A 55,567-nucleotide genomic window follows, 5' to 3' on the forward strand; every position below is an offset into this window, starting at 1 on the left:
CCGCCCTGTTTCCTCCTCCCCCACTCCTTCCCCTACCGGCGTCCAGCCTTGACAAGCGTGGCCCCATAGCATACAATATTTTCAGCCATGCACATCTAGGCGCAGACACGGCTGGATGTGCATTCCCCCAAAATAGAGGGGCGGCGGGTCCTCCTAATTGGGCCGCGCCGGTATAGGGCCTGAATGGTCTTTTCTCTGCTCTTGATCCCGCGCCTCTTTGGTTGTAGCGCGGTATTTTTATGGCGCTCCCATCAATGCCCCAATAGGGCGGAAAGGAAGTCCCCCATGGGAAAATTTGACGGTCTGCTGCTGGTCAGTGATTTCGACGATACGCTCTATGACTCCCACCACCGGGTGCCGGAACGGAACCTGAAGGCCCTGGACTACTTCCGCAGACAGGGTGGCCGCTTCACCGTGGCCACTGGAAGAGCCCACAGGACCTTCTCCCCCCACGTCCATCTGGTCCCGATCGACGTCCCCGTGGTGCTGTCCAACGGCTCCGCCCTGTACGACTTTCACCAGGGCCGGATGCTAGTCCAGACGCTCCTGTCCCCTACCGCCCCCCAGGATTTTGGGGCGCTGATGGATGCCTTTCCCTCCCTGGGCATCGAAACTTATCACGACGAGGATATCTTTGTCTACAACCCCAATCCCATCACAGACGCCCATATGAAAAAGGTAGGCACAGACTATGAGGTCAGACCCGTCAGCCAGATGCCCGTCCCCTGGACCAAGGCCATCCTCCAGCAGGATCACCCACTTCTTCTTGAGGTCCAGCGGTGGCTGTTGGAGCGGTACGGCCACCTGTATGAGGCCATCTTCTCCAATCCCTACTACCTGGAGATCACCAAAAAGGGAAGCACCAAGGGTGGTATGGTGGACCATCTAGTGTCTCTGCTGGGCATCGACCCCGGAAAGGTGTACTGTGTGGGGGACAACCAGAACGACATTCCTATGCTGGCCCGGTCGGCCATCCCCTTCGCCCCCGCCAACTGTGCCCAAGAGGTCCGGGACTGGGGTGCGCGGGTCCTGTGCCACTGTGATGACGGGGTCATCGGCGATATCGTGGAGATACTGGACAAGCTCTATTAAAGATAAAAAGCGCGCGGAGCTAGGCCCCGCGCGCTTTTTCCTAATGTTCCTTCTGTAACAATAAGCCGGCCAGTTTCTCCCCTTCCGTCCGTGTCATGGGGTCCAGCGGGCGGAACGCTCCGCCCCGAAGCTCCATCAAATCAAGGGAAAGGGCCTGCATAACTCCTTCCTGGGCCCACAGGGCAATCTGATCTCCATCCGCAGGCTCAGTAAACTCCCCCTGTCCGGCCCGGCCGGACAGCTGGGCAGCCTTGACCGCCATCACAGCCGCCTCCTGACGGGTGATGGGTCGGGCGGCCTGGAATCCGCCCTCTCCAATACCAGTGGCCACACCGCTCTCAACGGCCCAGTAAATCGCTGGGAGATACCACTCGATGCCGAGAACATCCGCAATCTCCACGCTCTGTGCGTCCGGACTTCCAGCTGCCTGCCACAGCAGAGCCACGAACCGTCCGCGAGTCAGTGGAGCGCCAGGGTATTCCTTTTGCTCCAGCCGCTGGGGATTGGCCAGCAGCCACTCCACCGCGGTGTCGCGGCCCTCCAGCGTGTCCTCCATGGTCTGGGGTACCAGTACATCGGGTTCCAGCGATTCCACGCCCCGCCCGGCGTCAGCGTCTAGCAGTGTCCCCAGATCAATATACTTCCGGGAGCAGCCCACCTGTAGCCCGGAGTTGGGCAGGCGGAAGGAGCCCACTGACCCAAAGTGGTCCACGCTGCCGCTGGTCAGGTCGCCCACCAGCGCCGCTCCCATCTCCTGAAGCTCTACGGCATTGATGATAGCGGACGAAAAAGTGGTCTCCCCGATCAGACTTACCACCTCGGTTCCCCTGTCCATCTCCTGGCGGAGCACCTCCAGGAGAGGCCAGATGACCCCGTCGGAGCCGCCTCCATTATTGCGTAAATCGAGGAGGATGCGGCGATAATCCCCAGCCTCCAGTTCGGCCTGCACCTGACCGGAAAATCGCTCCATAGGTAGGTCCGGGTCCTCCATGCAGCTGTTATATTGGATATAATAGGCGCTGTCATTCAGTGGAAAGGCCAGATAATTCTGGTCCCGGCCAGCCGTCGCGGGCTGGGACAAAGAAGCGCCCATCTGGACAAGATCTGTCCGGCCCAGCTCCTCCGCGGCCACAGGAGCGATCTCCAGGCTCTCCCCGCCGGTGAGCGTCAAGATCAAAGGCTTCCCCTTCTCCACCAGGCCCAAATATTCGTAGAAGTCCGCCACATTACAGGTCTGCCGGTACTGCCGCCGCAGTTTTACCTGGTTGTCCGCGCTGAGGACCACCCCAAAGGCCTCCACGACCCGCTCCATAGTCCTGCCGTTAACCGCGGTGACCTGCCGCCCCAGCATATCCTTCCCTGCAGCGGGGGCTGTAGTCAGATACCACTTCCCATCCCTCCAAGTGAGGGCTATGGGATAATAGCGCATGGTCTGGGCCAGGCTGCCCAGAGCTATCGTAGTGTGGGAATCTCCCACCATAGCAACCAGGCTTTGCAGATCCAGCGCAAAGGTCTGGTCGCTGGCCGAAGCCAGCGACTTCTCTATCTCCCCCCTCCGAGCCAGGAACTCCTCTTCCGGCGTGTTGGCAAACAGGTCCGGATGGCCCCGTTTCAGTGTGTCATACAGGAAATCCAGGTCCTCCTGTCGCTGCTGGGCCACAGTGTCCTCCACCGGAGCGGCACAGACTGGGACTGCCAGGCACAAGGCCAGTGTCCCAGCTAAAATTCCTCTCCACAGGCGCATCACATCTCCTCCTAATCTCAATCAAGTTTTATGGTAGGTCTATCATAGCAGAACCGCTCCGCCTGTTCCATTGAAATAAAATTAAATTTAGGGGCGCCGCCCATTCTGGCATTTCAAGCCCCTGTATGATATAATAGAATAAATGCCAGCTCCGCCTTCCAGCGTGGCTGAGATCAGGGAGGAACACCATGTCCTGCAAAGAGGAATTTATCGACATTTTCAAGTCCACCATCACCCGGGAGGGGGCCGACAAGCTGCTGGATTTTCTGGAAAATAAAAGCGATTTCTTCACGGCCCCCGCCTCCGCCCGGTATCACGGGGCCTATGAAGGCGGTCTGTGTGAGCACAGCCTGAACGTATATCACTGTCTGGTGGACTATCTCCAGCGTGAGCGGGTCCAGGAGCTCTATGGCCTGGAGTACGGCGAGGAGTCTGTGGCTATTGTGGCCCTGCTCCACGACCTGTGCAAAGTGGGGTGCTATAAAAAGGGGTTCCGCAACGTGAAGAACGACGCCACCGGTCAATGGGAGAAAGTGCCCTCTTACACCTTTGACGACCCCCTGCCCTATGGTCACGGGGAGAAGAGCGTATACATCGCCAACGGCTACATCCGTCTGACCAGGGAGGAGGCTATGGCCATCCGCTGGCACATGGGCTTTTCCGGGCCCGAGGATAACCGCACCGTGGGCCAGGCCCTGCAGAAGTATCCCCTGGCGTTTGCCTTGGCTGTGGCCGACATGGAGGCCTCCTACTTTCTGGAGGGGGAGGACTGACACAAAAAAAGCTCCCGTCCAGCGGTTCTGGACGGGAGCTTTTGCTTCAGCGGGTCGTAGTCAGGCGCCGCTCCGGGATAAAAGGACGGAGAGCCGGCACCCTGGGCAGGGCGGAAAGCAGCAACTGCCCCAGGATAAGGCAGGCGGCCAGCTCGCCCAACCCTACGGTGAGGGCGTTGAAGGCGTAGGCTGCTCCAAAACCCGGGCCGAAGCCGGCCTCGAACCAGGCGATCTCCGCCCCCACGATAACCATGTTGCACACCACTGGGGGAAGGGAGGCTAGCCACCGGTTTGGCATCCGCTGGGTGAGCAGGCAAGCGATGAGGGTGGCGGCGGAGCCGCACACCACATCCAGGGGATAGGGGGAAAACAGATTGGCGATGACGCAACCCACGAACAGCCCCGGCGTGGCGGCCGGGAACAGGAAGGGCAGGACCGTCATGGCCTCGGCCACCCGGAATTGGACTCCGCTGAATGCAGGGACAGGCAGAGCCACGGTGAGCACGGCGTAGACGGCGGCGATCAGCGCCGCCAGAGTCAGGTCTTTGATGGTAAATTTGGACATGAAAAAACCTCCATTTTTTGTTTAGAGAACAGCGGCGGAGCCGCTGAACGAACATAGAGCCAGAGGTCTTCCCCTGCCACGCTCCGCTTCCTCGCGGTCGGAGACCCGGCGCTTCTATGCTTGGACGAGGTTTGGAAGGAACTCGTCGAGCAATATCTTACCACAGTCCGCGCTGTTTGTCCAGAGGGATCTCTGTCCTTTCCGTGCTGGTGAATCATAGAGGAAAAGCGTCCGCTATTTCATAAGCCGGAGGAAGAATATAGAAAAATGGCCTCTATGCTTTCCCAAGCTTCTGTATATCTTTTCCCAGCCGGAGGGTACCCCGCTCTCTTTTCCAACGCGGAAAAGGCAGCAGATATTATTTCCAATTTCATAGTTCAGCAATAATCTCAAATCTTAGTTTAATCGGCAGCCACCATATCGGGCAACTGCCCGCTTGGCTATTCTGAAATCAGCCTTCCACAGGACAGAAGGAAAACGGAACGCCCTGTCCCTGACCGCAAAACAGAGCAGGCCCTCTCCATATCTGGAGAGGGCCTGCTCTGTTTTGTCCTTATTCCGCAGATATCATATAGTAGTAGACGGGCTGGCCGCCGGGCAGCAGGCTGACCTCCGCCTTGGGGCAGGCCGCCGCGAAGATCTCCTCCGCCCGCTGGGCCTGCTCCTCTGTAACGTCCTCTCCATAGAAGATAGAGATAAACTCTGCCTCCTGGTGTCCCTCCGAGTGGGCCAGCCGGTCCAGCATGGATTCCAAGTCCCGGTCCGTGCCAAAGAGCTGGTGCTCCTCCAGGGCCAGATAGTCCCCCTGCTTGATGGCAAAGCCGCCAAAGTCGGAGTCCCGCGCCGCGTAGGTAATCTCACTGGTCCGGACCCGGCTAAAGCCGTCGGTCATGGCGGCAGTATTGTCCTCCTCGCTGGCGTCCGGTTCGGCGCACAGCATAGCGGAGATGCCCTGGGGGATAGTCTTGGTGGGCAGGACCACCACCTTTTTATCCTCGCACAGGGACACACACTGCTCGGCCGCCATAATGATGTTTTTATTGTTGGGCAGGACATAGACGATCTCAGCCGGTGTGCGCTCGATTTCCTTCAGAATGTCCTCTGTGGAGGGGTTCATGGTCTGTCCTCCACCTACTAGTCCGTCCACGCCCAAGTCACGGAATACAGCCTCCAGTCCAGCGCCGGCGCAGACAGCCACATAGCCAAACTTCTTTTCTGGCGCCGCCTTGGCCGGGCCCTCAGTCCCGCCGGCCTCCAGCTCCCGCTCCACATTCTCCAGATCGTCAGTGCTCTGGACGTGCTTGCCGGCGGCCAGATCCTCCGCCTGGGTACGCATATTCTCGATCTTGGCCAGCTCCAGCGTCCCGTATTTTTGGGACTCGGTCAGGGCCTGGCCGGGTATGTTGGTGTGGACATGAACCTTAAAGGCGGTGTCGTCCTCACCAATGACCAGACTGTCGCCAATGGAATTCAAATAGCGGCGCAGAGGCTCCAGGTCCACATCCTCCCGGTCCTTGCGGATGATATACACGGTGTCGAAGGCAAAGGTGATATCCTCCACGGACAGGGCCTCAAAATCGGCCTTATCCCCGGAGCCCTCCTTCTCCTCCATCACCTCAGGCATGGGCAGTCCCCGGAGCTCATCCAGCATGCCCTGAAGGATGACCAGAAAGCCCTTTCCGCCGGCGTCCACTACCCCGGCTTTCTTCAGCACGGGATTCAGGTTGACCGTGTCGGCCAGAGCCACATGGCCCTCCTGAATGGCGGCCTCCAGCACGGCCTCGACGTCATTGTTCTCCCGGGCACAGCCGGCGGCCCGGGCGGCGGCCAGACGGGACACCGTGAGGATGGTGCCCTCGGCGGGCTTCATAACCGCCTTATAGGCGGCGGCCACGCCGAAATCCAGAGCGATAGCCAGATCCCGGCCGTCCATGGTTTCCTTCTCCTTGATCGCCTTGGCAAAGCCGCGGAACAACAGAGACAGGATGACGCCGGAGTTGCCCCGGGCCCCCCGCAGCAGGGCCGAAGCGGTCCCCTGGGCGGCCTGACCCACAGCCTGATAGCGGTTCTTTTTCATCTCCGCGGCGGCCGCGCCGATGGTCAGGGACATATTGGTGCCTGTGTCGCCGTCCGGGACAGGAAATACATTTAGATCATTGATGGGCTGTTTCTGCGCGCTGATGGCAGCGGCTCCATGAATCACCATTCGTTGGAAAGCCGCCGCGTCAATATTGTGTACCATAGTGGCTATTTTCCTTTCTATGAATGGTTAAAAGCGCATGGAATCCACACACACATCCACCGAGGCGACCTCTACTCCCGTGGTCTGGCTGACCACATAGCGGACCTCGCTCATAATGGAGCGGCAGACAGCCATCAGGTTGACCCCGTTTTCCACAATGATGTGCAGTTCGATGGACACAGTTCCATCTTCGTTATAATAGACCTTCACGCCCTTGGCCATAGACTCCCGCTTCAGCAGATGGACCAGACCATCTGTCTTAGAGCGGACAGCCATCCCCTTCACGCCGTAACAGTTGGTGGCGGCGCTTCCTGTGATGGCGGTAAAAACATCGCTGCTGATGCGGATCTCGCCCAGCTCGTTCTGCAGTTTCATAGATCTCTACCTTCCTTTCGCGCAGGATAGGAATCCATATTAATACAGTTTCTATTGTATTCGATTTTCCGCAAAAATACAAGTCCCAACTTCTGTCCTCTTTTCCCTTCCTCTACCGGCCCACCCTTACACCATTCGACGCATCTTTTCCAGAAATTGGAATATAATGGGGCACATCAGGTTAGGACAGGCCCTCTTGGGCCGTATACATAGGAGGAAACAGGCATGACGGCCAGAGAAAGCATACACGGAAAGCTCAACAAACTTCGGCAGCAGTCCAAACAGACCGGTCAGATCCAGCTGTCCGCCTCCGCCCTCACCTTGTGGGCGGAGGCGGGTATCCATCTGCTGCTGGCGGCGGTGCTGGCCGGGGCGGTCATCTTTGAGGGGTATTCCCCCTTCGGGGTGGCCCTGGTCGGGGCGGCGGGCTCCGGACTGTGCGGAGGGGCGGCTCTGCTGGGAGCCTGCTTCGGATATCTGTGCCAGATGGGCTTTGCGGACGGGCTGCGGTACGCCTCCGCCTCCATTCTCACCTTTGCTGTGGCCTTCGCCTTCTACGATCTGAAGGCGATCCGTCGCTCCTGGACCATGCCGCTGCTCACCGCCTCCATCAACGGGGCGGCGGGTTTTATCTATCTGTCCCAACAGGGATGGAAGACAGTTGACGCCATCTATTTCTCTCTGGAGGTCTGCCTGACTGCAGCGGCCGTCTGGTGCTACCGGGCGGTCCTGGTCCCTATGCGTGTCCACCGGGAGGACAGGCTCCTCTCCCCTACCCGCCGGGCCGGCCTGTTGGTTTTATTGGCCACCGCGCTGATGGCGCTGGTCCCCCTCTACATCTATAAGGATATCTCTCTAGGCCGCATCCTTGCTGTGTTGGCGGTGATAACCGCCGCCTGGCAGGGCGGTCTGGCCACCGGAGCCATCGCCGGGGTGTCTCTGGGCATGGCCATGGACTTGGCCGGAGCAGGCATCCCCATGTACACCATGGCCTACGGTCTGTCCGGCATGATGGCTGGCCTGTGCCGGGGCAAGGCACGGCTGTGGGCCGCCATGGTCTATGTACTGGTCAATGGTGGCGCAGTGTTATGGACCTGGGAGCGGGAGCTGCCTCTGTCCATTCTGTACGAGGTATTTGTGGCCTCGGTGGCCTTTCTCCTGCTGCCCCAGCGGCCCATGCGCAAGCTGGGCGTGTGGCTGGCTCCCCAGATGGCCGGCCCTGTGGACCTGCGGGCCCAAGCCCTGGTCCAGCATCAGTTGGAGGCCACAGCCAAGGCCTTCCGTACCCTGTGCGACTCCCTGCGCTCCGCCTTCCGTCCCCCGGAGAATGACAATGACGTAGCCACCGTCTTTGACCGAACCGCCAGCAGGGTATGCCGCTCCTGCTCTCTCCGGAACAACTGCTGGCAGCAGAATTACACTACCACCTTCAACGCTCTCAATGACGCCACCCCCGCCATGGTGGAGCGGGGCCGCGCGGAGGGGAGTGACTTTCCCAGCCATTTCTCCCACCGATGCATCCATTTCTCCGCCTTTCTATCCACCGTAAACGAGGAACTCACCGCCCTGTTCTACCGCCGCCAGTACAACGCTCGGGTCAAGGAGAGCCGGGCGGCAGTGGGCCGGCAGTATGCCCAACTGGCTGATCTGCTGGGGGCTGCCTCTGCAGAACTGAGCCGGGAGCTCATTCCCGACCTGCTGGGAGACCGGAAGCTGCGCCAGCGGGTGGCGGAGCTGGGACTGGACATCCGGACCGCGGTATACCGGGACAGCAGGGGCCTGCTCCGGGTGGAGGCAGAGGGTCCCGGCTGCGCTGCCCTGGCACGGCCCAGCCGTCTGTCCGACCTGTCTGACCTGCTGGGTGTCCCCCTCCGGGTGGACCAGCCCGGAGAGGACTCCATCTCCCTTCTCCAGCAGGAGCCGCTGATGGCTCTGGCCGGAGTGGCCGCCCAGAAAAAGAGCGGCGAGACGGTGAGCGGCGACTCCGGAACCTATTTCAAGCGGTCCGACGGCAAGCTGTATGTCCTCCTGTGCGACGGCATGGGCAGCGGCCCTGACGCCAACCGGGAGAGCTCCTTGGCGGTTCGTCTGCTGGAGCAGTTCCTCCAGGCCGGGGTAGAACCACGTCACGCCCTGTCCACCCTCTCCTCCGCCTTGGCGCTCCGCGGAGAGGAAACCGGCGGCTTTACTACGGTAGATCTGCTCCAGGTGGACCTGTTCTCCGGCGAGGGCCAGCTGTTCAAGCTGGGGGCCGCTCCCAGCTATGTAAAAAAGGGCTCTGCGGTCCAGAGGCTGTCCGGCACCTCCCTCCCCGCCGGGCTGGCCGAGGGAGAGCAGGGGGCGCTGGACCAGTTCACCCTGAAGCTGGCGCCAGGGGACACAGTGCTTATGGTGAGCGACGGTATCTGTGGCGCCGGGGAGGACCAGTGGGTCAAGGACAAGCTAGCCCAGTTTGACGGGGCCAGCCCCAAGGACCTGGCCCGTGAACTCATTACCGACAGCCCCAAAGAGGTCACCGATGACCGAACGGCTCTGGTCATCCGCATTGAAAAGCGGGCAGCAGGCCAGATGAAGTCATCGTTAAAATGAAACATGGCGGACGCTGTAGCGTCCGCCATGTTTTAATCCTTCCAGTCCCACCAGTTTAGCCTATCCGCCGGGCAGCTCCCATGTTCGGCATAGTACACCGCCAGCCGGTAGACATACAGGGCACACCGGTCCACCTGACAGCCCTGGAACAAGCAGTCCTTTTGATAAATGTGCTCCGGGTCCTCGCCTCGCAGGGAATTCAAAGTGGTATAGCCAATATCCGCCAAGTGGCGGGCCATATTCGACCCCACTCCAGGGATCCGCTCCAGCTCCGACTTCATTGTCAGAACTCTGCATTGCCCACAGTACGGGGGTGAAGCTCCACATCGCGGATGTTGTTGATACCGGTGAGGTACATCACCATCCGCTCGAAGCCCATGCCATACCCGGCGTGCCGGCAGGAGCCGTAGCGCCGCAGATCGCAGTACCACCAGTAGTCCTTGGGGTCCATGCCCAGCTCCCTGATGCGGCCCTCCAGCAGTTCCAGCCGTTCCTCACGCTGGGAGCCGCCGATGAGCTCGCCGATGCCTGGCACCAGACAGTCGGCGGCGGCCACGGTCTTGCCGTCATCGTTCTGGCGCATATAGAAGGCCTTGATCTCCTTGGGGTAGTCGGTGACAAAGACGGGGCGCTTGAACACCTGCTCGGTGAGGTATCGTTCGTGCTCCGTCTGCAGGTCGGTGCCCCACTCCACTTTGAAGTCGAACTGGTCGTTGACCTTCTTCAAAATCTCCACCGCCTCGGTGTAGGAGACCCGGCCGAACTCGGAGTTGGCTACGTGCTCCAGCCGCTCCTTCAGGCCCTTGTCCACAAAGGAGTTGAAGAAGTCGATCTCGTCGGGGCAGTGAGACATGACATATCGGATGACATACTTAATCATGGCCTCGGCGTTGTCCATATAGTCGTTCAGGTCGGCAAAGGCCATCTCCGGCTCGATCATCCAGAATTCGGCGGCGTGCCGCTGCGTGTTGGAATTCTCCGCCCGGAAGGTAGGGCCAAAGGTGTACACGTTGCCGAAGGCCATGGCAAAGTTCTCACAGTTGAGCTGACCGGATACGGTCAAATTGGCCCGCTTGCCGAAGAAATCTTGGGTGTAGTCCACAGTGCCGTCCTCGTTCCTGGGCACGTTCTCCAGGTCCAGGGTAGTCACCTGGAACATCTCGCCCGCCCCTTCACAGTCGCTGGCGGTGATGATGGGGGTGTGGACATAGACAAAGCCCCGGTCCTGGAAGAAGCAGTGGATAGCGTGGGCGGTGGCGGAGCGCACCCGGAAGGCGGCGGAGAACAGGTTGGTCCGGGGCCGCAGGTGCTGGATGGTCCGCAGGAACTCTACACTGTGGCGCTTCTTCTGCAGGGGATAATCGGGGGCGGAAACACCCTCCACCTGGATAGAAGCGGCCTTCACCTCCAAGGGCTGCTTGGCTTCGGGGGTCAGCACCACCTGTCCGCGGACGATCAGCGCGGCGCCCACGTTTTGACCGGCAATCTCCTTATAGTTGTCCAGGACATTGGCGTCCATGACGACCTGCAGGTTCTTGAAGCAGGAGCCATCATTCAGCTCGATAAACCCAAAGGTTTTCATGTCCCGGATGGTCCGGGCCCAGCCGCATACGGTGACGGTCTGGCCGCCCAGCTTTTCCTGGTCGGCAAAGATGGCGGCGACGGTGACGCGTTCCATTTCATTCATCTCCATGTATAAAAAGTCGATGCCATGGAGATGTCCGCCGGAGTGGCACCCCTGGCGCGACTCGAACGCACTACATTCCGCTTAGGAGGCGGACCCTCTATCCCGGTGAGGTACAGGGGCGTATGGTGGACTCTCCATGGTATCTTTTGTATTTTATCGCACTGTCAGGAGGTTGTCAACGGGGAATGTAAAACCATTTATCCCGGAAAAACGACCACCTGTCCCAAATCTCTGGACCTTCGGGGTCAAAACGGATATACTGGGGACAGAAAAACATAGGGAGGTGGAACGGTCATGGAGGTAGAACTGAAGCTGGAGCCTGGCCGGCAGGAACCCAAGGTGGTCATCCTGGCCGGGGAGGACAGCCCGTCCCTGGAGCGGCTTCGAGCGCATCTGTCCGGCCTCTCTCTGGGCCCCATCACCGTGTGGCGCGGGGAGCGGGCCCTGCCGGTCCGGCAGGAGGAATTTCTCCGCTTCTTTGCCGATGGCAAGGGTGTATCTGCCCAGACCGAAAACCAGATCTACGCGGTCCATCTGCGGCTGTACGAGCTGGAGGAGCGGCTGGACACCACCCGCTTTGTCCGCATCTCCAACAGTGAGATCATCAATCTGGACCGGGTGACTGCCATCGACCTGTCCCTGGCCGGGACCATCCGAATGACTCTGGAAGGGGCGGTCCACGCCTATGTATCCCGGCGGTATGTGAAAAAGATCAAGGATACCTTGAACCTGAGAGGTGGGGATAAAACATGAGGGATATCCGTAAAATCTGGTCCATCCGTCTGGCCGCCGGCGCCCTATTAGGCGCTATTCTGACCACCCTGCTGGCCTGGCTGCTCCTCTCCTTTGGAGTATCCAATGGACAGTCTATCCCAGTGTCCCCCGCCGCGGTCCAGTTTTACGGCTCGGCGGCACTGGCCTTAGTAGTCCAGCTCCTGTTAGGCGGTCTCTTCGGGGCCGTGGTCTCCTTAGCCACCCTGCCATTTGCAAACGAGGGAAAAAAGCTGATCCTGCTCTCCCTGGTCCATTGGGGGGCCACTGTCCTCTGTTTCTCCCTGTTACTGACAGGCTGCCGGTGGTTGGATTTCGGCTGGGACTTGCTGCCGTGGGTGGCTCTGCTGACCCTGCTCTATTTCCTGATTTGGCTGGGCCGCTGGATCGGCTGGTATATGGAGGTGATCCAGCTTCGGGAATTGTTGGGGCTGGCTGCCGGTCCCTCTCCCCTGAAGTGGCGGGAAACCCTGCCTTATCTGCCCTTCTTGCTGTTGGTGTGCAACCTGCTGCCGGCGGCGCTGAGGTGGGTGGACAGGACCTTTGTGGTAGATGTTCCCGTACTGTCCGGTTTGCTTCTGCCTTATCTGATCCTGCCGGTAGTAGGTTATCTATCCGGCCTGTCCCTGGGAAAGCGGCAGGGGGTGTGCCCCCTATATCCCCTGGCCTGTTTCCTGTTCTATCTGCCCATGGTATATCTGATATATAACAGCTCCGCCCTGTTTCACTGCTTTATGATCGCCCTCCCCGCCCTGGCTGGCAACGTGATGGGCTGGCTGTACCGTCGGGCGTTCCCAAGAAAGAATCGAACGCCCAGTGAGGGGGCTGACCATGGAGATTAAATGGTATTGGCCCATGGAAATGCTGGGATTTGTAGAGAACATTTCAGCGAAATATCAGGATGGGTATATCCATTACAGTGTGTCTGGGTCCTGTGATACCGTAATGATGTGGCTTCTTCTCGGCCTATTCCCGCTTTTATTCCTGTTTGGCTTCCTGACACGGCGGCTGTCAGCCAGAGCCGGGCGGGACACTCTGGGAATCTGGCTTGCGCGGGTCAGTGTGGCCCTGCTGCTCGGCTATGCCCTGCTCCTGTCAATAGGTGTGGGGCCTTATATTCAATTCTATCCCAGCGGAGGCGGTTTTATTTCCTTTGATACGCTAGAGCACCTGTTGTACGGGATATACTGCACCCTGTTGGCGCTGTCCCTCTTTTTGGGAGGGAAGCTGGGCAAACCGAAATAGAGCCTCTTGTTTCCTTTGCGGCTGTTCCGCTGGCCTCTGCCGGTGTCCGGCTTATGATCCTTTTCCGATGCGTGATAGAATCGCGGACAAGAAAGGAGCGATTGAGATGAAGCCTATCATGGGTAAAACAAATAAAATTCTGTTGACTTTGTTTCTGATGTCCCTGGCAGCCTATCTGGTGATCTTTCTCTCCGCCTTTTGGGACCTGCCTCTGAACATCCCGCCCTGGCACCAGGGTCTGCTCCTGTACTTCCACAGCATCCCCATGTTTTTTCTCCAACTGCTGTTGTGCCGTCTGGCAAAGCCACACTGGCGGCTGTTCGCCCCGCTGATGTTGCTTCTGGTCCCCGGACTTGTCTTTGTGGGCAGCGCGGGATGGGCCGTCCTAGGATGGGTCCTGTTTCTATATTGGTGCACGGCACCGACGGCAGGCTGTATTCTGGCCTGGATTGTATGGGGTGTTGGGAAGCTGGGCCGGGGGAGGGACAAGCACGAAAAAAGAGATCCGTCTATATAATGTTTTGTTTCCCATCTGGCCGCTTTGGGGCTTCCCGGCAGCCTGACTGTTTTTATCCCTATACATTGAAAAACGGAGGTGCCCTGTGGAAGCCCTGGCCTTTTTCGTCTTAACACCCCTGACGGCAGGGATCATCCAGTTCTTCCTCTCCCGGAGCCGTCTGCCCCGCTGGGCCAAGTGGGGGCCCGCTGTCCTGGTCATGCTGGCAGGGATGGTCTGCTTTCTGGGGGCAGTAGACTGTCTTCCTCTGCCCAATACCTACTGGCTGGATGACGGTTCCTTTCTCGCCTTCCCCGACTACTTTTATGGAATGCTGTTCTCCCTGCCCGCCTTGTTTGGCCTGGGGGCAGGGGCGCTCTTTTCCGTGGCCCAGTGGTCGGAGTGAAAAAAGCGTCAAACGGAGACCCATTCAAATCTGTAAGAAAAAAGGGCCCTGTCCATGTGGACAGGGCCCTTTCAACTCATGTGCCGGCTTCCGGCAGGTATTTGTCCGCCAAGTTCATATAGTGGCGGTACAGCACCCGGAACCGGCGGCGGTAGTTCTTTTTCCAGGGCTTCTCCCTGCCGCAGAAGTGCAGGACGGCGGTATGGGCCATGACCCAGTCCAGGTCCGCCTCTCCCATACTCCGCACCAAGTAGTTGCTGAAATTTCTGGCGTCATAGTTCCATATAAAATCGTCCACAGCCAGCACCCGGCCGCCATAGAGCGCGTTGAGAATATCCTGATCCGGCAGGATCAGCTCGTCCCCGTGGTTAGACACGTAATCGAACAGCTCCTCCGTGTGAATCTCGTTTCTGCACCGCTCTAAATCCATTAACAGTACGCCGGAATTGTAATAGTCTCCCTCCGTCCCCAGCCGGAAGCGGTTGACATTGTTGGCAATCTCCGTCTTGCCCGTATGGGCCGCAGCGGCAAACAGATGGCCGTCTAGCTCCAGCTCCCACAGAGGGAGCAGAGAGTTGATCACCAGGGTGTCCGGGTCCAGGTACAGCACCCGTTTCAGCTCCTCCGGCAGAAAGCGGGCGGCCAGCAGGCGGTAGTACATCTCCTGGGGATACCGGTCTGTCACCGGAGCATCCTGAAAAACAGCCTCATCTACTCGGATAAGCACCAACTGGTAGCCCCATCCGGCAAGGCCGCTCTCCAGCGCGGCCAGCCGCTCCTCCGGGATGCTCCGATGGAGTAGATAGACCCTGCACTGGACGCCGGGATGACTTAGACGCAGGGATGTCAGCATCACCCTAAGCTGGGGCAGGTAATGCTCGTCCAGGGTCACAAGAAGATCCATCCGGGTGGTTTCCATCGCTCTGTCCTCCTATCTCTGTCTGTTGAAGCCCTGCCCAGGCTAACCCCGGGCAGGGCTTCCCTCCGGTCAGGAAAGCTGGAACTGCCCGGTATACAGGCGGTAGTACCGGCCCCGCTTTTCCAGCAGTTGATCATGACTGCCCTTTTCCTCAATCTCACCGTGTTCGATAACCACGATGCAGTTGGAGTTGCGGACCGTGGACAGCCGATGGGCGATGACAAACACAGTCCGTCCGTCCATCAGGGCGTCCATGCCCTTCTGGATCAGGGCCTCGGTCCGGGTATCGATGGAGGAGGTGGCCTCATCCAGGATCATCACCGGCGGGTCCGCCACCGCCGCCCTGGCGATGGCCAGCAGCTGCCGCTGGCCCTGGGACAGGTTGGCCCCGTCCCCAGTGACCATAGTGTTGTATCCGTCCGGTAGACGGCGGATAAAGGAGTGGGCATTGGCACTCTTGGCTGCGGCAATGCACTCCTCGTCGGTGGCGTCCAGCCGCCCGTATCGAATGTTGTCCATAATGGTGCCGGTGAACAAATGGGTGTCCTGAAGCACCGCCCCCAGGGACCGGCGCAAATCGTCCTTTCGGATGGAACGTACATTGATACCGTCATAGGTGATCATACCACCCTCAATCTCATAGAAGCGGTTAATGAGGTTGGTGATGGTGGTCTTTCCCGCGCCGGTGGAGCCCACGAAGGCGATCTTCTGGCCTGGGTTGGCGTAGACGGACACATCATGCAGGATGCGCTTGCCGGGGACATAGGAGAAGTCCACATGGCTGAACCGGACGGCGCCCTTCAGCTCAGTGAGATAGTAGTCCTCCCCAGGGACATTTCGGACCGCCCCCCGGATAAGATGGAGGGAGGCATTGTGGTTGTGGTCCGGGTATTTCCAGGCCCAGCCGTGGCCGGCCAGAGAGGCCAGATCCTGTACTTCGATGAGGGTGCCGTCAGCCGCTACTCGCACCCAGATGCCATCCGGGGAGTCCTCGCCGGGGAGCAGCAGCTTGAGCCCAGTCTTCTCTCGGACGGCCTGGCCCAGCTCGGTGAGCACGTCGCCCTCCGCCAGCACGGGGACAAGCGCCATGCCGCTGGTCCTGGGCGTCTTCCACGCCCAGGTGTGGGAGTGTCCCTTTCCATTGAAGGGGGACAGGGTGCCATTGGCATCCTTCTCCACCTCGATCAGGGTGACGGTGCCCTCGTCCACCTCGGGCTTGGTGTCCATCACATCGAAGATGCGTTCAGCGCCAGCCAAGGCGGACAGCAGGGTGGTCATCTGCTGGGAGATCTGATTCAGGGGCTGGCCAACCTGCTTGGAGTAGTTCAGATACACCACCAGGCCACCCAGGTCAAAGCCCTGAAGGACGGACAACAGGCCGCCGAAGGCGGCAGTGAGGGCATAGCTGATGTTCATTAGGTTGCCCGAAACCGGCATGATCATGATGGAGTAGAAGTTGGCCTTTTGCGCCGCGTCCCGGTAGGCGGTGTTCAGCTTGCGGAAGTCCTCCTTGGCCTGTTCCTCGTGGGTGAAGGCCTTAACCACCTTCAGCCCCTCAATGATCTCTTGGATCTCGCCATTGACATCACCCAGGGCAGATTGCTGTTGCTGGTAATATTTCCGGCTCCGTCCGCCCAGTGTCCTAAAGAGATACACAGTCACTATCAGCAGCAGGGCGGTGACCAGAAAGAGCTTCCAGTTGATGAACAGCATCATGGCCACCAGACCCACAAACATCAGGCAGCTAGAGCACAGAGAAACTACGCTCTGCTCCAGAGCCATCTGTACGTTATCCGCGTCATTGGTAAAGCGGCTCATCAGCTCACCGTGGGGATGCTTGTCAAAGTAGCTGAGGGGAAGGGACTGAAGGCTGTCAAACAGGTCTTTTCTCAGCCGGTTGACGCCCCTCTGGGCCAGCCGGACCATGACGGCGGACTGGCAGTAGGTGGCCACACAGCCGATCAGATAGACGCCTACCAGCTTGCCCACAGACAGGGCCAGCCCAGCAAAGTCGGTACAGCCCGACCAGATGAAGCTGTTGATGATATCCCGCATCATATAGGAGCCGCCCAGGTTGGTAAACACAGACAGCATCAAAAACAGGAACACGGCGACCAGCGGCAGCTTGCTCTTGGTCAGATATCCTACAAGGCGGCGGATCGTCTTGGCCATATTTTTCGGTTTGGCATAGCCCCCTCTTGGGGCTCTATTGGGTCCTGGCATTATCCACCCACCCCCTCTTGCTGAGATTGATAGATCTCCTGATAAATGGTATTGTTGGCCAGCAGTTCCTCATGGGTGCCCCTGCCGGCGATGTGGTCGTCGTCCAGGATCAGGATCTCGTCAGCGTACTGCACGGAGGAGATCCGCTGGGCAATAATGATCACAGTAGTATCCTTCAAGTTCTCCGCGAAGGACTGGCGGATGGCAGCCTCAGTGGCCGAGTCCACCGCCGAGGTACTGTCGTCCAGGATCAGGATGGCGGGCTTGCGGAGCATGGCCCTGGCGATACACAGCCGCTGCTTCTGGCCGCCGGACACGTTGGTCCCTCCCTGGGTCAGCAGGGTATCGAAGCCGTCCGGGAAGGACATGATGAAGTCATAGGCCTGGGCATCCTTGGCCGCCTGGATCATCTCCTCCTCTGTGGCGTCGGGGCGGCCCCAGAGCAGGTTCTCCCGGATGGTGCCGGTAAAGAGCACGTTGGTCTGGAGCACCATGCCGATACGGGCCCGCAGCTCCTCCAGCGGGTAGTCCCGCACATCCACACCGTCTACCAGGACGGCGCCGCCGGTAACATCATAGAACCGGGGGATCAGATTGACCAGCGAGGACTTGCCGGTGCCGGTGCCGCCCACAATGGCCACGAACTGGCCGGGCTCCACAGTAAAACTAATACCGGACAACACGTCGTCCCCCGTGCCGGCAGCCGCGTAGCGGAAGGAAACGTTTTGGAACTCCACTCTGCCCCTGGGAGCGGGAAGGACGCGGTCTACGGCCCCGGACTGCCTCTCCGGTGGGGCCACCCGGTAAATCTCGCCCTGGGGTTTGTTCTCCACGGAGGGCTCGGTGTTCAGCACCTCATGGATGCGGTGGGCGCAGGCCTGGGCACGGGTGAGCTGGAGCAGGGCCATCGCCACCATCATCACGCTCATCAGGATCTGGGCGATATAATTGATAAATGCCTGCAAGTCGCCCAGCAGAAAGCCCTCCGCCATAACCATCCTGCCGCCCAGATACAGGACGGCTACCGTGGCGCCGTTCATGGCCAGCATCATGATAGGCATGATAGCGATGATCTTCAGCCCTACGTTCAGAGCGGCCTCCATCAGCTCATCATTGGACCTTTTGAACTTTCCTCGCTCGTGGTCCTCCCGGACAAATGCCTTGACCACACGGATGGCCACCAGGTTCTCCTGCAGGGTGTTGTTCAGCCCATCGATTTTCTTCTGCATCGTCTCAAAGAGCCTGGTACATATCTTCATCAGAATTCCAATGGCCAGTATCATCAGGGGGATGACCACCACCAGCACGATAGCCAGCCTGGCGTTAATGGAAATACAGATGACCAGGGCGGCGACGAGCATCACCGGAGCCCGGACCAGCATCCGCAGGCCCATATTCAGCATCATGGTCATGGCGTTGACATCGTTGGTCATCCGGGTAATGAGAGAAGCGGAAGAAAATCGGTCGATGTCAGCGAAGGAAAACTCCTGTACCTTGTCGAACAGACACTGGCGCAGGTTAGCGCCAAAGCCCTGGCTGGCGAAGGTGGCGTATTTTGCCGAGCCCACGCCGCAGGCCATGGCGAAGAGGGACAACAGGAGCATCAGACCGCCCATCAGAAAGATGTAGCCCACATCTCCGGCCGGGATGGCCACATCCACGATCTCCGCCATGACCAGAGGGAGGATCAGCTCGCAGATGACCTCCAGGGTAATCAGGATGGGGGACTTGATCGCGTCCTTCTTGTACCCCTCCAAATGGGTAAGAAACAGAGAAAGCAAATTAAGGTTCCTCCTTTGCTTGGGTCTTTGTGGGGGACTCCCCCCGCAAGTTATGGAGCATTCGCCGGCGGAAGGAGAGCAACTGCTCCCGCTCCACCGGGGAGAAGCCCTGGAGCATCCGCCGGGACACAGTTTCAAAGGCCATTTGGCAGCCGATGACCGCCTGCTGCCCCTTGGGGGTAAGCAGTACACGGTTGCGCCGCGCGTCTCGTCCGCGCTCCCGCCGGATATATCCTCCCTTTTCCAGTGATTTCAGTGAGTTTGCCACCGCAGCCGGCGAGATATGCAGCAACTCGGCCAGCTCCCGCTGGGCGTGACACTGGCCGTCCGGGTCGCTGTCGGCACAGCTTTGCAGGATGGTCAGCAGCATGGGGTGGCCGATCTCGTTTAGGTCTGCGGCGATCAATTCCGCCTGAACAGCGGCCCGGTGCGCCAGGTTAATCTGCTGGGACAGCAGCTCCAGCTCGTTGGAGACCGGGATCAAAGCACTCCTCTCCTTTCCAATTAATTAATGGGTTAATAATTAACACGTTGATTATTTTAACACCGCTCTAAAAAATGTCAAGACGGTCCCGTTGAAATTCAAAAACTGTTTACATCCTTCCCTAATAATAGCAAAATAGAGGGCCTGCCCTTCCTGGGCGGCCCTCTATTCTATGGCCTTTCACGGGAATTTACTCCTCGTAATCGTCATACTCAGAGGCACAGGCTGTGCGCTGCAGCTTCCCCTTGGCGTGCCCGCACAGCTCAACCAACGCATCCCAATAGGCGATGATGGCGCAGACCATGGCGGCGGCACCCAGGGACAGAGCCACGATCTTCAGGACGAAACGGGCTATCTTCATATCTGTTTTCCTCCTTTGTTTTTACTGGTTACCGCTATTTTACCTGATACCGGGGGAAAATACAATCGTTTTTACAAATTTAATCGTCCCAGGGCCGCCCTTATCTATGATCCAGAGGATTTCCCATCCTCTCCCTTCGGTGGCAGGGCCCGGAATACAGTTCCCTCCGCCGGCTCCACCTGCCGCTCCTCCATCAGCTGTTCCACGGTGACAAAACAGTAACCCTCAGACAACAGATTATCCACTACCCGCAGCGCCGCATCTACTGAGGTGTCAAAGATATCGTGCATCAGGATAATATCCCCATCCTTCACATGCTCTACCACCGCTGCCACAATGCGGTCCACATCCTTGTCCTTCCAGTCCTCCGGGTCCACCGACCACAGAATGATGGGGCAGTCCGCCCACTTGCGAACCGAGCTGTCAAACAGGCCGTAGGGGGGACGCAGCCAAAACTCCCCATCGCCCAGGATCTCTGCCAAAAGCGCCCTTGTCTTGCCCACCTGAAGGTCAAAATCCTTGCGGGATAGGTCTGATACCACGACGTGTTCAAAGGTATGAATCCCAATCTGGTGTCCGTCTGCCGCCATACGGCGTATCAGCTCCTCGCTGCCCTCGATCCGGTTGCCCACCAGGAAAAAGGTGGCGGGCACCTCCCGCAGCGCCAGTCCGTCCAGCAGCCGGCCGGTGGTGGAATTTCTGGGGCCATCGTCAAAGGTCAGTGCCACCAGCGGCGGCTCTCCCTCCTCAAGCTCCACTGTAGTCGCTCCCCCTGTCATAGCCAGCTCCTGCGGCGGTCCCGGCCATAGGAGAAAGGCCGCCAGCCATGCCGCCAGCCAAAGTATTTTTCCTGTTTTCACCCGCTCCGCCCCTTCCTTGTCCCTTCGGGAACAGTATGTGCGGCCAAGCGGAAATTTCTCCATGAAAAAAATGTTTTCCAGCAGCTTGACAAAAGCTCCCGCCTGTGTATAATATGAAGCAAGCTTCACGTGAAGCACGCTTCATATTTAGAAAGAGGAGGGATCGGGGTTGAAAAACAAAGTTCGGGAGCTTCGGGCCGCCGCCGGCATGACCCAGCAGCAGTTGGCCGACTTGGTCCATGTATCCTCCCGCACGATCATCTCCATTGAAAAGGAGCAGTACAACCCCTCTCTGCTGCTGGCCTACCGCATCGCTCTGGTGTTCGGAGTCAGTCTGGAGGAGCTATGCTGCCTAGAAGAAAACAAGGAGCTGGAGGACAAGGAATATGAAAATATATAACAAAAAAGGTCTCATTTGGGGCGTGTTCTGGACGATAGGCGGTCTCTTCTGTCTGTACCGAGATATTGTCGACCCCCATGATTTTCTGCCCCAGCAGATCAAGTCGGTGATCCTCTCCGTGCTCCTGTTGGCAATGGGCGTCACCGGTTTTGTCCGGGCTTTCTCCAAACGGGCCACCATCGAGGATAAGACCGAGGAACGGGACGAACGCAACAAGCTGGTCCGCCTGAAGGGGGACGCCATGGTGGGCAACATCCTCTTTTATGTTCAGATGGCCCTCATGCTGGCGGGGGTTCTGGCCTATGCCGTCACAAAAAAACTTGTATTCGGCTTCCTTTTCCTAATCTGTGGACTGAATGTGAGCCTATGCTTCATCCTGTCCATTATCTTTGCCGTCTATTATGAAAAACATGTCTAGGAGGTTCGTCCTGTGAAGATCAAAAGCGTCCGGAATCTGGCCTCCGGCATCCTGTTGATGTTTTTGGCGGCCGCCTGTGCCTGTAAACTCCTATTGGACGGCTTTCAGCTTCGTTTCCTCCTGTCCGCCCTGCTGGCTGTGTCCATTTCCCTGGTCAGCTTTTATTTCGCCTTCACCCACCGAGGGATCGAGGAGGAGCTCTCCCGGTACGCCGATGAGCGGGACCGCTATCTGGTGATCAAGTCCGGCCACGCGACGGTCCGTATCATGAACTACCTGCTGCTGGGCGGTTGCTGGATAGCCCTTGTACTGTACGGCTTTACCAAGTCCGCTCTCGCGCTGTCCGTTGCCGCCACTCTGTGCGGCGTATTGATCGCCATGTTCATCATTATGTTGGGGGTGAATCTCTACTATGAGCGCCGAGGATAAGAAAAATGTTATAGAACAGCCTGTCAAATGGGCCAATCGCCGCCCGTTATATGACGAGCGGGATCAGGAAATTGAGGCCTGTGCCAACAGCAAGGCTCTTGGCTTTGGGGCGGGCTGTCTGGAATTGTTCACCGTTCTATGCGCCGTGAAGGGGGATCCCGCCTGGCGGGGCGGTCTGGCCCTTCTCCTGTTGGGAATGTCCGCCAGTATGCTGTACCGCTCCAGCGCCTACGAGGAGAAGCACTATCTCTGGGGCGGCCTTCTTCTGGGAGCTCTCGGCGCCACCCTGCTGGCCTGGTTCACCTTCGGAAGCTGAAAGGAGGATATCCATGTGGATCATTGGAGGCGTGCTCTCCTTCTACCTGCTGCAGAAGCTGGCTGCTCTGTTAGCCATCGGACTGTTTTTGCTGGCCGTCTGGATGAAATCGAAAATATCCCATATGGATGGTGAAAAATGGGACCAGTATTTCAGGACGTTAAGCAACCGGGGATATACGGCTGTGTTCTTTGTCTTTTACACTGTCCCCCATTTGGCCCTGGGCTGGGTGGGATACCTGCTCTATTCTTATTTTTGTTTTCCCGCTCCGGCTGTGCTGGCCCTGCTCATTCCCCTGCTGGGGATTCTAAAGGCGGTTCGGATGCTGGACGAAAACAAGGAAAAGCTGTGGGCCAAGATCCGTAAGCTGGGATAAACAGATAAAAAGCGGGCGGCCAATGGCCGCCCCGCTCCTTTATCCCTTCCACGTCTGGTACTGCTCCACTAGCTCCTGATAGCCTGGTACACCTTTCAAAAATTGAGCCTCCGGGTCCAGGTCCAACTGGTCCAGCAGAGGCTTGAGCAACATGCTCTGGGCCTCCCCGGTTTCGTTCTTGGTGGGTAGATGGCGATACAGAGAAGATTCACTCAAATCCCAGGGGACCGTCAAAGAGTGGAGCAGTCTCTCCAGCAGCTCCAGCGCCCGTGGGCCGTTCCGTTCTGCCATGGCCAACTGGAGGGGAGCGGACAGCACAGCGTAATCGGTAAGGCCCATGACTCTCCCCTCTGCCTCAGCCGTATCAGAAAAGTGGTGAGCCGCCTCCTTGTCCCCCTCCTCAATCGCCAGCTCAATCATGTGGAGGAGGGTGGTCTGGATGGCATGGGCCCGGTCAAACAAGTCCCGCTCCAGGATAGTCCAGGCCTCCTCGATCTTTCCCTCCTTCCTCCGCAGGGAGGCGGTGAGAGTACGCTTGTCCATATGGGTATCGGATAACTGGTCCAACAGGGTCTGGGCCCGGTCCAACTCCCCCCGGCTAATACACTTAGAGGCCACAGTGTAGGTAGCGGCTTCACACACCCTTGCGTCCGCACTGCTGACACACCGCTCATAGAGATCGTCGATCTCCTCCTGCCAGGTCTGCCGCTCCCCCTCTGTGCCGCCAGGTAACAGAGTCAATATTCCCTCCAGCAGCCCCGCCAAGCTGAAGGCGAGCAGGTCACTATTGGGAAACTCCCGCAGCTTACTCCTGGCCAAATCAAAGGCCACGGCAAGCGCCTCCCCCTGGGCTGTCTCATAGACTCGGTTCAGAAATAAACCAATTTCCTCTTGGGTCAGGTCCTCCTGAAAAGACAGCAGGGTGTTCAGATCCACCCCCAGGGTCCGGGCCAGGGAAGGCAGAAGGGTAATATCTGGGTAATTGAGCCCTTTCTCCCATTTATTTACTGCCGGGGCACTAACTCCGAGCCTATCAGCCAGCCCCTCCTGGGTCAGTCCCATGGTCTGGCGGCGGGTACGGATTACGTCATGGATTTTCATAAGCTTCTCCTCCTGTCTTTCCACCATCATACCAGACTTTCCCGCCCGCTACAATGGAGCAGTACGACAGAGAACGGGAGCGGATATTAACCTTCAGTTAATTTTAATACAAAAGATCCCCCGGTTTTGGCCGGGGGATCTCTCCATATCATTTCATATCAGGGAGCAGGCACCACTTCTACCGTGTAGCCCAGGTCCTTCAGCCCCTGGACGACGCCGGTCTCGCCCACCATGTGGCCGGCGCCCACCACCAGCAGGCCGGTGTGGGAGCCCTCCCGCTTCAGATACTCATCCGCATAGGCGATCATGCCGGGGTCCCGGTCGGTGAACAGCTTGCTGTTTAGCTCGTCGTCGCTGTTCAGGATGGCATCCTTATCATAGATCTGGTCAAAGCTCTCCACGTCCCGGCTCTTCCAGGTGTCCATCATGGCGCCGATCTGGGCCACCTCCTCCTGCAGGGCCTCCTGGGTGGCGGGCTCAAAGGCCTCCTCCCCCAGCACGGCGGTCAGGGCGTCCTTCGTCTGCTGGCTCATGGAATCGGGGTCCAGAATCATCAGCAGGCCGCTGGCCAGGTATACCTCCTGGTACTCAGGGGACAGGCCGTCAAAAATACCGCCCTGGAAGGCATAGGTCTCCACAGCGTCGATGGCGATGCCGGCATTGACCGCCTTGGCGTTGACATACATATCAATGGCCATGGCGTTGGAGCTGGTAGTCTCATCCATCGTAGCCAGGGAGGAAAAGCTGTTGGCCAGGGCCCAAGCTTTGTACTGGGCGATGGTCTGCTCATCCATCCCCATCTGAGCGGCGGTTTCCACTACCACCTGATACAGCTCCGGGGAGATGTGGTCGGCCAGGGTCGTACCGTCGGCATAGGTCTGCATGGCGGCAAACTCGGCGATTTGGGCCTGGTCATTGAAGTCCAACTCAAAGGTCACCTGCTCGGCGTTCAGAATGATGTCCCGCAGCTGCTTATGGATGGGGTAGGTGTTGTTCACGTCCGTATGGATGGAGCCCAGCAGGTACAAGGTGTTGCCGTTGCCCTCCGCCTTCCACAGCAGACCCAGGGAGCCGGCGTTCTGCTGGTCATATAGATTGAGGATCAGGCTGTTGGCCATAGCGGCCCCCTCCAGCAGAGTGCAGGGACGGTCCAGATTCAGCCCGGTGCCGTCGCCGGCTATTGCGCCCACCTCAGTCATGAAGGCCTCTGGCCCCTCCTCCACGCCGGGAAAGGCGTAAGCGGCCGCCTCCTGGTACAGAGCGTTGAGCACACCGCCGCGGGTCGTATCGAGGACCAGGCCGGTGTCATCCGCCTCCCGCTGCTCCACACCCAGCAGGGCCAGCTTGTCAGCCACCACCTGTGTCATCTTGTTCAACTGCTCATCTGTGATGGTCTTGCCGTGGTCCGTGTACAGCTCGTCACCAAAAAGTCCCATAGCATATCCATCTGCCAGCACGCCGTAGGCCCAGGTTGGGAGAGGCTGGACCTGCTCCTCGGCCGCCAGAATGGCGGGGGATGCCCCCATGGCCACAGCCAGGGAGAGCAGCAGCGCTAAAAATTTTTTCATAGTGAGACGTCCTTTCTCCATTTGCCTTAGTCTGTTTAAGTGTACTTTTATAAACCGGCAAAGTCAAGAAAAATGATTTGGAAAATCGGTTGCAATATCTGGATCTTTGTGTTATATTAGCGCAAGGGTTATTTTGAAAAAAGTTTGAAAAAGTACACTTTTTTAAACTTTTTATTCATTATTAGCTAAAATATATAACAAAACAGGGGCAGACCGTGAAGGGGCCTGTCCCTGTCTGTCTTTTGGGCGGAATGAAGGTCGTGCCCGTTACTTACTCTTTGACTACTGTTTTGGTGATGGTAGCCTTGGGGTCCTCGGTGTCGAAGACTGTCTTGGCGGCGGCAGCCAGACCGGCCAAGCCCTGAATCTCGCTGGGAATGATGATCTTGGTGGCTTTCCCGTTGGCGGCGGCCTGGAATGCCTCCAGCGCCTTGATTTTGATGACGCCGTCGCCAGGGGCAGCGTCATTGATGAGCCGAATGGCGTCTGCGGTGGCCTGCTGGACCTTCAGGATGGCCTCGGCTTCGGCCTCAGCCTCCAAAATCTTGGCCTGCTTGGCGCCTTCCGCCTGAAGGATGGCCGCCTGCTTGGCCGCGTCGGCTCGAAGGATAGCGGACTGTTTCTCGCCCTCCGCCACCAGGATTTGGGACTGCTTCTGGCCCTCGGCCTGGAGAATGGACTCACGCCTCTCGCGCTCGGCCCGCATCTGCTTCTCCATGGATTCCTGAATATCCCGGGGCGGCATAATATTTTTCAGCTCCACCCGGTTGACCTTGATGCCCCAGTTGTCGGTGGCTTCGTCCAGGATCGCCCGCATCTGTCCGTTGATGTGGTCCCGGCTGGTCAGGGACTGGTCCAGCTCCAGGTCGCCGATAATATTACGAAGGGTGGTAGCGGTCAGGTTTTCAATGGCGGACATGGGGTTCTCCACCCCATAGGTGTACAGTTTGGGATCTGTGATCTGAAAATAAATTACGGTATCGATCTGCATAGTTACGTTGTCCTTGGTGATGACGGGCTGGGGCGGAAAGTCCACCACCTGCTCCTTCAGGGACACATTTTTCGCCACCCGGTCCACGATAGGCAGCTTGAACTTCAGGCCCACGCCCCACACCGTACGGAATGCGCCCAGCCGCTCGATGACAAAGGCACGAGACTGGGGAACGATCTTGATGCAGGACCCCAGCACAATTAGGACCAGCAGAGCCAAGATTATCCATGGCAGAATACCCAAAACAACTTCCATATTTTCTCCTCACTTTCTAAACGGCTTCCATTTATAAGCACTTATAATGTTTCTACGAACACCTTGACCCCTTCGATACGAAGCACTTTGACCTCCGTACCGGCGGGGATGACCACAGCCTGCTGGCTCCGGGCGGACCATATCTGGCCTGAGATATTGACCTGACCCTTTCCCTCTATGTTGTCGATGTCCTGGATCACTATGGCAGTCTTGCCGATCACCCGATCCGCGTTAGTGGCCACATTTTTGGTATCCAGATACCGGGCGGCCAATGGCCGCACCAGAGCCAGCGCCAGACCGGACAGAGCCAGAAACACAATCACCTGAACCCAGATCGCTCCGCCCATCCAGGCTGTGATCGCTCCGCCTAGGGCTCCGACGGCAAACCAAATGAAGGTCAGCCCCACGGTGGCCAGTTCCCCGAGGACCAGCACCACCATCACGATCAGCCAAATGGTACTCGGACTCATAGACACTCCTTTCCCCCGGTCCTGATGCACAGTCCCGAGGCTTGCTATATTGGTAGCATATCATATCCGCCAGGAAATTGCTACAATAACTTGCTGTCAAAAAATAAAATATTGGCTATAAATTAGTATGGCCTCAAATCTTATAGCCATCATACACAGAAAAAACCAATCAAACCGCACTCCTAGACATACCTATATTCCAAGCAAAAAAGTTCGGCTCTCACTTTTGATGAGAGCCGAACTTTTTAGTTTCTTAAACGTTAGGCTTTGACACGGACACGGCGGAAGGAAGTTGGCTTTCTACGTGCCCGGGTTTTAAAGACTAACCGCGTTTATCAGTACATGCCGCCCATGTCAGGGGCAGCGGGAGCGGCGGGAGCGGGAGGCTGGGGCTTATCGGCCACCAGGGACTCGGTGGTCAACAGGGTGGATGCGATGGAAGCGGCGTTCTCCAGGGCAGAACGGGTCACCTTGGTGGGATCCACAATGCCGGCGGGGATCATATCGCAGTACTCCTCCTTGTAGGCGTCGAAGCCGTAGCCGGTCTTGCCGGACTCGCGGATCTTCTCCAGCACTACAGAGCCGTCGATGCCGGCATTGGCGGCGATCTGCTTCACCGGAGCGGTGAGGGCCCGGGCGATGATTTGGACACCAGTCTTCTCGTCGCCCTCGACCTGGTCGTACAGCTTCTCCACGGCGGGGATGGCATTCAGGTAGGCGGTGCCGCCGCCGGCCACGATGCCCTCTTCCACAGCGGCGCGGGTGGCGTTCAGGGCATCCTCGATGCGCAGCTTCTTCTCCTTCATCTCCACCTCGGTGGCGGCGCCTACCTTGATGACGGCCACACCGCCGGCCAGCTTGGCCAGCCGCTCCTGGAGCTTCTCCTTGTCATAGTCGGAGGTGGTGACCTCAATCTGACTCTTGATCTGGCCAATGCGGGCCTTGATGTCCTCGCTGCTGCCAGCGCCGTTGACGATGGTGGTGTTCTCCTTGGTAATCTTCACCTGACGGGCCTGACCCAGCATAGTCAACTGAGCTTCCTTCAGCTCCAGACCCACATCGGAGGAGATGACCTGGCCTCCGGTCAGGATGGCGATATCCTGGAGCATCTCCTTGCGGCGGTCGCCGAAGCCAGGGGCCTTGACGCACACCACGTTCAGGGTGCCGCGCAGGCGGTTGACAATCAGAGTAGACAGGGCGTCGCCCTCCACGTCCTCAGCGATGATCAGCAGCTTCTTGCCGGACTGGACTACCTGCTCCAGAATGGGCAGCAGCTCCTGGATGTTGGAGATCTTCTTATCGGTGATGAGGATGAGGGCGTCGTCCAGGTTGGCCTCCATCTTCTCGGTGTCGGTGACCATATAGGGGGTGATGTAGCCCCGGTCGAACTGCATACCTTCCACGACTTCGGAGTAGGTCTCGGCGGTCTTGGACTCCTCGATGGTGATGACGCCGTCGTGGCCCACTTTCTCCATCGCCTCAGCGATCAGCTTGCCGATGGTCTCATCGCCGGAGGACACGGCACCGACACGGGCGATATCAGCGGAGCCGTTGACCTTCTGGCTGTTGGCCTTCATGGCCTCAATGGCGGCCGCGGTGGCCTTGGCGATGCCCTTCTTCATGACCATGGGGTTGGCGCCGGCCGCCAGGTTCTTCAGGCCCTCGCGAACGATAGCCTGAGCCAGCAGGGTAGCGGTGGTGGTGCCGTCGCCGGCCACATCGTTGGTCTTGGTGGAGACCTCCTTCACCAGCTGGGCGCCCATGTTCTCAAAGGGGTCCTCCAGCTCGATCTCCTTGGCGATGGTAACACCGTCGTTGGTGATAAGGGGAGCACCGAACTTCTTGTCCAGCACCACGTTGCGGCCCTTGGGGCCCAGGGTGATCTTTACAGTATCGGCCAGCTGGTTGACGCCCTTCTCCAGAGCCTTGCGGGCCTCCTCGCCGTAGCAGATAATTTTAGCCATAACACATTACCTCCGATTTAGAGTAAATTTGATACACGATTTGGGATAAAAAGACGGGTTTACTCAACCACGGCCAGGATATCATTCTGACGAACGATGGTCACTTCCTCGCCGTCCAGCTTCACCTGAGTGCCGGAATACTTGCTGGTAATGACCTTGTCGCCCACCTTCACGGTCATGACGACCTCCTTGCCGTCCACCATACCGCCGGGACCTACAGCGATGACCTCTGCCACTTCGGGCTTCTCCTTGGCGGCGCCGGTCAGGATGATGCCGCCCTTGGTGGTCTCCTCGGCCTCCACCAATTTTACGATCACACGGTCAGCCAGGGGTTTGAGTTTCATAACAAGTTCCTCCTTATATATGAGTTTTTTGAACTAACTTTCTCAGCGGTTTAGCACTCTTTTTATTTAAGTGCTAAATCTAACTATGATAATAACCGCTTTCTCAAAAAAAATCAACCCCTAAATCAAAAAAATTTAGGGTTGATTTTCTATAATTTACGTTTTGTTCACAAACATATGTCAAGAGTGCTAAACACAAGGGGCATAGCTCGCTCCAGCCGGGTAAAAGAAATTCACCTTTTTCTCTGACAGGCGGACGGTAAAAGTGGTGTCCCGCATGATCTCTCCATCCACTACCACGGTGATGGGTTCCCGGGCGGAGAAGGACACCTCCTGCCCGTGGTAGGCTCGAATCAGCGCGGGGTACTTCCAGTACAAGCCTTTCGCGTACTGGCCCGCCAGGCGCGCGAAGGTAGGCAGACTCACCTTGCCCACCCGCAGCACATCCAGCACGCCGTCGTCAGGCATGGCGTCGGCCACCGGCATAAAACCGCCCCCATAGTGCCGCCCATTGCAGATGCACAGGATGGCGGTGGGCTCCTGCGTCCAGCGGTCAGTCCCCATAGACACCGTCATGGGACGGCAGATTCCCCGTACAAGCACCTGCTCCGCCAGGGACAGCAGATAGGCCCATCGTCCGGAGACACCTTTCAATCGCTTGTATTTGTGTACTCCGGCGGCGATTCGGGCGTCTACTCCGGCACATATCACATCCAGCCCCAGCTTGCCGTTGCAGTCCATCAGGTCAAAGGCGGCCTGCGGCCCGGCCGCCAAAGCCTCCAGATTTGAAAAAATGCTGCGGTAGTTGGGCCCAAACAGTTTCAGAAAGTCGTTGCCCGTCCCCATGGGCACGTTGGTCACTGCCAGAAAATCGTGGCCCGCCGCCCCGTTGACCACTTCGTTGAGGGTGCCGTCACCTCCACAGGCGTAGATCCGAATGGGTTTCCCCAGAGCGGCGGCCGCCTCTGTCATTCGTCGGGCGTCCCCTTCTCTGGCGGTGTGGACTATCTTGCGAGGAAAAGGCAGTCTCTCCAGCAGCCGCTCCAGCGCCTCGGTACTATCCTTTTTCCCCGCAGCGGGGTTGATAATAAACAGATGGTCCATAGACACCTCCGAAACACCTCAGGGCAGCTCCCCAAAGCCCCAGATCAGCTGCTGCTCCACATAGCCTGCCCAGTGAAACTCCTCCAGCACGCACCGCTCCGGGAGGGAGCTCTCCAGCCCAAGCTCCGCCAGCAGGGAGGGACCTTCCTGGGGAATCCACAGTTGGTCCGCCGGGTCGGTACGCACCCAGAAGGTCTGGAAGCGGTCCGGGTCGTAGATGAGGATGATCTCCGCCAGAGCCGGGTCGCCCCCAGGGACAAAGAGGAATATTTTACAGGAGGGCAGGTCCGCCGGCCTGGCGGCAATCAGTTCCTCCGTCTTGTGCAGGAGGGCGGCCATCAGCGCCTTCCGGTCCTTCCCTCTGGGATGAAAAAAACGGTTGGCTCCCAGGTCCAGCCACTCCTCTCGAAAATCCTCTTCCGCCGGACACCAGTTGGGCTGGTACTCCTCTACCACCCGCAGAACCCTTTTCAGCTCCCGCCGATATCCCCGAAATTTTTTTATATGGTAAGGCATGACCCCTCCTATTTCATCCCGTACATAAACAGGTCGCACTTCAGCATCCCGTTATAGAGTTTTCGCTTCTTGTCCGCCTGCCGGCCGAAAGTCCGCTCAAACTCGGTGTGGGAGGACAAAAGGAAGAGCTTCCAGCCCTCTGGAAATTTGCTCCAGGCTCGGCCGAAGGCCCGGTACAACTCCTCCGCCTCCCGGCGCTCCATGATGCGCTCTCCGTAAGGCGGATTGGTGACCACCCGGCCATAGAGGCCGCCCCAGTGGAAGGTCCGGGCGTCGGCCGCCTCAAAGGATACGATGTCGTCCACCTCTGCCAGTTGAGCATTGTGCCGGGCCAGCTCCACGGCGGCGGGGTCCAGGTCGCCGCCCCAAATCTCATAATCCCCATCAAATTCCTGGTCCATGGCCTGGTCAGCCGCCTCCATCCAGAGCCGCTTGTCCAGCCACCCCCATTTTTGGGCGGAGAAGGACCTGTTCAGCCCCGGCGCCCGGTTTCGGGCAATCAAGGCAGCCTCGATGGGGATGGTGCCGCTGCCGCAGAAGGGGTCGCACAGGGGGTCCCGGCCTCTGTACCGGGACAGCAGGACCATGGCCGCCGCCAGCGTTTCCCGCAGGGGGGCAATCACCCCCTGGGCCCGGTAGCCCCTCTTGTGCAGCCCAGCGCCGGAGGTATCCAGCATCAGGGTGGCGGTATCCTTCATAATCGCGAACTGAATCTGGTACAGCGCCCCTGTTTCCGGCAGGGTATTCAGGCCGTAAGCCTCTCCCAGCCGGGCGGCCACCGACTTTTTCACGATGGATTGGCAGGCGGGCACCGAGTGGAGGGCGGAGTTGAGGGAGTGGCCCTTCACTGGAAACTGGCCCTCCCGAGGGATGAACCGCTCCCAGGGCAGGGCCCGCGTCCCTTCAAATAGAGCGTCAAAGTTTCCAGCCGGGAATGTCCCCAGCACTAGCAGAACCCGCTCCCCGGTACGCAGATTCAGATTCAGCCGGGGCAGGTCCCCCTCTGTTCCGGTACACAGCACCCGGCCATTTTCCGCCTGGACACTGGGCAGACCCAGCCTCCGGATCTCGTCAGCGCACAGCCCCTCCAGGCCAAACAGGGTGGGGACAGCAAAATTCAGCTCGCCCACAGGCAACACCTCTCCTCTCTTTTGTGGGTCCAGTATACCGTATCTGACGGTCTATGGCAAATTCTTTTTCTCCAAGCCGCCGGTGTAAAAAAGGGACAGGGCGATCTTCGCCCTGTCCCACATTTATCCCTGTCAAAGCGCCATAGGGGGATAGAAGGACACGCTCCCTATCCGCTCCAGTCCCACCTGGCGGGCCCGCAGAGCATACTCCTTCACGTCGCCGGTGGTATAGATGGTCAGTCCGCCCAATCTGTCGTCAGAGGCCAGCAACCGCTCTCCCTCCAGGTACTCCTTTAGGGCGCGGGCCATCTCCTCCGCGGGGTCGATGAGGGGCAGACCGGGATACAGGCGGCGGATGCTGTCCGCTACCAGGGGGTAATGGGTACAGCCCAGCACACAGCACTGGATGCCCTCCCGCACTATGCCGTCCATCTCCAGGCGCAGGTCCGCCTCCACCTCCGCCATGCCGGCAGGGTCCCCCAGGCTGTGCTCCACCAGCCGGGCCAGGTCAGGACAGCCACAGCTGAGGACCACCAGCTTCTTGGGGCTGCGGGCCAATATTCCCTCCGGATAGCACCGGGAGTTGTGGGTAAAGACGGTGGAGATGACTCCTATCTTGTCTACACTCAGCCGTGCGGCGGCCTCCGCCCCCGCCTGAACGGCGTTGAAGGTGGGGCAGGACACCTCCCCCTCACACTGTCCGATTACGCAGGAGATGGTATTGCAGGCCACCAGCAGGGCCTTCACATGATGATCCTCCATGAAGCGGAACATATACCGGGCCATGGCCACGATCTTGTCCTCTGGATGGTTGCCGTAGGGAATATGGGCGCCGTCCCCGAAATAGACCAGCTCCTCGCCTGGCAGCGTCCGCTGAACCTGCCGGACTACACTAAAGCCGCCGATGCCAGAGTCCAGGATTCCGATGGGGTCACTGGGATGGAACATAGACACACCTTCTTCTGCCGCCGGCGGGTTGCCGGCCGTCACCAGTGGATATTACCACAAACTGTCGGTCTGGTAAAGACGAAACTCCGCGGGGCGGTCAAGTTTTACCGCTCCGCGGAGATACCCTTCGTCACTCCACCCGATTCAGCTCCCCGGTAAGCAGGTCCAGTTGGTAAGCGCCGGTGTCCGTTGTGACGCGCCACACCGGGATCAGCTCCATGGGCCCGGACAGAGAGGTGACACTGATATAGCCCTGAACGATACTGTCCACCTGATTGCATACGTCGCCCAGCCCATTGAGGCCATTATAAAAGTAGACGAGCGCCGAGGCCACCGTAATGGGCCGCTGGTCCGTCCGCTCCACAGGGCTGCCCACCAGACGGCGGCCGGCGGTCATGGTCTCCAGCCCCTCCGAGCCCCATACCAGGGTAACCTGGTGGTTAAACAGGGGGATGCCCTCCCAGCTCTGGCGGACCGTCAGGGTATTCTCATCCCGTGCCGTTGTCTCTCCCTCGAACCCGATTTGGGTCAGGAGGTCCAGGCAACTCCTCTCCTGGTCCACACCCAGTGGAAAGCTGTCAGGCGATAATTCCGCCGAAAAGGACCCATCGCTGTGGAACTGGAGGGCGCCCGCCCCGTTTTGGTAGCGGTACACCCCGGCTCCTCTGGCCTGGACCACTACATCCTCCCCCAAAAGCTGGGTGGCCAAGCGGCTTTCCTCCTCCTGGTCCCGCTCCACGGTCTGGGGCCTGGGAACCATCTGGTCGTCGGGCAGTTGTCCCTCATGGATCTGTATCCCACGGTCAGTCAGGAAATCCACGGCCTGCTGGCGATTCTGCCTCTGGTTGGCGCTGTCCCGCCACTCCCGTTGGACCACAAAGAACAGTAAGCACAGATTGACCGCCGCGAGCATGATCAGGATGATGTTTTTCAGCTTGGACCATTCCATACCGTCAATCCTCCCGGCTGCCGGCGGCCACCCAGGTGGCGGACACGCTGTCCCCGCCGCCGTCCAGATAGGCCAGCATCAACTCATCCCCCTCCATCCCTTTGGCCGTGAGAGCCGCCGTGGCCTGGAGGGGCGGCATGACAGACCCGCGCTCTCCGCTGGCTGTATAGCTGCGCAGCCGGAGCGTAAAGCGGTCTATCCTCCCGTTCTGGACCAAAAACTGGGCCGCACTCCCCTCGTCCAGTTGGACCGGCACCCCGTTCAGGCAGTATCCAAAGTCGATTTGCCAGCCCCCATCCACCTCTTGGACAGACATCAGATACAGTCTCGCCTCTCCCATACGGGGCGTCATAGCGTCCGCGGCCAGCCGGCGGCATGTCTCTACCGCTTCAAACAGGTCTGCCCCGGACAGGGGGAAATGGCCCACCCCGCCCCGGTCAGCCAGATAGGTTGCGATGCCCCGTTCAGTCAGCCGCAGGGTGTCGTTGCCGTTTCGGACCACCTGCTCCGTGCCCGCAGAGTAAAATACGCTGGAGCCCACCGAGAAGTCCAGGTCCTCCGCCAGAGCGGCAAGGGCGCTCTGCCCTCCGACAGCCGGATTGGCCGCCTGATAGATGACCGGATCCAGCCCCCCCTCTGTCAGCAGGGTATCCGGGTCCAGGTCCTGGTACAGATCGGTCTCAAAGGCGAAGCGGGCGCCGTTTGTCCCCATTCCGGTCAGCGCGCTTTCCAACTGCTGGGGCGTGACAACCTCCGTCAGACAGCGGTAGTAATATCCGTCCCGCTGGTCCTGGTAATAAAACGCCACTTGGTTCTGCCATAGGGACAGGACCAGTCGCCGGACATGGGCATCCAGCGCGCTCTCCTCACCGGACAGCCAGCCCACCAGCACTTGGAGGGGGATATCCCCCTGAAAATCGAAATAGACGCCAGGACAGGAGGTGAGCGCCTCCTCCCACTGGTAGCGGTTCACCCGCTCTGGCTGGCCCGCACTGGACAGCCCCTCGGCCAGCAGGCCGGCCACCTGTTGGAACAGGGCATCCGCCGCCCCTTGGTCATACTGAACTCCATAGCGGCCAGTCTCCATACCCGCCGTCAGATTGACCGCGATACGCAGGGGGCGGACCGCCTCGATCCGGCTACCCCCTTCCGTCTGTCCCATCTGGGTCTGGGGCATATCCTCCCGGAGAATATTGTGCAGCGGCTCCAGCATTCTGGTCTGGATCAGCAGCCAGACAGCGGAGCAGGTAAGAAACAAAATCAGCACATCCTTAGCCAGCTCCACAGCCCTTCGGTCAAACTTCCGCCTATCCATGGTCCGGCCCCTCGATCTTCAGCTCCAGCCGGAGTGCCAGGCCGGGGCCATCCTTGTCCTGGAGCTCCAGCAGCCCCTGGTGTCGGTTCACGATCTCCTTGGCGATAGACAGCCCCAATCCGGTCCCGCCGGACTGGCGGGACCGGGCCTTGTCCACCCGGTAGAACCGCTCAAAGATCCGGGACCGGTCCTCCGGTGGGATACCGATACCGTCGTCATCCACCACCATCCATACCCGGTCCTCTGTCCGGCCGGCGGAGATGGTAATATGGCCCCCGTCGGGGGTATATTTGATGGAATTGGACACGATATTCATCATAACCTGGAGCACCCGCTCCCGGTCAGCCACAATGGCGGGCAGCTCTGACTCCAGTTCCAGCTTCAGGGTGTGGGCATGGCGCTGGGCCTCCATATAGACCGCGTTGTACAAATCCTGGAGCGCCGCCTCGAAGGAGAAGCGGCCCAGCTTCAGATCGTCCCTGCCCGAGTCGAGGCGGGACAGGGTAAGCAGGTCCTGGACAATGTGGGTCATACGGTCGCTCTCGTTGAGGATAACCCCCAGGAATTTCTTTTCCATGGCGGGTGGGATGTCCTCGGCGCTCTCCGCCAGGGTCTCGGCATAGGATCGGATATTGGTCAGGGGGGTACGCAGCTCGTGGGACACATTGGCCACGAACTCCCGGCGCATCTCCTCGTTTTTCCGCTGGGCAGTCACATCGTGGATGACCACCAAGGCGCCGCCGCCCTCCCGGCCGCGATCAAAGGGGGCCAGCAGCAACTGGAGAAACCGGTCCCGGACCTGGAGCTCTCCCTCCAGATGGTCGGGGGCCTCCAGCACCTGATCTAGAGGGGCGATATCGCCAAAGAGCTGGCCATAGTCGCTCTCCGGCCCGATGTGCCGCAGCAGCATCTGGTCGGCGGCAGGGTTGGAGTGGATGACCTTTCCATCCCGGGAACAGGCCACCACGCCGTCGGTCATGTGGAGGAAGAGGGTATCCAGCTTGTTGCGCTCGTTCTCCACCTGGCGCAGAGTATCCTGGAGCTGGTCCGCCATGTCGTTGAAGGTGTCGGTCAGCACTCCGATCTCATCCCGCGAGGCCACTTGGATCTTCCGGGAAAAGTCCCCTTCTGCCACCCGCATGGCCCCCTCCGTCAGCCGCTGTATAGGGGTAACCATCGTCTTGGACAGCAGGAAGGACAACAGCACCGAGATGACTAGGCCAAAGACCAGGGCCTCCATGATCAAGAGAAACATTTTCTCGGTCAGGCTGTTGGCAGTGGCCTTGTTGTCCAGGATGTAGATGACATAGCCCTCGTCCCCCCGGTGGATGGGGACGGCCAGGTCCATATAATCGGCGGCCAGATTGCTCTCATCCCCCACCTCGTTGGTCTCCAGCCCGGTATTCAGGGCAAAATTCAGGTTCTTGGTATATTCCAATACCTGGTTCTCCCCCTCAGGAGCCACCAGGCACACTCCATCGCTGTCCAGGATATACAGCTTGCGGTTGCGCCCGTCCACCCCCAGCACGCCGACATAGGCGTCCAGCACATCGGCCATTCTCTCCGCACCGTTCTCCTCATCCGGAGTTTCGGTGGTCAGGTCGGACACCAGGCCGGGGTCGCTGAACACGTCGGACATCTGGCTATAAAAATCCTCCAGATAAAAGGCGGTCACAGAGTTGATCAGGAAGGCCCCCACCACCATCATCAGGGACAGGATCAGCAGCACCATGATCATGACCAACTTCATATGCAGACTACGCATGGGGCACCCCCTTTCGTCGGAACAAAGTCCGCTTTCCTCGGAACGCCCTGGCGGGCATTCCTCCCTCGCTCCCTTGTTCCTCCTCTCCGAACCGGACCCGCTTCGCTGGGCTCCGCTTCGGTCTGCCGCCTTCGGCGGCTTTCTCTCCCAAAGTCCGCTTTCCTCGGAACGCCCTGGCGGGCATTCCTCCCTCGCTCTTATGGGGCCGGCACTGTAATCTCACTCGCCGAAAAGATAGCCCATTCCCCGCTTGGTGCGGATGAACTCGGGGTTGGCCGGATCGTCCTCGATCTTCTCTCGTAAGCGGCGGATCGCCACGTCTACCGCCCGAACGTCGCCTACATAGCCCTCATAATTCCATACATGCTCCATCAGGGCCTCCCTCGAAAAGACCTTCCCGGGCTGGGCAGCCAGGAAACAGATCAGATCGTACTCTCTCTGGCTCAACTCCAAGGGGAGCCCATCCTTGAATACGGTGGCACGGTCCCGGTCAATATTGACTCTGCCCGCCTTAATCGTGCCAAGGCCGGATTGTGCCGCGGGGACAGCGGGGGACATGGCCACCCGCCGGATATTGGCCTTGACCCGGGCCAGCAGCTCCCGCATGGAGAAGGGCTTGGTGATATAGTCGTCCGCCCCCAGCTCCAGCCCCAGGACCTTGTCCGCTTCCTCCTCCCTGGCAGTGAGCATGATGATAGGGGCGGCAGACCCGCTCTCCCGCACCTTCCGGCACACCTCAAAGCCGTCCATTCCGGGCAGCATCAGATCCAGCAGGATCAGGTCCGGGTCATTTTCCAGGGCCAGCTGTAAGCCGGCGGGCCCGTCGTATGCCTCCAGGGTATCATAGCCCTCCCGGCTCAGGTTGAAGGACAGGATATCCACGATATTCTGTTCATCCTCTACAATCAAGATGGTTTTGCCCACAAGATCCCCTCCTTCTCTTTCTCACAAATGCCGCCGGTCTCTCACAGGCCCAGCAGCACCTTTACTTTCAGAGTGGTAGCCACGGTCTTTGCGTCTGTGATGGTGCCGTCCATCACCTGCTCCACCAGCTGCTGGAAAGGCATGGTGACCACATCCAGAAACTCGTCCTCATCCAGGTGCTGTTTTTTGCGTGTCAGCCCTTGGGCCAGATACATATGCAGAGCCTCGTCACAGAAGCCGGGCGACGCCAGGGTATAGCCCAGATATGTCCACTTTTCAGCCTCCAGCCCCGTCTCCTCGCTCAACTCCCGCTTTGCCCCCAGCAGACGGTCCTCCTCCGCCCCGTGGTCCAGCTTGCCCGCGGGCAGTTCCAGCAGCTCCTGCCGGATGGGGTAGCGGAACTGGCGGACCAGGCTCACGCTGTTGTCCCTGTCCAATGCCAGGACAGCCACCCCGCCCGGATGGTAGACGACCTCCCGGTCCGCCGTTTTCCCGTCGGGCAGCTCCACCTGATCCATGTCGACCCGAATGATCCTGCCCCGAAAGATCGTCTGGCTGCTTACCGTTCTCTCGGTCAGCTCCATGTCCTGTCCTCCTTCCGGCCCCTGCCGGGACCCATTTGAAATCAGTATACCACACAAGGGGGAACTGGTAAAGACGCAAGGTCTCTCTCCGCCGCAAAATTTCCCCATCGCCGCTGTACGAGGTAGTTAAAACATAGTATAATGAGTAAACAAACTGAAATGATAGGGGGCCTTTCCATGATTCGTCGCGCCGTTCCGTCCGATCTGCCGGACATTTTGGAGATCTACGCCATCGCCCGCCGCTTCATGGCACAGGCGGGCAACCCGGACCAGTGGCGGGATGTCTATCCACCGGAAGATCTGGTCCAGGACGATATCCGTCAGGGGTTTTGCCATGTCTGTGTCCTGGATGGCCGCATCCAGGGCGTCTTTGCCGCCATGTGCTGGGACGACCCGGATTACCAGGTCATTCAGGGTGCCTGGCTCAACGACCGGCCCTACTGGGCCGTCCACCGAGTAGCCAGCCGGGGAGAGGTCCGGGGCGTAGCCTCCCGGTGCCTCCTCTGGTGCCTGGAGCGGGGCGGCAGCGTACGCATCGACACCCACCCGGCCAACCGCCCCATGCAGCGGGTGTTAGACAAAAATGGCTTCACCTTGTGCGGCACCGTCTGGATGGAGGACGGCTCTCCCCGCCTGGCCTACCAACGTGAGGTCCCGGCGGGCTGGCGCTGGGACAGCGGGAAGGAGTGAGGGGCTTGTTTTCTCCCATCGATCTGGAGCGTTGGGACCGGCGGGCTATATTCGAGGAATTTCTCGGCCTTGACTGCAGCTTTGCTCTGACGCGAGAGCTGACTATCACCCGGTTCCATTCCTATGTCAAGGCCAGGGGCCTTCGATTTTATCCCTCCCTTGTCTGGGCGGTGGTCACCGCGGTCAACCAGCACAAGGAGTTCCGTATGGGGCTCGACCCACAAGGCCGTCCTGGATTCTATGATCTCGTCCATGCGGAGTATACGGTGCTGGACCGGCGCTCCCACAACATGGCCAGCCTGAACACGGAATATGACCGGGACTTTTCCGCCTTTTACCGCGCCATGTCAGCGGCTTTGGACCGCTTTGAAGCGGATGGGACGCTGACCGCCAGCCGGGAAGACTCTGTGCTGCTCTCCTGTGTCCCCTGGTTCTCCTACACCGGCCTCTCCTTTCAGATGAAAAGCAGTCTAAACTTCCTTCGCCCCATGTTTGTCTGGGGCAGATTTCAGGAGCGGCAGGGCAACATCATCCTGCCCTTTACCTTCCAGGTCCACCATGGGGCGGCGGACGGCTATCACTGCCATCTCTTTTTCCAGTCTCTGGAGCAAATCCTGGCAGAGCCCGATCATTTTCTGGCCTGGTCTGGCATGACGTGAATAAAGTCTCCTGTCAGACATTTTGTCCCATCTTGTACTTTGTCGTTGCAAGCGGGCCTCTTTTGTGCTATAAGTAACATATGTAACACTTTTCGGCAAAAGAGGTATAGTCGTGAAAATAAGTCAAGAAAAACGGGCCCGCTTGGCTTACGTAGCCCGCAGGTATTATCTGGAGGATCAGAAGCAGAGCGATATCGCCCGAGAGCTGGGGGTATCCCGTCCTCTCATCAGCCGGATGCTCTCTGACGCGCGGGAGCTGGGGGTGGTGGAGATCACCATCCATGAGCCTGGGGCGAAAGCGGCGAGTCTGCTGGACCGGCTCCGGCTGTCTAGCTCCATCCGGGGCGGCGTCCTGGTAGAGGACGGCGAGGACGACGACGCCACCAATCAGACCCTCTCCAAGGGGGCCGTTGAACTGCTGGGACAGCTCGGTGCCCATCGCCTGGGTGTGGGCTGGGGGCACTTGATCGGACAGTTGGTGACCTGGCTGGAAGAAAATCCTCAGCCCCACAGCGGCGTCACCGACATCTGCCCTCTGGTGGGCAACGCCAGTATCCCAGCCCGGAATTATCAGTCCAACGAAAACGTCCGGCTGATGGCCCAGCAGTTGGGTGCCGCCCCTCACTTTCTCTATCTTCCGGCTCTGCCCGACAGCCTGGAGGAAAAGCAGTTGCTCTGCTCCACAGAGGTCTATCGGCAGATCTATCAACAGTGGGAACAGATCGATACCGCACTGGTCAACATTGGAAACTATCCCTCCAGTCCTGACTTCGCCTCCCTGGTTCGGTACGGCAGTCTGCTCCAGCACCACCGCGCCTGTGGGCGGATGCTGGCCTATTATTTCAATGAGGAGGGCAAGATAATCCAGTCGGAACAGGACTTCGCCATTCAGGTCCCCATAGACGTGCTGAGGCGATGCCCCAATCTCATCGGCGTGTGCTCGGCCAACACCAGTGTGCGGGCCTTGCGCGGTGCCCTCCAGTCCGGGTTTTTTACCCATCTTGTCGCCCGGACAGGCCTGGTCAAGGCCCTGCTGGAGCAATAAATAACATATGTAACTTCCCAGAGGAGAGCAACCTCCTCTGGGAAGTTTTATTTTTGTCTATTTCGTCTAATTTTTTTCGATTTCCTATGTAAATTATAGAGAAAAAACGTTTCATTATTGACTTTTGTTAATTTCTGCGATAGGATTTACGCACAGACGTAACCAATAAATCCAATGTAAACGGCGGGACCCTTTTGGTCACGCACAGAAGGAGGTGACATCGTGATGACGAAACGTGAGTTTCAGGATCGGCTGAAAAACGCCTGTGCCGCTGTCGCGGCGGCGGAGGCTGAATTGACCGAGATCGACTCCAAGTTCGGCGACGCCGACCACGGGCTTACTATGGCCAAGATCGCCGGAGCGATCTCCGCCGCGGTAGACGGGGCGGAAGGCGGAATCCAGTCGATGCTGGACGACGCGGCTACGGCTGTTATGGCGCTCAACGGCGGCAGTGCCGTCCCACTGTGGAACACCTGGTTGGACGGAATGCAGGAGGAGGCCCCCGAAGGAGACGAGATCGACGTGGCGGGCATTAAAGCCATCTTTGCCCGTGCCTTTACCGAGCTAGACGACATGTCCGGAGCGAAGGTGGGGGATAAGACCATGATGGACGCTCTGATCCCCGCCAGCCAGGCCATCGCCGCCTATCCTGGCAGCGACGAGAACGAGCTGTTCACTGCCGCCGCCCAGGCAGCGGTCCAGGGTGCGGAGGCTACCCGCCAGTTTGTTTCCAAATTCGGCCGGGCCAAGAGCTACGGCACACAGACCATCGGAACCCCGGACGCCGGGGCCGCTTCCATGGCCTATTTCTTCCAGGGTCTGGCCCAGATGTAAACGAATAATCCTCAATTTTGAACAGGAGGGATTCCATATGAAAATGAAAAAGTTTATCAATGCCCCTGAAACCATTACTGACGAGGAGCTGGTGGGCCTGGGCCTGGCTTACCCCGACATTCTAGACGTAGACGGCCACCTGGTAATCAGCAAGGACCTGGCAGACGCTGACCGGGTGACCATCGTCACCTATGGCGGTTCCGGCCACGAGCCTGCCCAAGCCGGCTTTGTCGGCAAGGGGATGCTGGATGTCCAGGCCGTGGGCGATATCTTTGCCGCTCCCAACGGCCAGCTGGTGTTCGACGCCATGAAGCTGGCTGACAAAGGCCATGGCGTACTGCTCCTCACCCTGAACTACGCCGGCGACCAGCTTGCCGGCAAGCAGGCTATCAAGCTGGCCAAGAAGGCGGGGCTGAACTTCCGCCAGGTAGTCACCGGCGAGGAGATCCAGTACGACCCCAACGGCGAGGACAACAAGCGCGGACTGGCTGGCGCTGTTGCCCTGTACCACATCGCGGCCGCCGCGGCCCGGGAGGGTAAGAGCCTGGACGAGGTGGCCGACATCGCCCAGCGCTATGCCGACAGCATGGCCTCTGTCACCGTCAAGTCCACCGACGCCACTCACCCCCAGAACGGGATGTCCTTCGGCGACCTGGGCGAGACCGACCTAATGGAGATCGGTGCCGGCCAGCACGGCGAGGGCGGCGGCGTCCGGGTGCCCATGATGTCCTCCAAGGACACGGTTGCCACCGTGGCTGAGGCCCTGTGCAAGAAGCTGGAGCTGAAGGAAGGGGACAAGGCCTTCGTTATGATCAACGGCTGTGGCGCCACCACCATGATGGAGATGCTGGTGCTGTTTAAAGACACCGTGGAGTTCCTGAAGGCCAAGGGCGTGGAAGTGGTGGCCAGCATGGTGGGCGAGATCCTCACCGTTCAGGAGGCCGGCGGCTTCCAGATGAACATCGCCAAGTGGGACGAGGAGTTCATCCGCCTGTGGAACACCCCCTGCCACACCCCCGCTTACAGCAAGGAGTAAGATATGGCTGACAACATCGGAAACAAGGCCGCCCACGACTACCACCTGGACATCCCCCAGGTCCAGGAGGGATTCTTTGTCAAAGGCGCTTCCCACTGCGACTGGGGCATGAAAAACCGCATGGCCCGCCTATTCGACCCCAAGTCGGGCAACACCGTCATGCTGGCCTTTGACCACGGCTATATCATGGGCCCTACCGCCGGACTGGAGCGCATCGACCTGGTCATCCCGCCCCTCATCCCCCATGTCAACGTGCTCATGGGCACCAAGGGCGTCATCCGCTCCTGCGTCTCCCCCGCTAACCAGGTAGCCAAGTGCGTCCGGGTGACCTATGACACCACCGTCCTGTTTGACGAGATGTCCAACGGCGGCGGTTTCGCCTGTGATATGGAAAACGCCATTCGCATGAACGCGGATTGCGTGGCGGTGCAGACCTTCATTGGCGCCCCCGGAGAGTCCCGCTCTCTGGAGCTGCTGTGCCGCACCGCCGATGCCGGCACCCGCTACGGCATACCCACCTTGGGTGTGGTGGCCGTAGGCAAGCAGATGGAGCGTACGGAAAAATTCTTCCAACTGGCCACCCGCGTGCTGGCCGAGAACGGCGCCAACCTCGTCAAGAGCTACTACTGCGACGGGTTCGAGCGGGTAGCCGCCGCCTGTCCGGTGCCCATCGTCATCGCCGGCGGCAAGAAGCTGCCCGAGCTGGAGGCCCTGGAGATAGCCTACAAGGCCATCCAGGAGGGGGCCCACGGGGTGGACATGGGCCGCAACATCTTCCAGTCCGACTGCCCCGCCGGCATGGCCCAGGCCATCGGCAAGGTGGTCCACGAGGGCTATACCCCCCAGCAGGCCTACGAGGTGTATGAGACCGTCAAACACGCCTAAGTTTTGAATACAAATAGGATAGGAGGAACTCTTATGTCCGCTGAGTATATGCACATCGGTATCCCCATCACTAACCGTAAGCCCAATATGACATACAACGAGGGCGCCAAGTTCTGGGTCAGCAACGTGGACGACTACGACTACAAGATCGAGTATCTGAAGTTTGAGGAGGGCACCCCATTCCCCGAGGTGCTCCACCACCTCCCCCATGTGGCCTATAAGGTGGACGACCTGGAGAAGTACATCGCCGACGCCGACAGCGTCATCTGTGGTCCTATGGACACCAATGGCAAGGGGGACCGGCTGGCCTTTGTCTGGAAGGATGGGGCGGTCCTGGAGCTGTATCAGGAGGCCTGAGCCCCGCCGGGCTCTGGGGTGATTGCCTTCTCTGGCAGTCTTTTTACTTCTGAACTTTTTCTATTTTATATCATAAAAGATATCCCAAATAGAAACTCCCGCCCTGTCATAGGGCGGGAGTTTCTATTTGGTTTTCGTCCCTGCAGGCGCCGCCGGCCTTCCCCTGGGCTGCGGGGGCAGTCCCCTTCACGGCTATGCCGGCGGGTCCTCTTTCTTTTCCGATCCTCATGTCATGCGGGTAAAGTTCTCCTTCCGAAAATTCTTCGCTCCGCTCCGAATTTATGCCATTGAAGCGCCCACCCTGACTGCCAGCCAAACAATGTCCGCCCCGAAAGGGGCGGACATTGTAATCACCTTATTCTTCAGCCATGGCCTTGGCAGCGGCGATGGCCTTCTCCTGAGCCGCAGGGGGACAGTCCTCGTAGCGGACAAAGTGGAACACATAGGAGCCGCGGGATTGAGTCATCGCCCGCAGGTCAATCGCATAGGATGTCATTTCAGCCATGGGTACCTCGGCCTCGATCACCTGCTCGCCGCCCTCAGTGGGGGTCATGCCCATGACACGGCCTCGGCGCTTGTTCAAATCGCCGATGACATCGCCCATGTAACTGTCAGGCACGGTGACCTTCAGCTCACCCACAGGCTCCAGCAGCACAGGGTTGGCCTCAGGCATAGCCGCCTTATAGGCCAGCTGGGCAGCGGTCTTGAAGGCGATTTCAGAGGAGTCCACAGGGTGGTAGCTTCCATCATACAGCACGGCCTTCAGGTTGACCACTGGATAGCCGGCCAGGGGGCCGTGGACGCAGGCCTCACGCAGACCCTTCTCCACAGCGGGGAAGAAGTTTTTGGGCACGGAGCCGCCGAAGACCTCCTCGGCAAAGACCATCTCTTCCTCCTCCAGGTTGGGCTCAAAGCGGATCCATACGTCACCAAACTGTCCGGAGCCGCCGGTCTGCTTCTTGTGCCGGCCCTGCTTCTGGACCGTCTTGCGAATTTTCTCCCGGTAGGGCACGCGGGGCGCCTTCAATTCAGCATCCACGTTGAAACGGCTTTTCAGCTTGGAAACCAGCACGTCTACCTGGATGTCACCGGCGGCGTAGATGACCATCTGGTGGGTCTCGGCGTTGTTCACCACATAGAAGGAGGGATCTTCCTCATTCAGCCGGTTCAGGCCCTGAGCCACCTTGTCCTCCTGCCCCCGGGTCTTGGGGGCGATGGCCACGGAGTAACAGGCCTCAGCGAAGGGAATCTGCTTCAGGGCTACCACCTTCCGGGGGTCACACAGGGTATCGCCGGTCTTGACTTTCTCCATCTTGCCGATGGCGCCGATGTCGCCGCAGCCCAGCTCCTTGACCTCCTCGGCCTTCTTGCCCCGCATAACATACAGGCGGCCCAGCTTCTCGCTGGCGCCAGTGCGGGCGTTGACCAATGTCAAATCGGAGGTGATGACGCCGGACAACACCTTGATATAGGAGTACTTGCCGTACTGGTCGGACACGGTCTTAAACACAAAAGCGGTGGGCACGCCGCCGGGGGACACCACGAAGGGCTCGGTCTCGCCGTCCTGACGGGTGGCCTTGTGGTAGTTACCTTCCATGGGGTTAGGCAGCAGATCCACAATATAGTCCATCAGCATCAGAGAACCCATAGTGTTGACGGCGGAACCGCACAGCACGGGGAACAGAGACAGCTCCCGCACGCCTTGACGCAGGCCCTGGATCATCTCAGCGTATGTGAAATCCTCTCCGCCGAAGAATTTGTCCATAAACTCCTCGCTGGTCTCGGCCACAGACTCCTTCAGCGCGTCGTTAAACTCGGTGATGACCGCCTCCTTGCCCTCAGGAATGTCGATCTCCACCCGCTTGCCGTTCTGCATCTCATAGGCCCGCTTGTTCAGCACGTCGATGATACCGGTGACTTTCTTGCCCTCATTCCAAATGGGGACCACCACGGGGGCAATCTTGTTGCCGTACTTCTCACGCAGGGCCTCAAAGGTGGCGTTGTAGTCGGAGTTCTCCTCGTCCGTCTTGGAGATGTAGATGAAGCGGGGCATATTCCGCTCCTCGCAGTATTTCCACGCCTTCTCCAGTCCCACGGAGATGCCGTCCTTGGCGGAGCAGACGATGATAGCGGCGTCAGCGGCCCGCAGGGCTTCCATCACCTCACCGGCAAAGTCGAAGCCACCGGGGGCGTCCAGCACATTGATCTTACAGCCCTTGTACTCCAGGGGAGCGACCGCCAGAGAGATGGAGATCTGACGCTTGACTTCCTCCGGGTCATAGTCACAGACCGTATTCCCGTCCACAGACTTGCCCATCCGGTCCAGGGCGCCAGTCATATAAAGCAGGCTCTCCGCCAGAGCGGTCTTTCCGCTCCCGCCGTGGCCCAGCAGGCAGACATTTCGGATGTTTTGTACAGAATAGCTCATAATCTTGTTTCCACTCCTTATGTGTTGGACTATTGCTCCGCCCCTGTGAGGCGTTACATGCTGTTAGTCATTATACATTAAATTCGTCTCTCTGACAACTGTTTTTTTGGCATGGGAGCAGCTCTTTCCCCAGTGCCCGCCGGGAGGTCTCACTATTTTTCGTGAAAAGTGCCCAAATCGTCTAAAATCCTCCATTTTCTCCCGCGTTCTCCAGAAATGGCAAAAAAATGGCCTCCGGTCGAAACCGGAGGTCATAAATCAAAGTGTGTCACTGTCCTTCAAGCAGCACCAGGGCGCAGAGCTGGTCCTGATCCGTTTGGCCCGCCAGCGCGCTGCCGCTCTCCTCCTGCTGGGCCAGGGCAGCCAGCCCCTCTAGCTGGGCCGCTGTAATAAAACAGCAGGGGCGGCCGGCCTCATCGGTCAGCCACTCTGGGGTCTCACCCAGAACATCCTCCCAGCCCTCGGGCAGACGGTCCAGGGTAAGCACCGCGGCCACCGTCTGGCCCGCTACCTCATACATCGGGCCGGGGGCAGTCTGGAGCATCGAGGGAGTCCCATTCCCAGAGACGTTTTCCTCCGGAACACCTCTCTCCAATGTGTCCACCTTGGAGGCCCCTACATCGGATGGCTCCTGTTCCCGCGATTCCGAGCGGAGGTCGGGCGACACTCCGCTGTCTGGCGCGGGGGACTGTGCGCTCTCGTCCAGCTCCGCCCCATAGGGGGAAATATCCGTTTGTCCACCCGGTTCGCTTCTCTCTTGGCCCTCCGCCCCACTGTTCTCCGACTCCGCGCTCTGGGGATCATCGGCTTCGAACAGGCTGATATTCACCTGGGGCTCCTCCTGCCACAGATTCGTGGCGCTCGCAACGCTTAACTGATTGTCGGCGGCCCGGTCCCACAGGCCCCCGCGGTACAGGCCGATACACAGGGCGGCGCAGGCGGCCAGTCCGGCCAGCGCCTTGAACTGGGGCCGCTTAAATAAGGGGACCACCTTTGGCCTGGACTGCTCTGCCCGAACTCGGTCCATGACGCCCTGAGTGAATCCCTCAGGGGCAGGGATATCCTCTAAGCCCTGGAACGAGTCGTGCAGAGCGGCAAGCCGCTCCTCAATGGCCCGGCAAGTGGGGCATTGATCCAAATGCTCCTCCAGCTCCCGTTCCTCTTCGTCGGACAGCTGCCCGTCCAGATGGGCGGAGATCCACTCCAGATATGTTTCGCAATTTTCCATGCCGGGTCACCTCCCTTCTGTTCCTTTCGATGGTTTAGACGTGGGCGAATCGGAAAAGTTCCCATCTTCCAGCAAAATTTTTCGCAGGGCCAGCCGGGCCCGGGCGATGCGGGATTTTACGGTCCCCAGATCCAGGGCCAGGGCGTCACCAATCTCCTGATAGCTCAGTCCGGACATCTCCCGCATAACCAGCACCTGCCGGTGGTGGTCGGGCAACCGCTCCAGCCCCTGGGACACCGCCCGGTTCAGCTCCGCCCTCTCCAACTGGCGGTGTGGGTCCTGCTCCCAATCGGCAGGCTCTGTCCAGGAAAGCTCCTCATCATCGATGGACTGAACCGGCGCCACCTCCCGGCGGCGGGCCTGCCTTCGCAAGAAGTCGATACACACGTTGGTGGCCAGCCGATAGACCCAGGTGGAGAAGCTGCTCTCCCCCTGGAAGGACGGCAGGGCCTGCCATGCCCTCAGGAATGCCTCCTGGGCCAGGTCGGCTCCCTCCTCCCGGTCCCCTGTCAGCCGCACGCACAGGGAGTAGACCTTATTCTGATTGTCCACCACCAGCCGCTCAAAAGCAGTCTGGTCGCCGGCTTTGGCCCTTGCCACAAGGTCCTGGTCGGACATCTCCGCTCCCTCCCAACTCACAGTTCTTTCATCAAAGTATTTTCTCCAGGTCTATCTCATACTCCCTGTCTATCAGCACATAGGGATGACCATATTGCTGACAGGCCCGCAGATTCTCCTCATTCTCCCACTCCAGGGCCTCCCGGTCCAGGGACGGGTCCAGCCGCCGCTCGATGGTGCCGCCACAGGCCAGAATCTGGTCGAAGCGCTCCCAGATATACCGCCGGCTGAAGATCAGCCAGATAGCCTGGAGCTGATCTAGGTAGTACGGCACAAAATCTTTCGTAAAGTCGCAGGGAATGTAGCACCCCTCCACCACCAGATTCTGCCCGTTTTCAATGGCCGTCTTGATCATTTCCCGTGCAACCGGCCAGAGAAGGGCGGTCAGCTCCTTGTCCGGGCTGTCCGGCGTCAGCGAGGTCAGACCACTCCGGATCAGTCCCATTTTCAGATGGTCCAGGGACAGATAGGGCCAGCCCCGTTCCTCCAGCACCCGCTGGGCCAGCAGCGTCTTGCCGGTGTGGGTACTGCCCGCAATCAAAAGCACCATACCGCTGCCCTCTTCAACACAGGTCCCGCTTGATCCCCCTGGTCACCCGGTACACGTCCTCCAGGGTGGTGATCTTCACAATCTGTTCCTTGTAATAACCCGCATGGGGGACACCCTTTAGATACCAGGCATAGTGCCGCCTGGCCTCCAGGCAGGCGATCTTCTCCCCCTTGTTGGCCGCCGATAGCTCAAACTGGCGCACGGCGGTGTCGCACCGCTGGGCCAGGGGGGGTATCTCCGGGATGGGCCGGCCCTCCAGAGCGGCCCGGCACTGGGCAAAGAGCCAGGGGTTGCCGAACACCCCCCGGCCGATCATGGCTATGTCCGCCCCGGTATAGTTCAAAATACGGGGGGCGTCCTCCGGACGAAACACGTCGCCATTGGCGATGACTGGAATCTCCACCGCTTTTTTTACCTCTCGAATCCAGTCCCAGTCAGCGGTCCCTGCGTACATCTGATTCCTGGTCCTGCCGTGGACTGCTACGGCGGCCACACCGGCCGCCTCCATAGCCTTGGCGAACTCCACACAGTTGATGGAGCCCTTATCCCAGCCTAAGCGGAATTTGACCGTGACAGGGCAGCCCGCTCCCCGGATGACCGCCTCAGCCACCTTTACCGCCTTGTCTGGGTCCCGCATCAGCCCGGAGCCGTCTCCGGAGTTAGCCACCTTGGGGACAGGACAGCCCATGTTGATGTCGATAAAATCGGCCCCGGACACCTCATGGGCAATGGCGGCCGCCTCCTCCATGCACACCGGGTCACTGCCGAAGATCTGGGCAGCAGCGGGGCTCTCTCCGTCCCCCAGCTGGAGCAGAGGGATGGACTTCTTGTCCTGGTAGCACAGGGCCTTGGCGCTGACCATCTCGGTGCAGGTCAGTCCCGCCCCCTGCTCCCGGCAGATGGTACGGAAGGCCAGGTCTGTCACCCCCGCCATGGGGGCCAGGGCCAGGGGGGTGTCTATTTTGATTCCTCCAATAGATACCATATATCCTCCAATGTCCACGGCCGTAAAAGACGCGCGGGCCGCTTCACAAATATCTAGTTATTTTATCATACCCTTCCCTGGTTGACAAGGCCGCCCATTCCCTATTAAAATAGGAAAAAACCTTGGAATGGGGAGATCACTATGGAATTGACGGCGCTGCGGGCCGCCCTTCGGGGCCTTTCCGCTTACCGCGAACTGAAGGAGCTGCCGGTGATGGCCCATATGGTCCATCTGCTGGACCACCTAGCTGGCGGCCAGGGAGAGGAGGCCGTGGACGACTACACCGCCCTGTTTTACTATCTGCGCCGGGAAGGCTTTACCGGTCTGGGGGACTGGCTTTGGGACCAGCTTCGGTACACCGAATCCCCCTATGCTTTACTGGCCGAACGGGGGGGCGCCGACCCGGCCCTGGAGAACGCCGCCCGACGGGACGTAGGCACTCTGGTACTGTTAGGCCAGACGGACTGCGACCAGTATATCGGCGCCATGAAGGCGCTGCTATCCGGCGACTGGTCCCCCGCTCTAGCAGGGCTGCCCCGGTGGAGCGCCACCGCCCCCTTCGACTTTGACTCCCTCACCCAGTTCTATCGGGAGCACGGCGCCGGGCTCTATGCCAGGTATCGTGCCTTCCTGTGGGAGGATGGGCAGCTCATCCCCGTGGCCGACCCGGACTGCCCCCAGCCCCAGGACCTGCTGGGCTACGAGCTTCAGCGGGAGCAGGTGGAGCAGAACACCCGGCTGCTCCTCTCCGGCCGCCAGGCCAACAATGTCCTTCTATTTGGCGACGGAGGAACCGGCAAGTCAGCTACCGTCAAGTCCATGCTCTACCTGCCCGGCATGGAGGACCTGCGGCTCATTGAGATTCAGAAGGAGAACCTCACCGGCCTTCCCAGCCTGATCCGCTCTCTGGCCTCCCGGCGGCAGAAGTTCATTCTGTTCATCGACGACCTGGCCTTTGACCAGGATGACAAGACCTACTCCTCTATGAAGACTATCCTGGAGGGCAGTCTGGAGAAGCGGCCTGTCAATGTGGCGATCTACGCCACCTCCAATCGCCGCCACCTGGTCCGTCAGACCTTTACCGACCGGGCTGGGGACGAGGTGGACACCTTTGAGACGATTTCGGAAAAGACCGCCCTGGCCGAGCGCTTCGGCCTGCGTATCCCCTACCTGACGATGAACAAGGCCGGCTTTCTGGCCCTGGTGGACCATCTGGCCGACCAGGCGGGGGTCCAGATGGAGCGGGAACAGCTCCACGCTCAGGCGATGGCCTGGGAAATCCGCCACTCCGGCCGAACCCCCCGGGTGGCCCGACAGTTTATCGCCAGCCTCGGTGCCTGACTGTTTGGGAGAAAATGGGCCATACAACATGGTATGGCCCATTTCTTTTTCTATTTTCTGGGACAGAGGTACACCATAATCTGTTCCCCGTGGGGATCTCTCTTTCCTGTAAAACGAAATCCGAACTTCTGGTACAGCTCCGCCGCGGCCCAATTTCCTTCCACGATACTCAAATAGATTTTTTTACAGCGGTACTCCTCCCGGAGACGCTGGATCAGGCCGGCCAAAGCCGCCTTTCCATATCCCCTGCCCTGGTGTTCCCCCGCAATCAACAGGCGGTCCAGCCACACCCGCCCAAAGGGAAAACTCTCTAACGGAAACTTCCCATACATCGCAAATCCTACGGGGCGCTCTCCGTCTAAAATCAGGACAGGCCGCCAGCCCTTCCACTGCTCTGCCTCTGCCAAACACTGCTCTACCGGCTCTACCAGCCCCTCCTGTCCAGGAGCTCCATGGAGCCTCAATGCCTGCGCTCTGTTTTTTTCTGTCACAGGTTCAAACTTCAGTTTCATCTTTTCCTCCGCGAAAAGGCGGCCCCTCTATTCGGATGGCAGAGGGGCCGCCCTTTGGTTCCCGCTTGTCTACACGCCCATGGTACTCGTTTCCGGCAGGGTAGAGCCCCCGTCGATGACGAACTGGGCGCCGGTCAGGTAGCTGGCCTCGTCGCTGGACAGGAAAGCGGCCAGCTCGCCCACCTCCCTGGGATCGGCCAGCCGCCCCAGGGGAATGGAAGCGGCGATGCCATCAATGACGGACTGGGGGTTCTCCGGGCAGGACTGGTCCGCCATCCCCCGGACCATTGGGGTCAGGACATAGCCTGGGCAGATGGCATTGACATTGACACAGGGAGCGAACTCCCGTGCCAGGGCTTTGGTCAGCCCCACCAGGGCGGCTTTGCTCATGGCGTAGGCCGCCTCCCCCGGATCGGCTACCATATCGCCGGTGACAGAGGACATGATGACGATTTTGCCCCACTTGCGCTCCACCATACCGGGCAGCACAGCCTTACAGGTGTTCCAGGCCCCCTTCACGTTGATGTCCAGGTGGGCATCCCGGTCCTCGTCGCTCTGGGTCAGAAAGTCCCCCAGGCGGCAGATGCCCGCGTTGGACACCAGAATATCGATTTGGCCAAACTCCTTCACCCCCGCCTCATAGCCGGCACGGACGCTGTCCATATCGGACACATCCATGCGGACGGCCACAGCCTGGGCTCCCTCGGCGCGGAGCTGGGCGGCCATATCCTCCACCCCCTGGCCGCGGGCGGCCAGCACCACTCTGGCGCCGTGCTTGACAAAGGTGCGGGCGATGCCCTCTCCGATGCCTTTGGAGGCTCCGGTAATTAAGGCTGTCTTTCCATCCAGTTTACCCATTTGAAACACTCCTATCTTTTGAAAAGGGGCCCGGTATTCACCGGACCCCTAACTTGGCTCAAATCACAGCTTCATGATCCAGTTGTGGGGATCGGCCAGGCGGCCCCACTGGATGCCGGTCAAATTGTCGTACAGCTTCTGGGTCAGCTCACCGATCTGATTGCCGCTGATGGTGACCTTCTTGCCCTCCATGGCCAGCTCGCCGATGGGGGAGACCACGGCGGCGGTGCCGGTGCCCCAGGCTTCCTCCAGAGTGCCATCCTCGGCGGCCTGGAACAGTTCCTCATAGGAGATGCGGCGCTCCTCCACCTCGTAGCCCCAGTCCTTCAGCAGCTGGATGCAGGAGCGACGGGTGATGCCGTCCAGCACGGAGCCGTTCAGGTCGGGGGTAAGGATCTTGCCGTTCACCTTGAACATGACGTTCATAGCGCCCACTTCCTCGATGTACTTGCGGTGGACGCCGTCCAGCCACAGCACCTGGCTGTAGCCCTGCTTCTCGGCCCGGTCGCCGGCCCGGAGAGACGCGGCGTAGTTGCCGCCGGTCTTGGCCATGCCGGTGCCGCCCTTGACGGCGCGCACGTCCTCGCTCTCCACATAGATCTTGACAGGAGCCAGCCCCTCAGGGTAGTAGGCGCCCACCGGGCAGACGATAACGATGTACTGGACATGGTGGGAGCTGTGGACCCCCAGGGCGGGATCCGTACCGATCATGAAGGGCCGGATATACAGGGAGGTGCCCTCTTCGTGGGGGACCCAGTCCCGCTCCAGTTTGACCAGCTCCGTGATGCCGGCCAGGGCCAGTTCCTCAGGAATCTGAGGCAGGCACAGACGCTCGGCGGACTTGTTCATCCGGGCAATGTTGTCCAGGGGCCGGAACAACTGGATAGTGCCGTCGGCGGTGCGGTAAGCCTTCAGGCCCTCGAAGATCTCCTCCGCATAGTGCAGGACCTTGGCGGCGGGGTCAATCTGCAGGGGGCCGTAAGGAACGATGCGGGGATCGTGCCAGCCCTGGCCCTCGTCATAGTCCACAATAAACATATGGTCCGTCATGCTCTTGCCGAACACCAGGGTGGAGGAAGCGGGCTTTTCCTTCAGCACCGAGGCGCGGGTAATTTTGATATCTACCATTGGTGTATCCCTCCTAAGCTTTTGTTGATGTGCTTTTTATTATAACAGTCTTTTCCTTTTGGCGCAACAAAAATATCGTTCGGACGGTTCTGATGGACAGCCCCCTTTTGCTCTTGTTTTCCCGCCGTTTATTTGCTATAATAAAATATCTTTGTTTACCTCGTTTTGGAGTGATCTCGTCTTGATCGCCCCGCCTCTGCGTGACGCTGGTGGGGCATTTCCTGGGAGGAGGAATCTCTTTTGAACCGTAAGATCGCCCAGCTGTTTCAGCCCAGGCTGCAGCTCTACTTCGTCTGTCTGATCGTCTTCGCCCTGCTGTCCGCCCTCTATTCCGTCCCCCTGGCGGTGACAGAGCTGGTCATTGTCCTGGGCCTTGGCCTGTATAACCGGGAAAACAGCCGCCGCCGGCGCCGGGAGATTGGAAAATATCTGGACAGTGTCACCGGTACGGTGGATACCGCCACCAAGGACACCATGGTCAACTCTCCCCTGCCCATGATTATTTTCCGGCCGGAGAGCGACGATATTATCTGGACCAACGACCGCTTTCTCCAGCTCACCGGCCAGGGACAGCGGGAGCATATGTTTGATGCCAAGCTGGCCTCCCTAATCCCCGGCTTTGACACTCGGTGGCTCATGGAGGGCAAGAGTGAATGCCCCACCGAGGTGGAGTACGGCGGACGGCGCTTCTGGGTCTTTGGCCACCTGGTCCGCACCGGCGGCCGGGGGGGCGGCTTTCTAGCCACCACCTATTGGGTGGATATCACCGAGTTCTGCCTGATACGGGACAAATTCAACGCCTCCCGGCCGGTGGCGGCCGTTCTGCTCATCGACAATTACGAGGACCTGATGAAGAACCTGACGGAGAATGAGCGATCCAGCATCCTGGCTGAGATCGACAACCGGCTGGATGAATGGGTGGCCCAGACCGGAGGCCTGCTCCGCCGCTACCAGCGGGAGCGGTACCTGTTTCTCTTTGAGGAGCAGTACCTGGACCAATTTGTGGAGCGGAAATTTGATGTGCTGGACACCGTCCATCAGGTGGTCAATCCCAGCGGTATCAACGCCTCCCTGTCCATCGGTATCGGCAAGGACGGGGACTCCTACAAGGAACTCATGTCCTTCGCCAATCTATCCATCGACATGGCCCTGTCCCGCGGAGGCGACCAGGCAGTCATCCGCAACAAGTTTACCTTCGAGTTCTATGGTGGCCGCTCCAAGGAGACGGAGAAGCGGACCAAGGTAAAGAGCCGGGTCATGGCCAACGCCCTGTCCTCTCTGATCTCCGACTCCTCCCAGGTGTTCATCATGGGCCACAAATTCCCGGATAACGATGCTGTAGGCGCCGCCGCCGGCGTGTGTGCCCTGTGCCGGAAAAACGGGACCCCTGCCCATATCATCCGGGATCCAGGGTCTCCCCCCGCCCAGGAGCTCATTGATCGGCTGTCCACCCTGCCGGAGTACCAGGACTGCTTCCTAGCCCCACAGGATGCCCTGCTCATCGCCGATACCCGGTCCCTGGCTGTTGTGGTGGACACCAATCGACCCGAGCAGGTCCAGGCGGAGGAGCTGCTCCAGTCCTGTAACCGGGTGGCGGTCATCGACCACCACCGCCGGGCCGCCACCTATATCGAGGGGGCCGCGCTCAACTACCACGAGCCTTACGCCTCCTCCGCCTCTGAACTTGTCACGGAGCTGCTCCAGTACATTATGGAGCCCAACCAGCTTCTCCGGGCCGAGGCGGAGGCCCTGCTGGCGGGCATCGTGCTGGACACCAAGAACTTTACCATGCGCACTGGAGGACGCACCTTTGAGGCGGCGGCCTTCCTTCGCCGCTCCGGCGCCGATACCGCCGAGGTGAAAAAGCTCTTTCAGAACGACCTGGCGGGAACCATCGCCAAGTACTCCATCATCCAGAACGCCCGGCTGTATC

At 59.4% G+C, this 55,567-nt stretch carries 59 protein-coding genes and 1 tRNA gene (2 of these 60 only partly in view); 22 read left to right on the plus strand and 38 right to left on the minus strand.

Annotated features, from left to right (window positions below):
* Positions 1 to 72, minus strand: the 5' end (the start) of a protein-coding gene (locus tag MCG44_RS12840) for a hypothetical protein (RefSeq protein WP_240288590.1). The gene continues 144 nt to the left of window position 1, outside the view; the window shows 72 of its 216 coding nt (coding positions 1-72); the start codon lies at positions 70 to 72; its stop codon lies off the left edge, out of view.
* A gap of 213 nt (positions 73 to 285) precedes the next feature.
* Between MCG44_RS12840 and MCG44_RS12845 the strand changes: the two genes are divergently transcribed.
* The gene (locus tag MCG44_RS12845; protein ID WP_186853143.1) at positions 286 to 1,092 is read left to right on the plus strand and encodes an HAD-IIB family hydrolase; all 807 of its coding nucleotides are present in this window, start codon (positions 286 to 288) and stop codon (positions 1,090 to 1,092) included.
* Positions 1,093 to 1,132: 40 nt separating this feature from the next.
* On the opposite strand, the gene MCG44_RS12850 is transcribed toward MCG44_RS12845, so the two are convergent.
* Positions 1,133 to 2,836 (minus strand): S-layer homology domain-containing protein, encoded by a 1,704-nt coding sequence (locus MCG44_RS12850; RefSeq protein ID WP_240288593.1) that lies wholly within the window; start codon positions 2,834 to 2,836, stop codon positions 1,133 to 1,135.
* Between the two features lie 188 nt (positions 2,837 to 3,024).
* On the opposite strand from MCG44_RS12850, the gene MCG44_RS12855 reads away from it, so the two are divergent.
* Positions 3,025 to 3,609 (plus strand): hydrolase, encoded by a 585-nt coding sequence (locus MCG44_RS12855; RefSeq protein ID WP_147573345.1) that lies wholly within the window; start codon positions 3,025 to 3,027, stop codon positions 3,607 to 3,609.
* A gap of 46 nt (positions 3,610 to 3,655) precedes the next feature.
* On the opposite strand, the gene MCG44_RS12860 is transcribed toward MCG44_RS12855, so the two are convergent.
* From MCG44_RS12860 to MCG44_RS12870, 3 genes are all read right to left on the minus strand, one after another.
* Complete coding sequence (locus tag MCG44_RS12860; protein WP_147573344.1) at positions 3,656 to 4,174, minus strand: QueT transporter family protein; 519 nt, start codon at positions 4,172 to 4,174, stop codon at positions 3,656 to 3,658.
* 553 nt (positions 4,175 to 4,727) lie between these two features.
* On the minus strand, positions 4,728 to 6,416 hold the full coding sequence (locus MCG44_RS12865) for a DAK2 domain-containing protein (RefSeq protein ID WP_186852263.1): 1,689 nt from the start codon (positions 6,414 to 6,416) through the stop codon (positions 4,728 to 4,730).
* A 27-nt stretch (positions 6,417 to 6,443) separates the two neighbouring features.
* Positions 6,444 to 6,791, minus strand: a complete 348-nt coding sequence (locus tag MCG44_RS12870; protein WP_147573342.1) for an Asp23/Gls24 family envelope stress response protein — start codon at positions 6,789 to 6,791, stop codon at positions 6,444 to 6,446.
* 225 nt (positions 6,792 to 7,016) lie between these two features.
* On the opposite strand from MCG44_RS12870, the gene MCG44_RS12875 reads away from it, so the two are divergent.
* Complete coding sequence (locus MCG44_RS12875) at positions 7,017 to 9,380, plus strand: SpoIIE family protein phosphatase (protein WP_240288595.1); 2,364 nt, start codon at positions 7,017 to 7,019, stop codon at positions 9,378 to 9,380.
* 32 nt (positions 9,381 to 9,412) lie between these two features.
* Here MCG44_RS12875 and MCG44_RS12880 read toward each other — a convergent pair whose 3' ends face one another.
* From MCG44_RS12880 to MCG44_RS12890, 3 genes are all read right to left on the minus strand, one after another.
* Complete coding sequence (locus tag MCG44_RS12880) at positions 9,413 to 9,661, minus strand: helix-hairpin-helix domain-containing protein (RefSeq protein ID WP_240288597.1); 249 nt, start codon at positions 9,659 to 9,661, stop codon at positions 9,413 to 9,415.
* Between the two features lie 2 nt (positions 9,662 to 9,663).
* Complete coding sequence (gene asnS, locus MCG44_RS12885) at positions 9,664 to 11,058, minus strand: asparagine--tRNA ligase (protein ID WP_147573339.1); 1,395 nt, start codon at positions 11,056 to 11,058, stop codon at positions 9,664 to 9,666.
* A gap of 52 nt (positions 11,059 to 11,110) precedes the next feature.
* A tRNA-Arg gene (locus MCG44_RS12890) sits at positions 11,111 to 11,187 on the minus strand.
* 174 nt (positions 11,188 to 11,361) lie between these two features.
* Here MCG44_RS12890 and MCG44_RS12895 point away from each other — a divergent pair.
* The 5 genes from MCG44_RS12895 (at position 11,362) to MCG44_RS12915 (ending at position 13,985) form a co-directional block, all read left to right on the plus strand.
* A complete protein-coding gene (locus MCG44_RS12895) occupies positions 11,362 to 11,820 on the plus strand; it encodes a LytTR family DNA-binding domain-containing protein (protein WP_147573338.1) in 459 nt (152 codons plus the stop codon).
* A complete protein-coding gene (locus MCG44_RS12900) occupies positions 11,817 to 12,680 on the plus strand; it encodes a DUF3021 family protein (RefSeq protein ID WP_240288599.1) in 864 nt (287 codons plus the stop codon). The genes MCG44_RS12895 and MCG44_RS12900 overlap by 4 nt, the downstream gene beginning before the upstream one ends.
* The gene (locus MCG44_RS12905) at positions 12,670 to 13,083 is read left to right on the plus strand and encodes a hypothetical protein (protein WP_240288601.1); all 414 of its coding nucleotides are present in this window, start codon (positions 12,670 to 12,672) and stop codon (positions 13,081 to 13,083) included. Before MCG44_RS12900 ends, MCG44_RS12905 begins: the two co-directional genes overlap by 11 nt.
* Positions 13,084 to 13,189: 106 nt before the next feature.
* The gene (locus MCG44_RS12910; protein WP_240288603.1) at positions 13,190 to 13,600 is read left to right on the plus strand and encodes a hypothetical protein; all 411 of its coding nucleotides are present in this window, start codon (positions 13,190 to 13,192) and stop codon (positions 13,598 to 13,600) included.
* Positions 13,601 to 13,685: 85 nt separating this feature from the next.
* The gene (locus tag MCG44_RS12915) at positions 13,686 to 13,985 is read left to right on the plus strand and encodes a hypothetical protein (RefSeq protein WP_147573335.1); all 300 of its coding nucleotides are present in this window, start codon (positions 13,686 to 13,688) and stop codon (positions 13,983 to 13,985) included.
* Positions 13,986 to 14,061: 76 nt separating this feature from the next.
* Here MCG44_RS12915 and MCG44_RS12920 read toward each other — a convergent pair whose 3' ends face one another.
* The 6 genes from MCG44_RS12920 to MCG44_RS12945 form a co-directional block, all read right to left on the minus strand.
* Positions 14,062 to 14,904 carry a glycosyltransferase family 8 protein gene (locus tag MCG44_RS12920; protein ID WP_147573334.1) on the minus strand — a complete coding sequence of 281 codons (843 nt, stop codon included), beginning with the start codon at positions 14,902 to 14,904 and terminating at the stop codon, positions 14,062 to 14,064.
* Between the two features lie 69 nt (positions 14,905 to 14,973).
* Positions 14,974 to 17,127 carry an ABC transporter ATP-binding protein gene (locus tag MCG44_RS12925; RefSeq protein ID WP_186852268.1) on the minus strand — a complete coding sequence of 718 codons (2,154 nt, stop codon included), beginning with the start codon at positions 17,125 to 17,127 and terminating at the stop codon, positions 14,974 to 14,976.
* Entirely contained in the window at positions 17,127 to 18,908 is a 1,782-nt protein-coding gene (locus MCG44_RS12930; RefSeq protein WP_240288605.1) for an ABC transporter ATP-binding protein, read from the minus strand. The genes MCG44_RS12925 and MCG44_RS12930 overlap by 1 nt, the downstream gene beginning before the upstream one ends.
* 1 nt (position 18,909) lies before the next feature.
* On the minus strand, positions 18,910 to 19,392 hold the full coding sequence (locus MCG44_RS12935; protein WP_186852270.1) for a MarR family winged helix-turn-helix transcriptional regulator: 483 nt from the start codon (positions 19,390 to 19,392) through the stop codon (positions 18,910 to 18,912).
* A 190-nt stretch (positions 19,393 to 19,582) separates the two neighbouring features.
* On the minus strand, positions 19,583 to 19,753 hold the full coding sequence (locus MCG44_RS12940) for a hypothetical protein (RefSeq protein WP_186852271.1): 171 nt from the start codon (positions 19,751 to 19,753) through the stop codon (positions 19,583 to 19,585).
* Positions 19,754 to 19,857: 104 nt separating this feature from the next.
* On the minus strand, positions 19,858 to 20,676 hold the full coding sequence (locus MCG44_RS12945; RefSeq protein ID WP_240288607.1) for a polysaccharide deacetylase family protein: 819 nt from the start codon (positions 20,674 to 20,676) through the stop codon (positions 19,858 to 19,860).
* Positions 20,677 to 20,782: 106 nt separating this feature from the next.
* Here MCG44_RS12945 and MCG44_RS12950 point away from each other — a divergent pair, with 106 nt between their 5' ends.
* Genes MCG44_RS12950 through MCG44_RS12970 form a run of 5 tightly spaced genes read left to right on the plus strand, consistent with a single transcriptional unit; the run spans position 20,783 to position 22,552 of the window.
* Positions 20,783 to 21,013, plus strand: coding sequence for a helix-turn-helix transcriptional regulator (locus MCG44_RS12950; protein ID WP_147573330.1), 231 nt, complete (start codon positions 20,783 to 20,785; stop codon positions 21,011 to 21,013).
* Positions 21,000 to 21,431, plus strand: a complete 432-nt coding sequence (locus tag MCG44_RS12955; protein ID WP_147573329.1) for a hypothetical protein — start codon at positions 21,000 to 21,002, stop codon at positions 21,429 to 21,431. Before MCG44_RS12950 ends, MCG44_RS12955 begins: the two co-directional genes overlap by 14 nt.
* A gap of 12 nt (positions 21,432 to 21,443) precedes the next feature.
* Positions 21,444 to 21,860: a hypothetical protein gene (locus tag MCG44_RS12960; RefSeq protein WP_240288609.1), complete on the plus strand. Its 417-nt coding sequence runs from the start codon at positions 21,444 to 21,446 to the stop codon at positions 21,858 to 21,860.
* Positions 21,844 to 22,176, plus strand: a complete 333-nt coding sequence (locus tag MCG44_RS12965) for a hypothetical protein (RefSeq protein ID WP_186852274.1) — start codon at positions 21,844 to 21,846, stop codon at positions 22,174 to 22,176. The genes MCG44_RS12960 and MCG44_RS12965 overlap by 17 nt, the downstream gene beginning before the upstream one ends.
* Before the next feature lie 13 nt (positions 22,177 to 22,189).
* Complete coding sequence (locus MCG44_RS12970) at positions 22,190 to 22,552, plus strand: hypothetical protein (RefSeq protein ID WP_240288611.1); 363 nt, start codon at positions 22,190 to 22,192, stop codon at positions 22,550 to 22,552.
* Positions 22,553 to 22,591: 39 nt separating this feature from the next.
* On the opposite strand, the gene MCG44_RS12975 is transcribed toward MCG44_RS12970, so the two are convergent.
* The 15 genes from MCG44_RS12975 to MCG44_RS13045 form a co-directional block, all read right to left on the minus strand.
* A complete protein-coding gene (locus MCG44_RS12975) occupies positions 22,592 to 23,653 on the minus strand; it encodes a helix-turn-helix domain-containing protein (RefSeq protein ID WP_240288613.1) in 1,062 nt (353 codons plus the stop codon).
* 158 nt (positions 23,654 to 23,811) lie between these two features.
* Entirely contained in the window at positions 23,812 to 25,221 is a 1,410-nt protein-coding gene (locus MCG44_RS12980; RefSeq protein ID WP_240288615.1) for a TraB/GumN family protein, read from the minus strand.
* A gap of 271 nt (positions 25,222 to 25,492) precedes the next feature.
* Positions 25,493 to 26,467 carry an SPFH domain-containing protein gene (locus tag MCG44_RS12985; RefSeq protein ID WP_186852278.1) on the minus strand — a complete coding sequence of 325 codons (975 nt, stop codon included), beginning with the start codon at positions 26,465 to 26,467 and terminating at the stop codon, positions 25,493 to 25,495.
* A 41-nt stretch (positions 26,468 to 26,508) separates the two neighbouring features.
* Positions 26,509 to 26,937 (minus strand): NfeD family protein, encoded by a 429-nt coding sequence (locus tag MCG44_RS12990; protein ID WP_147573323.1) that lies wholly within the window; start codon positions 26,935 to 26,937, stop codon positions 26,509 to 26,511.
* Positions 26,938 to 27,272: 335 nt separating this feature from the next.
* Positions 27,273 to 28,901: a chaperonin GroEL gene (groL, locus tag MCG44_RS12995; protein ID WP_186852279.1), complete on the minus strand. Its 1,629-nt coding sequence runs from the start codon at positions 28,899 to 28,901 to the stop codon at positions 27,273 to 27,275.
* 59 nt (positions 28,902 to 28,960) lie between these two features.
* On the minus strand, positions 28,961 to 29,245 hold the full coding sequence (groES, locus tag MCG44_RS13000; RefSeq protein WP_023347701.1) for a co-chaperone GroES: 285 nt from the start codon (positions 29,243 to 29,245) through the stop codon (positions 28,961 to 28,963).
* A 189-nt stretch (positions 29,246 to 29,434) separates the two neighbouring features.
* The gene (locus MCG44_RS13005) at positions 29,435 to 30,349 is read right to left on the minus strand and encodes a diacylglycerol/lipid kinase family protein (RefSeq protein ID WP_240288617.1); all 915 of its coding nucleotides are present in this window, start codon (positions 30,347 to 30,349) and stop codon (positions 29,435 to 29,437) included.
* A gap of 18 nt (positions 30,350 to 30,367) precedes the next feature.
* Positions 30,368 to 30,865 (minus strand): DUF3916 domain-containing protein, encoded by a 498-nt coding sequence (locus tag MCG44_RS13010; protein WP_186852281.1) that lies wholly within the window; start codon positions 30,863 to 30,865, stop codon positions 30,368 to 30,370.
* A gap of 8 nt (positions 30,866 to 30,873) precedes the next feature.
* Positions 30,874 to 31,995, minus strand: coding sequence for a THUMP domain-containing class I SAM-dependent RNA methyltransferase (locus MCG44_RS13015; protein WP_240288619.1), 1,122 nt, complete (start codon positions 31,993 to 31,995; stop codon positions 30,874 to 30,876).
* A 132-nt stretch (positions 31,996 to 32,127) separates the two neighbouring features.
* Positions 32,128 to 32,943: a glutamate racemase gene (locus MCG44_RS13020; protein WP_240288621.1), complete on the minus strand. Its 816-nt coding sequence runs from the start codon at positions 32,941 to 32,943 to the stop codon at positions 32,128 to 32,130.
* Between the two features lie 130 nt (positions 32,944 to 33,073).
* Positions 33,074 to 33,892, minus strand: coding sequence for a hypothetical protein (locus tag MCG44_RS13025; RefSeq protein WP_240288623.1), 819 nt, complete (start codon positions 33,890 to 33,892; stop codon positions 33,074 to 33,076).
* A gap of 4 nt (positions 33,893 to 33,896) precedes the next feature.
* Complete coding sequence (locus MCG44_RS13030; RefSeq protein WP_186852284.1) at positions 33,897 to 35,207, minus strand: hypothetical protein; 1,311 nt, start codon at positions 35,205 to 35,207, stop codon at positions 33,897 to 33,899.
* Positions 35,200 to 36,972, minus strand: coding sequence for an ATP-binding protein (locus MCG44_RS13035; RefSeq protein ID WP_240288626.1), 1,773 nt, complete (start codon positions 36,970 to 36,972; stop codon positions 35,200 to 35,202). Before MCG44_RS13035 ends, MCG44_RS13030 begins: the two co-directional genes overlap by 8 nt.
* A 219-nt stretch (positions 36,973 to 37,191) precedes the next feature.
* Positions 37,192 to 37,896, minus strand: coding sequence for a response regulator (locus MCG44_RS13040; RefSeq protein WP_147572668.1), 705 nt, complete (start codon positions 37,894 to 37,896; stop codon positions 37,192 to 37,194).
* A 41-nt stretch (positions 37,897 to 37,937) separates the two neighbouring features.
* Positions 37,938 to 38,480, minus strand: a complete 543-nt coding sequence (locus MCG44_RS13045; protein WP_240288628.1) for an NUDIX domain-containing protein — start codon at positions 38,478 to 38,480, stop codon at positions 37,938 to 37,940.
* A gap of 177 nt (positions 38,481 to 38,657) precedes the next feature.
* On the opposite strand from MCG44_RS13045, the gene MCG44_RS13050 reads away from it, so the two are divergent.
* The 7 genes from MCG44_RS13050 to MCG44_RS13080 all read left to right on the plus strand — a co-directional run bounded on the left by MCG44_RS13050 (position 38,658) and on the right by MCG44_RS13080 (position 43,986).
* A complete protein-coding gene (locus tag MCG44_RS13050; protein WP_186852286.1) occupies positions 38,658 to 39,170 on the plus strand; it encodes a GNAT family N-acetyltransferase in 513 nt (170 codons plus the stop codon).
* 5 nt (positions 39,171 to 39,175) lie between these two features.
* Complete coding sequence (locus tag MCG44_RS13055; RefSeq protein ID WP_240288630.1) at positions 39,176 to 39,829, plus strand: CatA-like O-acetyltransferase; 654 nt, start codon at positions 39,176 to 39,178, stop codon at positions 39,827 to 39,829.
* Positions 39,830 to 39,941: 112 nt separating this feature from the next.
* On the plus strand, positions 39,942 to 40,874 hold the full coding sequence (locus MCG44_RS13060; RefSeq protein WP_186852288.1) for a sugar-binding transcriptional regulator: 933 nt from the start codon (positions 39,942 to 39,944) through the stop codon (positions 40,872 to 40,874).
* Positions 40,875 to 41,099: 225 nt separating this feature from the next.
* A complete protein-coding gene (locus MCG44_RS13065) occupies positions 41,100 to 41,708 on the plus strand; it encodes a DAK2 domain-containing protein (protein WP_186852438.1) in 609 nt (202 codons plus the stop codon).
* Between the two features lie 37 nt (positions 41,709 to 41,745).
* Positions 41,746 to 42,744, plus strand: a complete 999-nt coding sequence (locus MCG44_RS13070) for a dihydroxyacetone kinase subunit DhaK (RefSeq protein ID WP_147572678.1) — start codon at positions 41,746 to 41,748, stop codon at positions 42,742 to 42,744.
* A 3-nt stretch (positions 42,745 to 42,747) separates the two neighbouring features.
* Positions 42,748 to 43,629, plus strand: coding sequence for a 3-hydroxy-5-phosphonooxypentane-2,4-dione thiolase (gene lsrF, locus MCG44_RS13075; RefSeq protein WP_240288631.1), 882 nt, complete (start codon positions 42,748 to 42,750; stop codon positions 43,627 to 43,629).
* Between the two features lie 33 nt (positions 43,630 to 43,662).
* Complete coding sequence (locus MCG44_RS13080; RefSeq protein ID WP_147572682.1) at positions 43,663 to 43,986, plus strand: hypothetical protein; 324 nt, start codon at positions 43,663 to 43,665, stop codon at positions 43,984 to 43,986.
* 106 nt (positions 43,987 to 44,092) lie between these two features.
* Here MCG44_RS13080 and MCG44_RS14965 read toward each other — a convergent pair whose 3' ends face one another.
* The 6 genes from MCG44_RS14965 to dusB form a co-directional block, all read right to left on the minus strand.
* The gene (locus tag MCG44_RS14965) at positions 44,093 to 44,215 is read right to left on the minus strand and encodes a hypothetical protein (protein WP_263858401.1); all 123 of its coding nucleotides are present in this window, start codon (positions 44,213 to 44,215) and stop codon (positions 44,093 to 44,095) included.
* A gap of 126 nt (positions 44,216 to 44,341) precedes the next feature.
* On the minus strand, positions 44,342 to 46,414 hold the full coding sequence (locus tag MCG44_RS13085; RefSeq protein WP_147572684.1) for an elongation factor G: 2,073 nt from the start codon (positions 46,412 to 46,414) through the stop codon (positions 44,342 to 44,344).
* A gap of 268 nt (positions 46,415 to 46,682) precedes the next feature.
* The gene (locus MCG44_RS13090) at positions 46,683 to 47,642 is read right to left on the minus strand and encodes an anti-sigma factor family protein (protein WP_240288633.1); all 960 of its coding nucleotides are present in this window, start codon (positions 47,640 to 47,642) and stop codon (positions 46,683 to 46,685) included.
* A gap of 6 nt (positions 47,643 to 47,648) precedes the next feature.
* Positions 47,649 to 48,260, minus strand: a complete 612-nt coding sequence (locus tag MCG44_RS13095) for an RNA polymerase sigma factor (protein WP_240288635.1) — start codon at positions 48,258 to 48,260, stop codon at positions 47,649 to 47,651.
* 31 nt (positions 48,261 to 48,291) lie between these two features.
* On the minus strand, positions 48,292 to 48,810 hold the full coding sequence (locus MCG44_RS13100) for an ATP-binding protein (protein ID WP_240288637.1): 519 nt from the start codon (positions 48,808 to 48,810) through the stop codon (positions 48,292 to 48,294).
* A gap of 13 nt (positions 48,811 to 48,823) precedes the next feature.
* Positions 48,824 to 49,795 (minus strand): tRNA dihydrouridine synthase DusB, encoded by a 972-nt coding sequence (dusB, locus tag MCG44_RS13105; RefSeq protein WP_186852294.1) that lies wholly within the window; start codon positions 49,793 to 49,795, stop codon positions 48,824 to 48,826.
* 141 nt (positions 49,796 to 49,936) lie between these two features.
* Here dusB and MCG44_RS13110 point away from each other — a divergent pair, with 141 nt between their 5' ends.
* Complete coding sequence (locus MCG44_RS13110) at positions 49,937 to 51,136, plus strand: ATP-binding protein (RefSeq protein ID WP_240288639.1); 1,200 nt, start codon at positions 49,937 to 49,939, stop codon at positions 51,134 to 51,136.
* Positions 51,137 to 51,186: 50 nt separating this feature from the next.
* Here MCG44_RS13110 and MCG44_RS13115 read toward each other — a convergent pair whose 3' ends face one another.
* From MCG44_RS13115 to MCG44_RS13125, 3 genes are all read right to left on the minus strand, one after another.
* Positions 51,187 to 51,648, minus strand: coding sequence for a GNAT family N-acetyltransferase (locus MCG44_RS13115; RefSeq protein ID WP_147572696.1), 462 nt, complete (start codon positions 51,646 to 51,648; stop codon positions 51,187 to 51,189).
* A 69-nt stretch (positions 51,649 to 51,717) separates the two neighbouring features.
* Positions 51,718 to 52,506, minus strand: a complete 789-nt coding sequence (gene ucpA, locus MCG44_RS13120) for an SDR family oxidoreductase UcpA (RefSeq protein ID WP_186852296.1) — start codon at positions 52,504 to 52,506, stop codon at positions 51,718 to 51,720.
* A gap of 63 nt (positions 52,507 to 52,569) precedes the next feature.
* The gene (locus MCG44_RS13125) at positions 52,570 to 53,634 is read right to left on the minus strand and encodes a branched-chain amino acid aminotransferase (RefSeq protein ID WP_147572700.1); all 1,065 of its coding nucleotides are present in this window, start codon (positions 53,632 to 53,634) and stop codon (positions 52,570 to 52,572) included.
* A gap of 240 nt (positions 53,635 to 53,874) precedes the next feature.
* Here MCG44_RS13125 and MCG44_RS13130 point away from each other — a divergent pair, with 240 nt between their 5' ends.
* Positions 53,875 to 55,567, plus strand: the 5' portion of a protein-coding gene (locus MCG44_RS13130) for a DHH family phosphoesterase (RefSeq protein ID WP_186852298.1). The gene runs 296 nt beyond the window's last position; the window shows 1,693 of its 1,989 coding nt (coding positions 1-1,693); its start codon is at positions 53,875 to 53,877; its stop codon lies off the right edge, out of view.

It is taken from the genome of Lawsonibacter sp. OA9, from assembly GCF_022440585.1.

Excerpts from the sequence above, each read along its gene's own strand:
- MCG44_RS12845 (WP_186853143.1), top strand. The coding sequence starts at position 286 with ATGGGAAAATTTGACGGTCTGCTGCTGGTCAGTGATTTCGACGATACG.
- MCG44_RS12850 (WP_240288593.1), bottom strand. The coding sequence starts at position 2,836 with ATGCGCCTGTGGAGAGGAATTTTAGCTGGGACACTGGCCTTGTGCCTG.
- MCG44_RS12855 (WP_147573345.1), top strand. The coding sequence starts at position 3,025 with ATGTCCTGCAAAGAGGAATTTATCGACATTTTCAAGTCCACCATCACC.
- MCG44_RS12860 (WP_147573344.1), bottom strand. The coding sequence starts at position 4,174 with ATGTCCAAATTTACCATCAAAGACCTGACTCTGGCGGCGCTGATCGCC.
- MCG44_RS12865 (WP_186852263.1), bottom strand. The coding sequence starts at position 6,416 with ATGGTACACAATATTGACGCGGCGGCTTTCCAACGAATGGTGATTCAT.
- MCG44_RS12870 (WP_147573342.1), bottom strand. The coding sequence starts at position 6,791 with ATGAAACTGCAGAACGAGCTGGGCGAGATCCGCATCAGCAGCGATGTT.
- MCG44_RS12875 (WP_240288595.1), top strand. The coding sequence starts at position 7,017 with ATGACGGCCAGAGAAAGCATACACGGAAAGCTCAACAAACTTCGGCAG.
- MCG44_RS12880 (WP_240288597.1), bottom strand. The coding sequence starts at position 9,661 with ATGAAGTCGGAGCTGGAGCGGATCCCTGGAGTGGGGTCGAATATGGCC.
- asnS (WP_147573339.1), bottom strand. The coding sequence starts at position 11,058 with ATGGAACGCGTCACCGTCGCCGCCATCTTTGCCGACCAGGAAAAGCTG.
- MCG44_RS12895 (WP_147573338.1), top strand. The coding sequence starts at position 11,362 with ATGGAGGTAGAACTGAAGCTGGAGCCTGGCCGGCAGGAACCCAAGGTG.
- MCG44_RS12900 (WP_240288599.1), top strand. The coding sequence starts at position 11,817 with ATGAGGGATATCCGTAAAATCTGGTCCATCCGTCTGGCCGCCGGCGCC.
- MCG44_RS12905 (WP_240288601.1), top strand. The coding sequence starts at position 12,670 with ATGGAGATTAAATGGTATTGGCCCATGGAAATGCTGGGATTTGTAGAG.
- MCG44_RS12910 (WP_240288603.1), top strand. The coding sequence starts at position 13,190 with ATGAAGCCTATCATGGGTAAAACAAATAAAATTCTGTTGACTTTGTTT.
- MCG44_RS12920 (WP_147573334.1), bottom strand. The coding sequence starts at position 14,904 with ATGGAAACCACCCGGATGGATCTTCTTGTGACCCTGGACGAGCATTAC.
- MCG44_RS12925 (WP_186852268.1), bottom strand. The coding sequence starts at position 17,127 with ATGCCAGGACCCAATAGAGCCCCAAGAGGGGGCTATGCCAAACCGAAA.
- MCG44_RS12940 (WP_186852271.1), bottom strand. The coding sequence starts at position 19,753 with ATGAAGATAGCCCGTTTCGTCCTGAAGATCGTGGCTCTGTCCCTGGGT.
- MCG44_RS12945 (WP_240288607.1), bottom strand. The coding sequence starts at position 20,676 with ATGGAGAAATTTCCGCTTGGCCGCACATACTGTTCCCGAAGGGACAAG.
- MCG44_RS12955 (WP_147573329.1), top strand. The coding sequence starts at position 21,000 with ATGAAAATATATAACAAAAAAGGTCTCATTTGGGGCGTGTTCTGGACG.
- MCG44_RS12965 (WP_186852274.1), top strand. The coding sequence starts at position 21,844 with ATGAGCGCCGAGGATAAGAAAAATGTTATAGAACAGCCTGTCAAATGG.
- MCG44_RS12970 (WP_240288611.1), top strand. The coding sequence starts at position 22,190 with ATGTGGATCATTGGAGGCGTGCTCTCCTTCTACCTGCTGCAGAAGCTG.
- MCG44_RS12975 (WP_240288613.1), bottom strand. The coding sequence starts at position 23,653 with ATGAAAATCCATGACGTAATCCGTACCCGCCGCCAGACCATGGGACTG.
- MCG44_RS12980 (WP_240288615.1), bottom strand. The coding sequence starts at position 25,221 with ATGAAAAAATTTTTAGCGCTGCTGCTCTCCCTGGCTGTGGCCATGGGG.
- MCG44_RS12985 (WP_186852278.1), bottom strand. The coding sequence starts at position 26,467 with ATGGAAGTTGTTTTGGGTATTCTGCCATGGATAATCTTGGCTCTGCTG.
- MCG44_RS12990 (WP_147573323.1), bottom strand. The coding sequence starts at position 26,937 with ATGAGTCCGAGTACCATTTGGCTGATCGTGATGGTGGTGCTGGTCCTC.
- groL (WP_186852279.1), bottom strand. The coding sequence starts at position 28,901 with ATGGCTAAAATTATCTGCTACGGCGAGGAGGCCCGCAAGGCTCTGGAG.
- groES (WP_023347701.1), bottom strand. The coding sequence starts at position 29,245 with ATGAAACTCAAACCCCTGGCTGACCGTGTGATCGTAAAATTGGTGGAG.
- MCG44_RS13005 (WP_240288617.1), bottom strand. The coding sequence starts at position 30,349 with ATGGACCATCTGTTTATTATCAACCCCGCTGCGGGGAAAAAGGATAGT.
- MCG44_RS13010 (WP_186852281.1), bottom strand. The coding sequence starts at position 30,865 with ATGCCTTACCATATAAAAAAATTTCGGGGATATCGGCGGGAGCTGAAA.
- MCG44_RS13020 (WP_240288621.1), bottom strand. The coding sequence starts at position 32,943 with ATGTTCCATCCCAGTGACCCCATCGGAATCCTGGACTCTGGCATCGGC.
- MCG44_RS13025 (WP_240288623.1), bottom strand. The coding sequence starts at position 33,892 with ATGGAATGGTCCAAGCTGAAAAACATCATCCTGATCATGCTCGCGGCG.
- MCG44_RS13030 (WP_186852284.1), bottom strand. The coding sequence starts at position 35,207 with ATGGATAGGCGGAAGTTTGACCGAAGGGCTGTGGAGCTGGCTAAGGAT.
- MCG44_RS13035 (WP_240288626.1), bottom strand. The coding sequence starts at position 36,972 with ATGCGTAGTCTGCATATGAAGTTGGTCATGATCATGGTGCTGCTGATC.
- MCG44_RS13045 (WP_240288628.1), bottom strand. The coding sequence starts at position 38,480 with ATGGAGCTGACCGAGAGAACGGTAAGCAGCCAGACGATCTTTCGGGGC.
- MCG44_RS13050 (WP_186852286.1), top strand. The coding sequence starts at position 38,658 with ATGATTCGTCGCGCCGTTCCGTCCGATCTGCCGGACATTTTGGAGATC.
- MCG44_RS13065 (WP_186852438.1), top strand. The coding sequence starts at position 41,100 with ATGACGAAACGTGAGTTTCAGGATCGGCTGAAAAACGCCTGTGCCGCT.
- MCG44_RS13070 (WP_147572678.1), top strand. The coding sequence starts at position 41,746 with ATGAAAATGAAAAAGTTTATCAATGCCCCTGAAACCATTACTGACGAG.
- lsrF (WP_240288631.1), top strand. The coding sequence starts at position 42,748 with ATGGCTGACAACATCGGAAACAAGGCCGCCCACGACTACCACCTGGAC.
- MCG44_RS13080 (WP_147572682.1), top strand. The coding sequence starts at position 43,663 with ATGTCCGCTGAGTATATGCACATCGGTATCCCCATCACTAACCGTAAG.
- MCG44_RS14965 (WP_263858401.1), bottom strand. The coding sequence starts at position 44,215 with ATGAGGATCGGAAAAGAAAGAGGACCCGCCGGCATAGCCGTGAAGGGG.
- MCG44_RS13085 (WP_147572684.1), bottom strand. The coding sequence starts at position 46,414 with ATGAGCTATTCTGTACAAAACATCCGAAATGTCTGCCTGCTGGGCCAC.
- MCG44_RS13090 (WP_240288633.1), bottom strand. The coding sequence starts at position 47,642 with ATGGAAAATTGCGAAACATATCTGGAGTGGATCTCCGCCCATCTGGAC.
- MCG44_RS13095 (WP_240288635.1), bottom strand. The coding sequence starts at position 48,260 with ATGTCCGACCAGGACCTTGTGGCAAGGGCCAAAGCCGGCGACCAGACT.
- MCG44_RS13100 (WP_240288637.1), bottom strand. The coding sequence starts at position 48,810 with ATGGTGCTTTTGATTGCGGGCAGTACCCACACCGGCAAGACGCTGCTG.
- dusB (WP_186852294.1), bottom strand. The coding sequence starts at position 49,795 with ATGGTATCTATTGGAGGAATCAAAATAGACACCCCCCTGGCCCTGGCC.
- MCG44_RS13110 (WP_240288639.1), top strand. The coding sequence starts at position 49,937 with ATGGAATTGACGGCGCTGCGGGCCGCCCTTCGGGGCCTTTCCGCTTAC.
- MCG44_RS13115 (WP_147572696.1), bottom strand. The coding sequence starts at position 51,648 with ATGAAACTGAAGTTTGAACCTGTGACAGAAAAAAACAGAGCGCAGGCA.
- ucpA (WP_186852296.1), bottom strand. The coding sequence starts at position 52,506 with ATGGGTAAACTGGATGGAAAGACAGCCTTAATTACCGGAGCCTCCAAA.
- MCG44_RS13125 (WP_147572700.1), bottom strand. The coding sequence starts at position 53,634 with ATGGTAGATATCAAAATTACCCGCGCCTCGGTGCTGAAGGAAAAGCCC.